The sequence below is a fragment of the Streptomyces sp. NPDC051018 genome (genome assembly GCF_044456085.1).
Taxonomy (GTDB): domain Bacteria; phylum Actinomycetota; class Actinomycetes; order Streptomycetales; family Streptomycetaceae; genus Streptomyces.
Window position 1 is genome coordinate 1 of sequence record NZ_JBITFN010000033.1, and the last position, 57,671, is coordinate 57,671.

48 protein-coding genes and 1 riboswitch (1 of these 49 running past the window's edge) are annotated in these 57,671 nt (G+C 72.4%); of the genes, 13 read left to right on the top strand and 35 right to left on the bottom strand.

Annotated elements, in window-relative coordinates; all coding sequences use genetic code 11:
• On the top strand, nucleotides 1–761 hold a 761-nt coding region (locus tag ACIBCM_RS33650), incomplete at its 5' end, for a gamma-glutamyltransferase (protein WP_399249984.1).
• A 299-nt stretch (nucleotides 762–1,060) separates the two neighbouring features.
• On the opposite strand, the gene ACIBCM_RS33655 is transcribed toward ACIBCM_RS33650, so the two are convergent.
• A complete protein-coding gene (locus ACIBCM_RS33655) occupies nucleotides 1,061–2,233 on the bottom strand; it encodes an acyl-CoA dehydrogenase family protein (RefSeq protein ID WP_399249986.1) in 1,173 nt (390 codons plus the stop codon).
• A gap of 358 nt (nucleotides 2,234–2,591) precedes the next feature.
• Between ACIBCM_RS33655 and ACIBCM_RS33660 the strand changes: the two genes are divergently transcribed.
• Nucleotides 2,592–3,863: a glycoside hydrolase family 18 protein gene (locus tag ACIBCM_RS33660; protein ID WP_399249988.1), complete on the top strand. Its 1,272-nt coding sequence runs from the start codon at nucleotides 2,592–2,594 to the stop codon at nucleotides 3,861–3,863.
• A 144-nt stretch (nucleotides 3,864–4,007) separates the two neighbouring features.
• Here ACIBCM_RS33660 and ACIBCM_RS33665 read toward each other — a convergent pair whose 3' ends face one another.
• From ACIBCM_RS33665 to ACIBCM_RS33675, 3 genes are all read right to left on the bottom strand, one after another.
• Nucleotides 4,008–4,715: a TetR/AcrR family transcriptional regulator gene (locus ACIBCM_RS33665; protein WP_399249990.1), complete on the bottom strand. Its 708-nt coding sequence runs from the start codon at nucleotides 4,713–4,715 to the stop codon at nucleotides 4,008–4,010.
• Between the two features lie 173 nt (nucleotides 4,716–4,888).
• Entirely contained in the window at nucleotides 4,889–5,059 is a 171-nt protein-coding gene (locus ACIBCM_RS33670) for an SCO1431 family membrane protein (RefSeq protein ID WP_399249992.1), read from the bottom strand.
• Nucleotides 5,060–5,275: 216 nt separating this feature from the next.
• Nucleotides 5,276–6,637: a peptidase C39 family protein gene (locus ACIBCM_RS33675; protein ID WP_399249994.1), complete on the bottom strand. Its 1,362-nt coding sequence runs from the start codon at nucleotides 6,635–6,637 to the stop codon at nucleotides 5,276–5,278.
• A 372-nt stretch (nucleotides 6,638–7,009) separates the two neighbouring features.
• On the opposite strand from ACIBCM_RS33675, the gene ACIBCM_RS33680 reads away from it, so the two are divergent.
• Entirely contained in the window at nucleotides 7,010–7,624 is a 615-nt protein-coding gene (locus ACIBCM_RS33680; RefSeq protein WP_399249996.1) for a uridine kinase, read from the top strand.
• A 405-nt stretch (nucleotides 7,625–8,029) separates the two neighbouring features.
• On the top strand, nucleotides 8,030–9,919 hold the full coding sequence (locus ACIBCM_RS33685) for an AAA family ATPase (protein WP_399250069.1): 1,890 nt from the start codon (nucleotides 8,030–8,032) through the stop codon (nucleotides 9,917–9,919).
• A gap of 626 nt (nucleotides 9,920–10,545) precedes the next feature.
• On the opposite strand, the gene ACIBCM_RS33690 is transcribed toward ACIBCM_RS33685, so the two are convergent.
• The 10 genes from ACIBCM_RS33690 to ribD form a co-directional block, all read right to left on the bottom strand.
• On the bottom strand, nucleotides 10,546–11,628 hold the full coding sequence (locus ACIBCM_RS33690; protein WP_399249998.1) for a hemolysin family protein: 1,083 nt from the start codon (nucleotides 11,626–11,628) through the stop codon (nucleotides 10,546–10,548).
• Nucleotides 11,625–13,061, bottom strand: coding sequence for a hemolysin family protein (locus ACIBCM_RS33695; protein ID WP_399249999.1), 1,437 nt, complete (start codon nucleotides 13,059–13,061; stop codon nucleotides 11,625–11,627). Before ACIBCM_RS33695 ends, ACIBCM_RS33690 begins: the two co-directional genes overlap by 4 nt.
• Before the next feature lie 250 nt (nucleotides 13,062–13,311).
• A complete protein-coding gene (locus ACIBCM_RS33700; RefSeq protein ID WP_399250071.1) occupies nucleotides 13,312–13,776 on the bottom strand; it encodes a PH domain-containing protein in 465 nt (154 codons plus the stop codon).
• 53 nt (nucleotides 13,777–13,829) lie between these two features.
• Nucleotides 13,830–14,678: an ATP phosphoribosyltransferase gene (gene hisG, locus ACIBCM_RS33705; RefSeq protein ID WP_399250001.1), complete on the bottom strand. Its 849-nt coding sequence runs from the start codon at nucleotides 14,676–14,678 to the stop codon at nucleotides 13,830–13,832.
• Between the two features lie 103 nt (nucleotides 14,679–14,781).
• A complete protein-coding gene (locus tag ACIBCM_RS33710) occupies nucleotides 14,782–15,063 on the bottom strand; it encodes a phosphoribosyl-ATP diphosphatase (protein ID WP_399250003.1) in 282 nt (93 codons plus the stop codon).
• 33 nt (nucleotides 15,064–15,096) lie between these two features.
• Nucleotides 15,097–15,582, bottom strand: coding sequence for a 6,7-dimethyl-8-ribityllumazine synthase (gene ribH, locus ACIBCM_RS33715; RefSeq protein ID WP_399250005.1), 486 nt, complete (start codon nucleotides 15,580–15,582; stop codon nucleotides 15,097–15,099).
• 109 nt (nucleotides 15,583–15,691) lie between these two features.
• On the bottom strand, nucleotides 15,692–17,020 hold the full coding sequence (locus ACIBCM_RS33720) for a bifunctional 3,4-dihydroxy-2-butanone-4-phosphate synthase/GTP cyclohydrolase II (RefSeq protein ID WP_399250007.1): 1,329 nt from the start codon (nucleotides 17,018–17,020) through the stop codon (nucleotides 15,692–15,694).
• The gene (locus ACIBCM_RS33725; RefSeq protein WP_399250009.1) at nucleotides 17,017–17,661 is read right to left on the bottom strand and encodes a nicotinamide riboside transporter PnuC; all 645 of its coding nucleotides are present in this window, start codon (nucleotides 17,659–17,661) and stop codon (nucleotides 17,017–17,019) included. Before ACIBCM_RS33725 ends, ACIBCM_RS33720 begins: the two co-directional genes overlap by 4 nt.
• Nucleotides 17,658–18,266, bottom strand: coding sequence for a riboflavin synthase (locus ACIBCM_RS33730; RefSeq protein ID WP_399250011.1), 609 nt, complete (start codon nucleotides 18,264–18,266; stop codon nucleotides 17,658–17,660). Before ACIBCM_RS33730 ends, ACIBCM_RS33725 begins: the two co-directional genes overlap by 4 nt.
• Nucleotides 18,267–19,358, bottom strand: a complete 1,092-nt coding sequence (gene ribD, locus ACIBCM_RS33735) for a bifunctional diaminohydroxyphosphoribosylaminopyrimidine deaminase/5-amino-6-(5-phosphoribosylamino)uracil reductase RibD (RefSeq protein WP_399250013.1) — start codon at nucleotides 19,356–19,358, stop codon at nucleotides 18,267–18,269.
• A gap of 166 nt (nucleotides 19,359–19,524) precedes the next feature.
• Nucleotides 19,525–19,655: riboswitch (FMN riboswitch) on the bottom strand.
• Nucleotides 19,656–19,914: 259 nt separating this feature from the next.
• On the opposite strand from ribD, the gene ACIBCM_RS33740 reads away from it, so the two are divergent.
• Nucleotides 19,915–20,667, top strand: coding sequence for an SDR family oxidoreductase (locus tag ACIBCM_RS33740; RefSeq protein WP_399250015.1), 753 nt, complete (start codon nucleotides 19,915–19,917; stop codon nucleotides 20,665–20,667).
• A 162-nt stretch (nucleotides 20,668–20,829) separates the two neighbouring features.
• On the opposite strand, the gene ACIBCM_RS33745 is transcribed toward ACIBCM_RS33740, so the two are convergent.
• A complete protein-coding gene (locus ACIBCM_RS33745; protein WP_399250017.1) occupies nucleotides 20,830–21,999 on the bottom strand; it encodes an ROK family protein in 1,170 nt (389 codons plus the stop codon).
• A gap of 109 nt (nucleotides 22,000–22,108) precedes the next feature.
• On the opposite strand from ACIBCM_RS33745, the gene ACIBCM_RS33750 reads away from it, so the two are divergent.
• From ACIBCM_RS33750 to ACIBCM_RS33760, 3 genes are all read left to right on the top strand, one after another.
• Nucleotides 22,109–23,323, top strand: coding sequence for an MFS transporter (locus ACIBCM_RS33750; RefSeq protein ID WP_399250019.1), 1,215 nt, complete (start codon nucleotides 22,109–22,111; stop codon nucleotides 23,321–23,323).
• A gap of 565 nt (nucleotides 23,324–23,888) precedes the next feature.
• Nucleotides 23,889–25,370: a uracil-xanthine permease family protein gene (locus tag ACIBCM_RS33755; protein WP_399250021.1), complete on the top strand. Its 1,482-nt coding sequence runs from the start codon at nucleotides 23,889–23,891 to the stop codon at nucleotides 25,368–25,370.
• A gap of 188 nt (nucleotides 25,371–25,558) precedes the next feature.
• On the top strand, nucleotides 25,559–26,212 hold the full coding sequence (locus ACIBCM_RS33760) for a DUF5995 family protein (protein ID WP_399250073.1): 654 nt from the start codon (nucleotides 25,559–25,561) through the stop codon (nucleotides 26,210–26,212).
• Nucleotides 26,213–26,370: 158 nt separating this feature from the next.
• Here the strand turns inward: ACIBCM_RS33760 and ACIBCM_RS33765 are convergent, their stop codons facing one another.
• The 4 genes from ACIBCM_RS33765 to ACIBCM_RS33780 form a co-directional block, all read right to left on the bottom strand.
• Nucleotides 26,371–28,077 carry a flavin monoamine oxidase family protein gene (locus ACIBCM_RS33765; protein ID WP_399250023.1) on the bottom strand — a complete coding sequence of 569 codons (1,707 nt, stop codon included), beginning with the start codon at nucleotides 28,075–28,077 and terminating at the stop codon, nucleotides 26,371–26,373.
• A gap of 432 nt (nucleotides 28,078–28,509) precedes the next feature.
• Nucleotides 28,510–28,965 (bottom strand): Lrp/AsnC family transcriptional regulator, encoded by a 456-nt coding sequence (locus ACIBCM_RS33770; protein WP_399250025.1) that lies wholly within the window; start codon nucleotides 28,963–28,965, stop codon nucleotides 28,510–28,512.
• Nucleotides 28,966–29,139: 174 nt separating this feature from the next.
• A complete protein-coding gene (locus tag ACIBCM_RS33775) occupies nucleotides 29,140–29,532 on the bottom strand; it encodes a roadblock/LC7 domain-containing protein (protein ID WP_399250075.1) in 393 nt (130 codons plus the stop codon).
• 73 nt (nucleotides 29,533–29,605) lie between these two features.
• Entirely contained in the window at nucleotides 29,606–32,209 is a 2,604-nt protein-coding gene (locus tag ACIBCM_RS33780) for a nitrate- and nitrite sensing domain-containing protein (protein ID WP_399250027.1), read from the bottom strand.
• 254 nt (nucleotides 32,210–32,463) lie between these two features.
• On the opposite strand from ACIBCM_RS33780, the gene ACIBCM_RS33785 reads away from it, so the two are divergent.
• The gene (locus ACIBCM_RS33785; protein WP_399250029.1) at nucleotides 32,464–32,697 is read left to right on the top strand and encodes a hypothetical protein; all 234 of its coding nucleotides are present in this window, start codon (nucleotides 32,464–32,466) and stop codon (nucleotides 32,695–32,697) included.
• A 503-nt stretch (nucleotides 32,698–33,200) separates the two neighbouring features.
• Nucleotides 33,201–33,686 carry a hypothetical protein gene (locus tag ACIBCM_RS33790; RefSeq protein ID WP_399250030.1) on the top strand — a complete coding sequence of 162 codons (486 nt, stop codon included), beginning with the start codon at nucleotides 33,201–33,203 and terminating at the stop codon, nucleotides 33,684–33,686.
• Nucleotides 33,687–33,851: 165 nt separating this feature from the next.
• Here ACIBCM_RS33790 and ACIBCM_RS33795 read toward each other — a convergent pair whose 3' ends face one another.
• Entirely contained in the window at nucleotides 33,852–35,492 is a 1,641-nt protein-coding gene (locus ACIBCM_RS33795) for a penicillin-binding transpeptidase domain-containing protein (RefSeq protein ID WP_399250032.1), read from the bottom strand.
• An 86-nt stretch (nucleotides 35,493–35,578) separates the two neighbouring features.
• On the opposite strand from ACIBCM_RS33795, the gene ACIBCM_RS33800 reads away from it, so the two are divergent.
• Nucleotides 35,579–36,640 (top strand): LysR family transcriptional regulator, encoded by a 1,062-nt coding sequence (locus ACIBCM_RS33800; protein WP_399250034.1) that lies wholly within the window; start codon nucleotides 35,579–35,581, stop codon nucleotides 36,638–36,640.
• Nucleotides 36,637–37,539 carry a serine hydrolase gene (locus ACIBCM_RS33805; RefSeq protein ID WP_399250036.1) on the top strand — a complete coding sequence of 301 codons (903 nt, stop codon included), beginning with the start codon at nucleotides 36,637–36,639 and terminating at the stop codon, nucleotides 37,537–37,539. The genes ACIBCM_RS33800 and ACIBCM_RS33805 overlap by 4 nt, the downstream gene beginning before the upstream one ends.
• 238 nt (nucleotides 37,540–37,777) lie before the next feature.
• Here the strand turns inward: ACIBCM_RS33805 and ACIBCM_RS33810 are convergent, their stop codons facing one another.
• The 5 genes from ACIBCM_RS33810 to fmt all read right to left on the bottom strand — a co-directional run bounded on the left by ACIBCM_RS33810 (nucleotide 37,778) and on the right by fmt (nucleotide 44,027).
• Nucleotides 37,778–39,220, bottom strand: coding sequence for a GuaB1 family IMP dehydrogenase-related protein (locus ACIBCM_RS33810; protein WP_399250038.1), 1,443 nt, complete (start codon nucleotides 39,218–39,220; stop codon nucleotides 37,778–37,780).
• Nucleotides 39,221–39,424: 204 nt separating this feature from the next.
• Nucleotides 39,425–40,405 carry a sugar-binding transcriptional regulator gene (locus ACIBCM_RS33815; RefSeq protein WP_399250077.1) on the bottom strand — a complete coding sequence of 327 codons (981 nt, stop codon included), beginning with the start codon at nucleotides 40,403–40,405 and terminating at the stop codon, nucleotides 39,425–39,427.
• Between the two features lie 196 nt (nucleotides 40,406–40,601).
• Nucleotides 40,602–41,288 carry a ribulose-phosphate 3-epimerase gene (gene rpe, locus ACIBCM_RS33820; protein WP_399250039.1) on the bottom strand — a complete coding sequence of 229 codons (687 nt, stop codon included), beginning with the start codon at nucleotides 41,286–41,288 and terminating at the stop codon, nucleotides 40,602–40,604.
• Nucleotides 41,289–41,610: 322 nt separating this feature from the next.
• Nucleotides 41,611–43,047 (bottom strand): RsmB/NOP family class I SAM-dependent RNA methyltransferase, encoded by a 1,437-nt coding sequence (locus ACIBCM_RS33825; protein ID WP_399250041.1) that lies wholly within the window; start codon nucleotides 43,045–43,047, stop codon nucleotides 41,611–41,613.
• Between the two features lie 35 nt (nucleotides 43,048–43,082).
• Nucleotides 43,083–44,027, bottom strand: coding sequence for a methionyl-tRNA formyltransferase (gene fmt / locus ACIBCM_RS33830; RefSeq protein WP_399250043.1), 945 nt, complete (start codon nucleotides 44,025–44,027; stop codon nucleotides 43,083–43,085).
• Between the two features lie 272 nt (nucleotides 44,028–44,299).
• Here fmt and ACIBCM_RS33835 point away from each other — a divergent pair, with 272 nt between their 5' ends.
• Entirely contained in the window at nucleotides 44,300–44,836 is a 537-nt protein-coding gene (locus ACIBCM_RS33835; protein WP_399250045.1) for a hypothetical protein, read from the top strand.
• Nucleotides 44,837–45,129: 293 nt separating this feature from the next.
• Here the strand turns inward: ACIBCM_RS33835 and ACIBCM_RS33840 are convergent, their stop codons facing one another.
• From ACIBCM_RS33840 to carA, 10 genes are all read right to left on the bottom strand, one after another.
• The gene (locus ACIBCM_RS33840) at nucleotides 45,130–47,274 is read right to left on the bottom strand and encodes a primosomal protein N' (protein ID WP_399250046.1); all 2,145 of its coding nucleotides are present in this window, start codon (nucleotides 47,272–47,274) and stop codon (nucleotides 45,130–45,132) included.
• A 302-nt stretch (nucleotides 47,275–47,576) separates the two neighbouring features.
• The gene (metK, locus tag ACIBCM_RS33845; RefSeq protein WP_399250048.1) at nucleotides 47,577–48,785 is read right to left on the bottom strand and encodes a methionine adenosyltransferase; all 1,209 of its coding nucleotides are present in this window, start codon (nucleotides 48,783–48,785) and stop codon (nucleotides 47,577–47,579) included.
• Nucleotides 48,786–49,038: 253 nt separating this feature from the next.
• Entirely contained in the window at nucleotides 49,039–50,250 is a 1,212-nt protein-coding gene (gene coaBC, locus ACIBCM_RS33850; protein WP_399250050.1) for a bifunctional phosphopantothenoylcysteine decarboxylase/phosphopantothenate--cysteine ligase CoaBC, read from the bottom strand.
• Between the two features lie 97 nt (nucleotides 50,251–50,347).
• Nucleotides 50,348–50,620 (bottom strand): DNA-directed RNA polymerase subunit omega, encoded by a 273-nt coding sequence (gene rpoZ, locus ACIBCM_RS33855; RefSeq protein ID WP_005319902.1) that lies wholly within the window; start codon nucleotides 50,618–50,620, stop codon nucleotides 50,348–50,350.
• Nucleotides 50,621–50,694: 74 nt separating this feature from the next.
• Complete coding sequence (gmk, locus tag ACIBCM_RS33860) at nucleotides 50,695–51,267, bottom strand: guanylate kinase (protein ID WP_399250052.1); 573 nt, start codon at nucleotides 51,265–51,267, stop codon at nucleotides 50,695–50,697.
• A 38-nt stretch (nucleotides 51,268–51,305) separates the two neighbouring features.
• Nucleotides 51,306–51,629, bottom strand: a complete 324-nt coding sequence (locus ACIBCM_RS33865; protein WP_003956414.1) for an integration host factor — start codon at nucleotides 51,627–51,629, stop codon at nucleotides 51,306–51,308.
• Between the two features lie 315 nt (nucleotides 51,630–51,944).
• A complete protein-coding gene (pyrF, locus tag ACIBCM_RS33870) occupies nucleotides 51,945–52,787 on the bottom strand; it encodes an orotidine-5'-phosphate decarboxylase (protein WP_399250054.1) in 843 nt (280 codons plus the stop codon).
• Nucleotides 52,784–53,896 carry a quinone-dependent dihydroorotate dehydrogenase gene (locus ACIBCM_RS33875; protein WP_399250056.1) on the bottom strand — a complete coding sequence of 371 codons (1,113 nt, stop codon included), beginning with the start codon at nucleotides 53,894–53,896 and terminating at the stop codon, nucleotides 52,784–52,786. The genes pyrF and ACIBCM_RS33875 overlap by 4 nt, the downstream gene beginning before the upstream one ends.
• A 54-nt stretch (nucleotides 53,897–53,950) precedes the next feature.
• On the bottom strand, nucleotides 53,951–57,259 hold the full coding sequence (gene carB / locus ACIBCM_RS33880) for a carbamoyl-phosphate synthase large subunit (RefSeq protein WP_399250057.1): 3,309 nt from the start codon (nucleotides 57,257–57,259) through the stop codon (nucleotides 53,951–53,953).
• Nucleotides 57,252–57,671, bottom strand: partial view of a glutamine-hydrolyzing carbamoyl-phosphate synthase small subunit gene (carA, locus tag ACIBCM_RS33885; RefSeq protein WP_399250059.1) — the 3' portion only. Its footprint extends 732 nt past the window's final position; the window shows 420 of its 1,152 coding nt (coding positions 733–1,152); the start codon falls outside the window, past its right edge; its stop codon occupies nucleotides 57,252–57,254. Before carA ends, carB begins: the two co-directional genes overlap by 8 nt.

Here is a 57,671-nt window from a genome sequence, read left to right on the forward strand (position 1 = left end):
TGGCGGGGTTGGGTGGGCGGGGGTTGCCGTCGGAGGATCCGGAGAGTCTGTATCTGATGCTCCGGATCGTGGAGGAGGCCTGGCACCACGGACTGACCTCGGTGCCCAACGGCCTCTACGACCCCGATGAATCCCTGGAGGCCATGCTCGCGGCTGTGTCGCCCGAGGCCGCGGAGAAGTTGTTGCCGCGGGTGTTGCACGGGCCGCCGCGTCCGTTCGACGCGATGAACATGGGCACGAACGCGATCGTCGCCGTCGACGAGCGGGGCATGATCGCCCACGGCACCCACTCGGCCACCTCCACCCCCTTCGGAGTCGGACTGATGGTCGACGGAGTCATCGTCCCCCGCCCCGTCACGCTGTTCGCCTCCCCCATGGTGAAGATGCCCGTGGGATGGGCGACGTCCCTCCTCGCCGTACGGGACGGCCGTCCGGTGTTCACCGCGGGCTCCCCGAGTATCTCCGCGTTGCAGAACGTCTTCCAGAACGCGGTCAACGTCCTGGAACGCGGAATGACCCCCGGCGAGTCCGTGCGACAGCCCTTGTTCGGTGCCTCGCTCTACCCCAGCCGCCGGCCGATGACCGAGGCCACCATGGGCGAACACACCATCAGCGCCGTCCAGGACCGCGGACTGCCCCTCCACACCGTCTCCCCCTGGGAACCCGAAATGGGCAGCTGCCACGCCCTCGCCTTCGACCCCGACGGCACCATCCACGCCGCCGCCGACCCCCGCCGCCTCGGCCGCGCCGCAAGCACATAGGGGCGGCTGAGGGAGCACGGTCCGGTGCCGGGTTCCTGGCACCGAGACCCCGGCGGGCCCGCCGGGCCACGCGAGCGACAGAGCGGGCGACTTGCGCCCCGAAGCCGCCGAAAGCCGACGAACTCACCGCGGGAACCGTCGGGTTCGAACCCTCGACCCCCCGGGACGCCGCCCGCCCCGACCCGGTGCCGCGCCCCTCACCCGGGGGCGCGGCACCGGGTGGTGTCACCGGCCCCGGAGGCAACGACGGACCCGGTGACCAGGGGCTGATCGTGCGGGCCGTCGCGCCGGCGGCGCCCTCATCGGCTCTCGGGGCCCACGAGGTGGCGGGCGATGACCATGCGCTGGATCTGGTTGGTGCCCTCGACGATCTGGAGCGCCTTGGCCTCGCGCATCAAGCGCTCGGCGGGAAAGTCGGCGGTGTACCCGTAGCCGCCGAGCACCTGGACGGCGTCGGTCGTCACACTCATCGCCGCGTCCGTGCAGAACAGCTTCGCCATGGCGGCCTGCCGGACGAAGGGGCGACCCGCGTCCCGCAGCCGGGCCGCCGCGAGATACAGGGCGCGCCCCGCCTCGACACGGGTCGCCATATCGGCGAGCAGAAAGCGCAGCCCCTGGAAGTCCGCGATGGGCCGGCCGAACTGACGGCGCATGGTGGCGTACGCCAGCGCCTCGTCGAGGGCGGCCTGGGCGACACCGATCGCACAGGCCGCGATCCCCAGCCGGCCCGAGTCCAGGGCGGAGAGGGCGATCGCGAAGCCCTGGCCCTCGTCGCCGACGCGCCGGGCGTCGGGGACGCGTACCCCGTCGAAGTGGAGCTGCGCGGTGGGCGAGCCCTTCATTCCCATCTTCCTCTCCGGCACGGCGGACGTCAGACGCTCGGCGTCGCCGGGGACCAGGAAGGCGGTGATACCGCGCGCGCCCTCCTCGCCGGTCCGGGCGAGGACCGTGTAGAAGTCGGCGATCCCGCCGTGGGTGATCCAGGCCTTGGTGCCGGTGATCAGCCAGTCGTCGCCGTCGCGCACCGCCCGGGTGCGCAGGGACGCCGCGTCGGAGCCGGATGACGGTTCGGAGAGGCAGTACGCGCCGAGGAGGCCGCCGCCGAGCATGGCGGGCAGATGGGCGGCCTGCTGCTCCTTGGTGCCGTATCCGGCGAGGGCGTGGCAGGAGAGGGAGTGGACGCTGACCCCGAGGCCCACGGTGAGCCGGGCGGCCGCGAGTTCCTCGAGGACCTGGAGGTAGACCTCGTACGGCTGGTCGCCGCCGCCGTACTCCCCGTCGTAGGGGAGACCGAGCAGTCCCGATTCGGACAGCAGGGCGAAGACCTCGCGGGGGAAGTGGCCCGCGTCCTCCTCCTCGGCCGCCCCGGGGGCGATCTCCCGCTGGACGATCTCGCGGACCAGGGCCAGCAGGTCCCCGGCCTCCTCGGTGGGCAACTGGCGTTCCACCGGCTGCGGGGCGCGGTCGGTCATGGCGGCGCTCTCCTCCCTGTCGGGCGCTGCGGTGGATGCGCACCGGGTGTGTGCGCGTTCCACCGGTTTTTCTGCCAGGCCGATGCTGCCCTTCCGGATCACGAAAAGGCTCGATGGCGGCCGTTGGCGCGTCGAGTATGCCCGATCAGCGCAGGTCGCGTCACGGGGCGATCACCACAGCGGCCTCACGCCTTTCACCCGACCGCATCCCGCCAAGCTGTCCGCGGCGGGGCGGGGAGCCATTGACCCCAATGGTCCAGACCTTCTATCGTCCCCCGGGAATGGCCGCGTCCATGACAAAGTCGTCAGACGGTCGGCATCCCTTCCCCCCACTGTTCTCCCCCCACGAGGAGATCCCATGACCGTTCCCCTCCGCCCCCGCGCCCGTGTACGGGCGCTGATCGCCGCGGCGTGTACGGCCGTACTCGGAGCGACCCTGCTCGGCGGGGCCCACACGGCCGCCGCCGAATCCTCCGCACCCGCCGCCGCACCCGCGGCCCGGGCCGCCGCTCCCGCGCCGGCCGCCGCCGGGGACAAGGTGATCGGCTACTTCGCCCAATGGGGCATCTACGCCCGCAACTACCACGTCAAGAACATCAGCACCTCCGGCTCGGCGTCCAAGCTGACGCACATCAACTACGCCTTCGGCAATGTCACCGGCGGCCAGTGCGCCATCGGCGACTCCTACGCCGACTACGACAAGGCGTACACCGCCGACCAGAGCGTCGACGGTGTGGCGGACACCTGGGACCAGCCGCTGCGCGGCAACTTCAACCAGCTGCGCAAGCTCAAGAAGCAGAACCCGAATCTGAAGATCATCTGGTCGTTCGGCGGCTGGACCTGGTCCGGCGGCTTCGGCCAGGCGGCGGCCAACCCCGCGGCCTTCGCCGAGTCCTGCTACCGGCTGGTCGAGGACCCGCGCTGGGCGGATGTCTTCGACGGCATCGACATCGACTGGGAGTACCCCAACGCCTGCGGTCTGACCTGTGACAGCAGCGGCCGCGAGTCCTTCCCCGCGGTGATGTCCGCCCTGCGCGCCCGGTTCGGCAGTACGAATCTGGTGACCGCGGCCATCACGGCGGACGCGTCGGCCGGCGGAAAAATGGACGCCGCGAACTACGCGGAGGCGGCCAGGTACGTCGACTGGTACCTCCCGATGACGTACGACTTCTTCGGCGCCTGGGCGGCCCAGGGCCCGACGGCCCCGCACTCGCCGCTCACCTCCTACCCGGGCATCCCGCAGGACGGCTTCAACTCCGACGCGGCGATCCAGAAGCTCAAGGGCCTGGGCGTGCCCTCCTCCAAGCTGCTCCTCGGAGTCGGGTTCTACGGACGCGGCTGGAACGGAGTGACCCAGAGCGCGCCCGGCGGCACGGCGTCGGGCCCCGCCCCCGGCAAGTACGAGCAGGGCATCGACGACTACAAGGAGCTGAAGAACCGGTGCCCGGCGAACGGGACGGTCGGCGGCACCGCGTACGCCTTCTGCGGCAACCAGTGGTGGAGCTACGACACCCCCGCCACCCTCGCCGGGAAGATGAACTACAAGAACCAGCAGGGGCTGGGCGGCACGTTCTTCTGGGAGCTGAGCGGCGACACCGCCGACGGTGAGCTCATCAAGTCGCTCCGCTAACAGCACACCGGCCGCCGGGCGCACAAGGGGCGCCGGGCGCACAAGGGGCGGGGAGCCGATCCGGCTCCCCGCCCTGTGTTTCCACGCCCCGCGCGATCGTGGTCTTCAGGGCCCGAGACCGGCAGGGCAGCAGGACGGCGGCGCTCAGGGAGCGGCGGGCGCGCCCGTTCCGCCCGGCACGGCGGCGGCACCCCGGCCGTCGTCCTGCGGATACGGCGGCGGCACCGGCTCGCGCGGCGGCTGCGGACAGCCCGGCTCGAACTCCTCGATGGTGCCGAGGGTCGCCCTGAGCAGCCGCATCAGCAGCGCGCAGACCAGTTCCCGGTCCGGCTCCCGCTGGGCCAGCCAGTCCAGCGTGATCTGCTCGACACCGCTGAGCCAGCCCAGCAGCGCGAGCCGGGCGAGCACCGGGATGTCCCGCCGGCCGTACGCGCCCTCCGCGATGGTGTGGATCAGCTCCTCGCGCACCCCGTCCCTGAGGGACTGCACCTGGGTGTCGAACCCGACCCCGCCGGTGACGATGGTGCGGAACGCGGCCTGGTTGTTCTGGGCGTACCGCAGATATCCGTCGACCGTGCGCCGCACCCGCTGGGCACGGGGCGCCCCTGTGTCGCCGGACGCACGCGAGACCAGATCCGCGACGGAGTCCTCGATGACCGCGAGGTAGTAGCCGCGCTTGCTCTTGAAGTAGTAGTAGATCAGGCCCTTGGCGACCCCGGCGTGGCGTGCGATGTCGTCCATCGACAGTGCGTCGTAGGAGGTGTCGGCGAACAACTTCCGGCCGGTCGCGATGAGTTCGTTACGCCGGATCCGGGACCTCTCGGTCGCTCCGCGCTGTTCACCCTTGTCCAATGCCCGCCCGCCTCGTCTCGTATGTGACGCAGGATCTGCGCAGTATGACAGAGCCGCACAGCCGTTCGGACGGGCTGCCCCGGAAGTCCGGGCGCTCCCGGCGTGTCCGCCACCGCACCGGTGCCTGCCCGCGGGACGGACGATTCCGGGCCGGCGGGCGGAGTCGGGAACGGCTACATCAGGCCGAGACGGGTGACCAGGACGGCGAGCACGACGACCAGGGTCCAGCCGAGGATGTGCTCCAGGACGTTCGACTCGTCACCGGGGCCTCCCGTCCGGGCACGGGACTCGGCCGGGGCCAAGGCAACGGCGACGGCGGGAACGGGAGTGGCGCTTGAGGTCATGGCGGTCTCATTTGCTCGAAGTGCGGGTGTGCGCGGCTCCCGGACGCGCGCTCCGGACCCGCGCCCGGAGAGCACGCTCCGGGCGTATACCCCGGGAACGACATGTCCCTTTGGTCCGGACCCACAGTGCCAGGGCAGGGCCCCGGAGGCAGTGACCTACGTCTCCCGCCCCCGGGAACCCACCGCCGGCCGACCCGACAGGCGCCCGCGTGCCCGTCAGTGGATGCCCACGGCCGCCAGCGCCCGGCGCTGGGCGGGCGAGGGGTGCTCCGGCCAGTACAGATAGCAGACGCCACCCGTGCCGGACACCACTCTCCCGCTCGCGTTGTACCGTTTCGTCCGGAGCCAGATGTTTTCCCACTCCCGTCTGCGGTAGACCCGGCGTACGGCGTCATTGCCCGGCGAGGCCGGGTCGTTGGCGATCACATCGCCGTCGGGTGTGAATCCGATCACGGTCATCAGATGGCCCGCGGTGCCGTAGCCCGCGCCGGTCAGCTCCTCCTTCAGGAACGACTGCGACGTTATGGCCGGGATTCCGGCCCGGACCAGCCGCTCCAGCTCGGTCAGCGACGACAGCCGGGTCACCACCGCGTTCATGCCCGGGTAGGTCGCCGCGTAGGCGGCGTTGAAGGGCCAGTTCCCGCAGCCGTCGTACTGGTGGTCGAAGGTCTGACGGGCCGCATGGCAGACCTGGGGGTCGTCGAAGGCCGGATCGACCCAGGCCAGATCCTCCGCGCGGGGCCGCCGGCCCCAGTACTCGATGATCATCTGCGAGGAGGTCGGGCTGCACCACGCCTCACCGCCGTTGTCGTACTCCGGATACCGCCCGATGTGGATGTTCTGCGAGTAGCGCGGTACGGCCAGCTCCCGCGCGGGCCCCGGCTCGGACGCGGGCACGGTGAAGCGGTCGGGCACGTCCGACGCCATCGCGCCGAGCCGCCAGACCACCGGGGTCAGCCGGGCGCCCGGCCTGCGGTAGAGCGTGAGCCGCAGACGGTACGAGGACAGCCGGACACCGCTCGCGGGGTCGTCGACCGAGAAGGTGTCCGTCCAGATCGTGGCCCTGCCGTCGGTCTGGTCGTCGACCGAGGTGCGCTTGATGTCCTCGTCGCCCGCCGCCCAGCGGCCCATCACGAACCACGGGGTCGCGCTCCCGTCGGAGTAGGTCCCGGCCAGCTCCACCTGGAGCCAGGTGCCGGGCGGGGTACGCGCGTTCCAGGAGGCCACGACCTCGGTCGCGGGGACCGTGGACCGGTGGACGGGCGAGGTCCAGCTGCCGTACTCCCAGGGCTCGGTACGCCCGGTGTGCGGGTCGGTGTACTCCACGGTCCCCGCCGGGCGGGCGATGACCACACCGGCGCGCCGGCCGGCCGAGGGCCGGGTGCCGTCCGGCGTACCGCGGTGCCAGTCGGTGTAGGAGGACCAGAAGCGGTTGTCCACGGAGCGGGCCGTCCGCCCGGCGGCGCCGGAAGTGGCGGAGCGGTCGGCGGCGGCGGCCGACGAGGACAGCGCTCCCGCCCCCGCGGCCACCGCGATCGCGGCGCCCAGCACGGTTCTGCGGGAAGTGGCTCTGGCCATGGAACCCCCAAGTCGGGTGTGCTCGGCATCGGATACGGGTCGTACTGCCGGTCGTCGTGCGGATCGCGGATCGCCGTCCGGATCCCGGTGCGGACCGTGGTGCGGTGGTACTCCCGCGCGGGTCGCGCCTCCGCGTGGTGGATCCCCACGCGGTACGGCACCCGTGCGGCTCGTGCGCGGTACGGCTCCGTACCACGTGACTCCATGCGGTACGGCTCCCTCCGGGCGCGCTCACGGGGCGGCAGCGCGCCGTGGCCACTATCCCGGTCCCGCCCGCGTTCGGCCAGCGTCCGGAAGCCGCGTCGTCCCACCAACATTGGTCCGGCCCACTGGCAACGGCGGTGTCGGCGCACCGCGCCGTAGGGTGGCCGGATGGACGACCTCGACCGGTGTGCCCGGGATCTGCGCGCGCTGCCGCCCTCCTGCGGGCCGGTACGGCTGGTGGCGGTCGACGGTCACGCGGGCTCGGGCAAGAGCACGTTCGCCGCGCGGCTCGCCACCGCCCTCGCCGTGGCCGGGGAGAGCGCACCCGTACTGCATCTCGACGATCTGGCGAGCCACGAGGAGTACTTCGCCTGGACGGACAGACTGCTCACCCAGGTGATCGGGCCGCTCGCGCACGGCGGGACCGCGCGGTACACGCCGTACGACTGGAAGGCGCGCCGCTTCGCCGGGCCGCGCGCGCTCGAACCGGCCCCGGTGGTGCTCGTCGAGGGCGTCGGCGCGGGCCGGGCGGTGCTGCGCCCCCATCTGGCCCGGCTGCTCTGGATGGAACGGGATCCCGGGGACTCCTGGCTGCGCGGCCGCCGGCGCGACGGAATCGGCCTCTCCGCCTTCTGGGACAGCTGGACAGCGGCGGAGACCCGCCATTTCCTGGCCGACCCGTCACGTCCGTTCGCGGATGCGCTGGTGAAGGAGCTGCCCGAGGGGTACCTGGTGCTGCCGGGACCTTCTGCGACCGCGCCAAAGAATCAGATCATCACATAGAGTGACCGGCTCCCCTTGGCATACCGGCGGTCTGCGACCGTCCCGATGAGGGCCTGAACTCCGCTTGACCGACAGGGTGTACAGGTCTTACGTTCTCAATGTGCGGCTTTCTCAAGCTCGCACAGACGCGAAGCCCCCGGTTGTTCCCCCGTGATCGGGGGCTTCGTTCTGCCCTCTCCCCCCAGGCCCCCGACCCGGCGCCTTCACCCTCGGTCACCGCCGCCGGATCACTTCGTGGTGCCCTTAAGCTGGGCGTCCCTGCGCAGGTACGATGCACTTCGGTGGGGTCAAATCCCGTCCACGGCAAGGCGGTTCAGTGCGTCACCCACGTCGCCCACCCGGCGCCGGGGGTTCCGGGGGTCGCCCCGGGAATACACGGCACAGGTGCACTTTGTGGGGGACTTGATGGACATCGGCACGCAGGGCGCGCAGGCCCCGGCCGACCTCGCCTGGGTGCGCGGCGTGGACGCGTACACCATGGGGGCCTACCCCCAGGCGGAAGAGGAGTTCCGCACCGCGGTGCGGCTCGACCCCGGGATGGCGGACGGCTGGCTCGGGCTGCACGCGCTGCGCGTCGACACCACGACCGCGCTGCTGCGGATGCACCGGGCCCGCGACCGCTTCGGCGAGCAGCGCTCCCGGCACCGCCGTACCCTCAACTCCTGGTACTGGCTCGGCTGGTGGGTCCAGCCGGTGCTGGAGAGCCCGCGCGATCTGTTGCTCGCACACGCCTCGCACTGGCTCGACGGCCGCCATGTGCCCGAGCTGGACCAGGCGCTCGCCGGCCTGCCGCCCGTCGACGCCGACCCCCAGGTCCGCTTTCTGCACGCCTGCCGGGCCTATCTCGTCAAGGACTGGGAGCAGCTGGTACGCCACACCGAACCGCTGGTGAACGATCCTCTGCTGGGGATCGAGGCCGGGCTGTTCGGCGGGATGGCACGGGTGCGGCTGGAGATGTACGGGCAGGCCGAGCCGCTGCTGTCCGCCGCGCTGATGCGCTGCCGCAGCGAGCAGCCGCAGCGCAAGGAACTGCGCTACTGGCTGGCCCGCGCCCATGAGGGCACCGGCCGCAGCGCGGCGGCCCTGCCGCTCTACCGGGCCGTCCACCGGATCGATCCGGCGTTCATGGACACCTCGGCACGGTTGACGGCGATCGCGGACTACGACGGGATCGACGGCTACGACGAGACCGGGGGCCTCGCCGTGTCGCTCGCGGGCTACGGCCCGGACGTCTCCGAGGAGCGGGCCGAGGGGGACTCGATACCGGCGGGCGACCCGCGGGCAGGCGGCGATCCGGGGACCCAGCCGCCGGGTGCGGTGCCCGCCGAGCCTCCCGAGTTCATGCGCCGGCGGGCGGTACCGCCCCCGCAGCCCGCTCCCCCGCTCTTCCCCTCGGGGCCCACCGACCCCGCGCTCCTCGCCGAGGCGCTCAGCGAGCTGGAGCGCATGGTGGGCATGGAGCCGGTGAAAAGACAGGTCAAGGCGCTCTCCGCCCAACTGGAGATGGCCCGGCTGCGGGCGACCCAGGGGCTGCCCGTACAGCCGCCGAAGCGGCATTTCGTCTTCTCCGGCCCCTCCGGCACGGGCAAGACCACCGTCGCCCGGATACTGGGACGGGTCTTCTACGCCCTCGGGCTGCTCGGCGGGGACCATCTGGTGGAGGCCCAGCGCTCCGATCTGGTCGGTGAGTTCCTGGGCCAGACGGCGGTGAAGGCCAATGAGCTGATCGACTCGGCGCTCGGTGGGGTGCTGTTCGTCGACGAGGCGTACAGCCTGTCCAACACCGCGTACTCCAAGGGTGACGCCTACGGCGACGAGGCCCTCCAGGTCCTGCTGAAGCGGGCCGAGGACAACCGCGACCACCTGGTGGTCATCCTGGCCGGCTATCCGGAGGGCATGGACCGTCTGCTCGCCGCCAACCCGGGGCTGACCTCCCGCTTCACCACCCGGGTCGATTTCCCCTCGTACCGCCCGCTGGAGCTGACCGCGATAGGCGGGGTGCTGGCCGCGGAGAACGGCGATGTATGGGACGAGGAGGCCGTCGAGGAACTGCGCTCCATCTGCGGCCATGTCGTCGACCAGAGCTGGATCGACGAGCTGGGCAACGGACGGTTCCTTCGCACGCTGTACGAGAAGAGCTGCGCGTACCGGGACCTGCGGCTGTCCGGCTATCCGGGCACGCCGACCCGTGAGGACCTGTCGACCCTCCGGCTCCCGGATCTGATGCAGGCGTACGGAGAGGTCCTCTCGGGCCGCGGCCCCCTCGACCGCCCCCAGGACCCACCCCTGGCCTGACCCCGCCGACGATTGGCGCACGGGGCCCGGGCGCCGGCCCCTCCGACGCGGCGCCCCCACGCCTCGGCCGCAGGTCCGTCCTCAAACGCCGGACGGGCTGAATGGGCCAGCACCACGTACCAGCCCTGCGGTGTTTGAGGCGCAGGGGTTCGAGGGCCGACCCCTCCAACGCAACGACCCCACACCTCGGCCGCAGGTCCGTCCTCAAACGCCGGACGGGCTGGATGGGGCAGCACCACGTACCGGCAGGGCGGACCGACCTCGGCACCGGCCCGGTGTCATCAGCCCCGCCGGCGTTTGAGGCGCGGGGGTTCGGGGGCAGCGCCCCCGACAAGCAACCCGCACACCCGGCCCACCGTCCGCCCTCAAACGCCGGACGGGCCGGATGGGTCGGCCCCGCACGCAGCACCAGAACTGCCGGGTGGACCAGCACAGACACCGCCCGCCCAGGAGCGCCGGACCGACAGGGCGGGCCGACCCCAACCACCTGCCCCGCAGCCCCGGCCAGGGCAACGGTCCGGTGTTTTCAGCCCCGCCGGCGTTTGAGGCGCGGGGGTTCGGGGGCAGCGCCCCCGACAAGCAACCCGCACACCCGCCCCGCCCCGCCCCCGGAGCACCGCACCGCCTCAGCCCGCCAGCGCGATGTCACCCGTGGTGCGGGTCGTACGGACGGCCCCGGCCCGGTGGGACGGATCACGGACCTCGCCGACGAGCGTCTCCAGGACGTCCTCCAGCGCCACCAGCCCCAGCACCTCCCCCGACGCGTCGGCGACCTGCGCGAGATGGGCCGCCGCCCGGCGCATCACGGTGAGGGCGTCGTCCAGGGGCAGCTCGGAGCGCAGGGTCGCCATGGGCCTCCAGATGTGCTGGGGCACCGCCCGGTCGGGCTCCTCCAGATCGAGGACATCCTTGACGTGGAGATAGCCCATGAACGGTCCGGTGCCCTCACCGCTGACGGGAAAGCGGGAGTAGCCGGTGCGTACCGTCAGCTCCTCGATCCGGCTGGGGGTGACCGACGGCGGGACCGTCACCAGGGCGGAACGGGCGATCAGCACATCGGTCACCGGGCGGCTGCCCAGCACCAGCGCGTCCTCCAGCCGCTCCTGCTCGGCCGGATCCAGCAGCCCCGCCTGGCCCGAGTCCTCGACGAGCCGCCCCAGCTGGGTGCTGGTGAACACCGCCTCCACCTCGTCCCTGGGCTCGACCCTGAAGGCCCGCAGCACCACCCGGGCGCACACCCCGAGCGCCGCCGTCACCGGGCGGCACAGCCGGGCGAAGGCGACCAGCCCGGGGCTGAACCAGAGCGCGGTCCGCTCCGGCGCGGCCATCGCCAGATTCTTCGGGACCATCTCGCCGATGACCAGATGCAGAAAGACGACCACCGCCAGCGCGATCACATAGCCCAGCGGATGGATCAGCTCGCCGGGGACCCTGGCGGCGTGGAACACCGGTTCCAGCAGATGCGCCACGGTCGGCTCGGCGACCGCGCCCAGTGTCAGTGAGCAGACGGTGATGCCGAACTGGGCCGCCGCCATCATCTGCGGCAGATTCTCCAGCCCGTGCAGCACCTGCCGGGCGCGTGCCGACCCGGCCGCCGCCAGGGGCTCGATCTGGCTGCGGCGTACGGAGACCAGGGCGAACTCGGCGCCCACGAAGAAGCCGTTGGTGAGCACGAGCAGTCCCGCGAGCACCAGTTGCAGTGCGCTCATCGGGCGCCCTCCGTCACGGACCCCGTCATGACCCCCGTCAGCGACCGGGGCCCGGCCACGGCCGGCTCGCCCGCGGAGGCCACCGCTCCGGCGGCGGCCGGCCAGGACCGGGCCGCCGTGCTCTCCGCCGTACGGACCAGCCGGACCCGCTCCGCGCGGTAGCGGTCCACCTGCCGTACGGAGAGCCGCCAGCCCGGCAGCTCGGCCCGGTCGCCGGGAGCGGGGATGCGCCCCAGCAGATCGGCGACCAGCCCGGCCACGGTCTCGTACGGCCCGTCGGGCACCTCGAGGCCTATCCGGCGCAGGGTGAGCACCCGGCAACTGCCGTCGGCCTCCCAGACGGGACTGCCGTCCTCGGCGGGCAGCGGCGCGAGTTCGAGCCGGGCGTCGCACTCGGTGTCGTGCTCGTCGCGCACCTCGCCGACCAGCTCCTCGACGATGTCCTCCAGGGTGACGACCCCGGCCGTACCCCCGTACTCGTCGACCACCACCGCGATCGGCTGCTCGCTGCGCAGCCGCTCCAGCAGCCGCTGTACGGGCAGGGTGCCCGGCACCAGCAGAGGTGGCACGGCGACCGCCTCGACCGGGGTGCGGATACGCTCGGGCGCCGGTACGGCGAGCGCGCCCTTGAGATGGACCATGCCGACGATCTCGTCGATGCTCTCGCGGTAGACGGGGAAGCGCGAGAGCCCGGTCGCGCGGGTGAGGTTGAGGACGTCCGCCGCGGTGGCGTCGCTCTGGAGGGCGTTCATCCGGACCCGGGGGGTCATCACATGCTGGGCCGTGAGATGGCCGAGCGTCAGGGAGCGGACGAACAGGTCCGCGGTGTCCTGCTCCAGGGCTCCCGCCCGGGCCGAGTGCCGGGCCAGGGACACCAGCTCCCCGGGGGTGCGGGCGGATGCCAGTTCCTCGGCGGGTTCGACGCCGAAGAGCCGTACGAGACGGTTGGCGACGGCGTTCAGCAGCGTGATGACCGGCCGGAACACGGTCGAGAACACCTGCTGGGGGCCGGCGACGAACCGGGCGACCTGGAGCGGCCGGGAGACCGCCCAGTTCTTGGGGACCAGCTCGCCGATCACCATCTGGACGGCGGAGGCGAGCAGCATCCCGACGACCACCGCGATCCCGGAGACGGCCCCTTCGGGCAGCCCGGTCACGGTGAGGGGACCGTCGAGCAGACCCGCGAGCGCGGGCTCGGCGAGCATGCCGACGACCAGTGAGGTGAGGGTGATGCCGAGCTGGGTGCCCGACAGCTGGAACGACAGCTCCCGCAGCGCCTTGACGACTCCGCGGGCTCTGCGGTCCCCGTCGGCCGCGGCCCGTTCGGCGTCGGGCCGCTCGACGGTGACGAGGCCGAACTCGGCGGCCACGAAGAATCCGTTGGCGAGGATGAGGAGGAATGCCGCGCACAGCAGCAACAGGGGGGTGTTCATACCGCCGCCTCCCGGGAGGGGGCGGCGCGGGTACTACCGGACGATCCGTCCATTGCCTGAGGGAGTCACTCCTCGGTTCGCAGGGGGTTCCGCGGGCCGTCGGCGGCGAGCTGCCGCCGACGGCCGGATGACGCGGAACGGCGCACACCGGGCGCCGCCACGACCAGAGTAGTCATGGACGCCGTGCCCCGGGCAGGGGTGGCGCCGGGCATCACCGCCCTGGCCGACCCCGGGTGGGCCGGGTCGGTCCTCAGGAGAGCTCGCCGGACCCGCGGGCGTCGGCGAGCGCGCGCAGCGCACGGGCGTCGGCGATGGCCTGCCGGCGGGCGATCCCGGGCTGGATGCCGAGCGCGGGCAGGCTGGTGCCGTCGCTCAGGTCGAGGAACACCCAGGGATCACCCGGACGGAGGTTGACCCGCAGGATCTCCGCCCACTCCAGGCGCCGTACGCGGGTGAAGTTGACGACGGTGACGCCCGACTCCTCCGCGACCACCTTCGGCCTGCTCAGCAGGTACAGCGCCCCGAGGAAGAGCAGCGCGGTGACGACGAAGCTGATCCGCTCCCCGAAGCTGAGCTGTTCCAGTGTCAGCCCGACGGTGGTGATCACACCGAACATCACGGTGCCGACGACGAGCAGGACGACACGGGTCCGGTTCGGCCGGAAGGTGACCGGGAGCGCGGGTGCTTCCGGGACGCGGGGGGCGGAGGCGGGCATGGTCTCGGTCATCTCTCAGATCTCTCGGATCCCTCCGAGGCACCCGTGGTGCCTCAGAGCCTGCAGGCGTGGATGGCGGTGGTGAGGATGGCCCGGGCCCCCAGGTCGTAGAGATCGTCCATGATCCGCTGGGCCTCCTGGGCGGCGACCATCGAGCGGACGGCGACCCAGCCCTCGTGGTGCAGGGGCGAGATGGTCGGGGACTCCAGGCCGGGGGTGAGTGCGACGGCCCGCTCCAGGTGCTCGACCCGGCAGTCGTAGTCCATCATCACGTAGCTGCGGGCGACCAGGACGCCCTGGAGGCGGCGCAGGAACTGCTGGACCTTCGGCTCCGAGGCGTCGGCCCCGGTGCGGCGGATCACCACCGCCTCCGAGGTCATGATCGGCTCGCCGATGACCTCCAGACCCGCGTTGCGCAGCGAGGTGCCGGTCTCGACGACGTCCGCGATGATCTGGGCGACACCCAGTTCGATCGCGGTCTCGACGGCGCCGTCGAGGTGGACGACGGAGGCGTCGATGCCGTTCTCCGCAAGGTGCTTGGCGACGATGCCCTCGTACGAGGTCGCCACGGTCATCCCGCCGAAGTCCTGGACGCCCCCGGCGGTGCCGGGCTTGGTGGCGTAGCGGAAGGTGGAGCGGGCGAAGCCGAGCTGGAGGATCTCCTCGGCGCTGGCGCCGGAGTCGAGCAGCAGATCACGGCCGGTGATACCGATGTCGAGACGGCCGGAGCTGACGTAGATCGCGATGTCGCGCGGACGCAGATAGAAGAACTCGACCTCGTTCTCCGGGTCCACGAGCACCAGTTCCTTGGACTCCTTGCGCTGCTGGTAGCCGGCCTCATGGAGCATCGCCGACGCAGGTCCGGACAGTGAACCCTTGTTGGGGACGGCGATGCGCAGCATGAGGTCGGCTTCCTTACGTGAGGTGCGGGGAGTGCGGTACGGGTGAGCGGTGGTGCGCGGCGTCGCGCAAGAGCCGGGGCGGGGACGGATCCGACGGGGACGGTCAGAGATGGGCGTAGACGTCGTCGAGCGAGATCCCGCGTGCGACCATCATCACCTGGACGTGGTACAGCAGCTGCGAGATCTCCTCGGCGGCGGCTTCCTTGCCCTCGTACTCGGCGGCCATCCACACCTCGGCGGCCTCCTCGACGACCTTCTTTCCGATGGCATGGACGCCCTTGTCCACCAGCTCGGCGGTGCGGGAGGTGGCGGGGTCGCCGGTCTTCGCCTTGAGCTGGAGCTCGGCGAAGAGCTCTTCGAAACTTTTGCGGGTCGTGTTCGCCATGATGGTCTCAGGGTACGGGGTGCGGCGGTCCGCTCAGCGCCAGGGTTCGCTAAAGGAACGCAGGGTGGCGGCGGTGGCGACGGCCGCGGTGACGGCCTCGTGCCCCTTGTCCTCGCTGGACCCCTCGATTCCGGCGCGGTCCAGCGCCTGCTCCTCGGTGTCGCAGGTCAGCACGCCGAAACCGACGGGTACGCCGGTGTCCACGGCGACCTGGGTGAGGCCCTGGGTGACGCCCTGACACACATAGTCGAAGTGCGGGGTACCGCCGCGGATGACCACGCCGAGGGCGACGACCGCGTGGTAGCCGCGGCCCGCGAGGACCTTGGCGACCACCGGGAGCTCGAAGCTGCCCGGGACTCTCAGCAGGGTCGGCTCGTCGATGCCGAGTTCCCGCAGGGCGCGCAGCGCGCCGTCGACGAGTCCGTCCATGATCTTCTCGTGCCACTGCGCCGCGATGACGGCGACACGGAGGTCCTGGCAGTTGCGTACGGACAGTTCTGGTGCGCCCTTGCCGCTCACGCTTCTCCTCTGTTGGTGGTGGTTCGCCGGCCGACCGGCGGTGGGGTGCCGGGGGTGGTCAGCGGGTGCCGGCCGGAGGCCGGCGGGTGGCCCCGTCTCCCGGCCCGGGTCACTGGTTGCCGCAGGCGGAGACGCCCGCGGTGTCGAGCCAGGGCAGGTCGTGCCCCATCCGGTCGCGCTTGGTCCGCAGATACCGCAGATTGTGCTCATCGGCCTGGACCGGCATCGGCTCCCGGCCGTGGACGGTCAGGCCGTGCCGTACCAGCGCGCTGATCTTGTCGGGGTTGTTGGTCATCAGCCGCAGACCGCGGACCCCGAGGTCGGTGAGGATCTGGGCGCCGGCCGCGTAGTCGCGGGCGTCGGCGGGCAGCCCGAGTTCGAGGTTGGCGTCCAGGGTGTCCCGGCCGCGCTCCTGGAGTTCGTACGCGCGCAGCTTGGACAGCAGTCCGATGCCCCGGCCCTCGTGGCCGCGCAGATAGACCACGACTCCGCGGCCCTTCTCGGTGATGTGCCGCATGGACGCCTCCAGCTGGGGGCCGCAGTCGCAGCGCAGCGAGTGGAAGACGTCACCGGTCAGGCACTCGGAGTGGACCCGTACGAGCACGTCCTCGCCGTCGCCGATCTCGCCGTGGACGAGGGCGACGTGTTCGACGCCGTCGATGGCGGAGCGGTAGCCGTAGGCCGTGAACCGGCCGAAGGCGGTGGGCAGATTGACCTCGGCCTCCCGCCGGACGGTCGGTTCGGACGAGCGCCGGTAGGCGATCAGGTCCTCGATGGAGATGATCGTCAGTCCGTGCTTGCGGGCGAACGGGATCAGTTCGGGCAGCCGCAGCATCACCCCGTCCTCGCCCGCGATCTCCACGACCACACCGGCCGGGCGGAGTCCCGCGAGCCGGGCCAGGTCGACGGCGGCCTCGGTGTGGCCGTTGCGCGTCAGCACTCCGCCGGGCTTGGCGCGCAGCGGGAAGACATGGCCGGGGCGTACGAAGTCGGAGGGCTCGGCCCGGCCCGTCGCCAGCAGCCGGAGGGTGGTGGCGCGGTCGGAGGCGGAGATGCCGGTGGTGACGCCGTAGGCGGGCGCGGCGTCGACCGAGACGGTGAACGCTGTCTGCATGGACTCGGTGTTGCGCTCGACCATCTGCGGCAGTTCGAGCCGGTCCAGTTCCTCGGTCTCCATGGGCGCGCAGATCAGACCGCGGCACTCGCTCATCATGAAGGCGACGATCTCGGGGGTGGCCTTCTCGGCGGCCATGACCAGGTCGCCCTCGTTCTCCCGGTCCTCGTCGTCGACGACCACCACCGGCCGGCCCGCGGCGATGTCCCGGATGGCGTACTCGACGGGGTCGAGGGCGAAGTCCTCGGCGTTGTCGGTGGAGTACCAGGTGGGTGTCCGGGGGCCGGGACGGTGTGTCTCGTGCAGTGACGGGTGGGTGGTCATGCCGGTGCTCCTTCCAGAGCGGGGGTACGGGAGCGCAGCCACCAGTCGCGCAGGCCCCACAGGACGAGCGCGAAGTAGACCACGTAGACCAGGCCGGAGAAGGCAAGGCCGCTGCTGAAAGCGAGGGGCACGCCGACGAGGTCGACGAGCAGCCAGGCGAACCAGAACTCGACCAGGCCGCGCGCCTGGGCGATCATCGCCACGAGTGTGCCGACGAAGATGTACGCGTCGGCCCAGGGGCTCCACGACAGGGACGGGTAGAGCGTGAACAGCCCGCCCACGGCGAGCGTTCCGCCGATCGCGCCCGCGGCGAGGGCTCCGCGTTCCCGCCCGGTGGCGAACCGGACGGCGACGGAGCCGTCATTGGCGTGGCGCCGCCCGCGGGTCCACTGGTGCCAGCCCCACACGGCCACCACGATCACCAGGAGCTGCTTGCCCACACCACCGCTGAGCTGGACGGACGCATACGCGGCGACAAGGATGGCACCGGCGGCGAGCTGGGCGGGCCAGGTCCACACGGATCGCCGCCGGCCGAGCACGAGGGCGATCAGTCCGAGGATGTTGCCGATCATGTCGGACCACATGATGTGCTGTCCGAAGACCGTGAACGCCTCCGAGTTCAGCCAGGACGGTCCGCTCACCGGTCCCCCGACCCGGCCCGGTCGCCGAGCAGCCGCTCGACGTACTTGGCGATGACGTCGACCTCCAGATTGACGAGGTCGCCGGGCTGCTTGATGCCGAGCGTGGTCAGCGCGAGGGTGGTGGGGATGAGGCTGACGGTGAAGTGGTCGGGGGCCGCGTCCACGACGGTGAGGCTGACGCCGTCGACGGTGATGGAGCCCTTCTCGACGACATAGCGGGAGAGGCCGGCGGGGAGGGAGATCTTCACGATCTCCCAGTGCTCCGAGGGGGTGCGGTCGAGGACCGTGCCGACGGAGTCGACATGGCCCTGGACGATATGGCCGCCGAGGCGTCCGCCGACGGCCATGGGCCGTTCCAGATTGACCCGGGAGCCCTCGGTGAGCGCCCCGAGGCTGGAGCGCTTGAGGGTCTCGGCCATCACATCGGCGGTGAACTCGCCGTCGCCGGTCTCGACGACGGTGAGACAGACGCCGTTGACGGCGATCGAGTCGCCGTGTCCGGCGCCCTCGGTGACCTGGGGTCCGCGCAGTCGGAAGCGTGAGGCGTCGCCGAGGTTCTCGACGGCCGTGACCTCACCCAGTTCTTCGACGATTCCGGTGAACACTCAGCGCTCCTTGGGTGCGGTTGCGGGGACTGCGGTGACGCGCAGATCGGGTCCGATGCGCGTGGTCTCGGTCATGTCGAGCCGCAACGCCTCCCCGATCGTGGTGATTCCGGCTCCGGCGAGGGCGGCCGGACCGGCGCCGAGGAGTACGGGGGCGAGATAGCCGATGACCTTGTCGACCGCGCCCGCGGCGACGAAGGCCCCGGCGAGGGTCGGGCCGCCTTCGAGGAGCACGGAGCGCACGCCCCGGCCGTACAGCTCCGCGAGGAGGGCGGGGACGGACACCCGGCCCTCGACGACGGGGAGCCGGACCACGTCGGCGCCGGGCAGATGGCCGGTGTCGGCGCCCTCGCCGACGGCGATCAGGGTCGGTGCGGCCGGGTCCAGCACCCGGGCGGTGGGCCGGACGGTCGCATGGGTGTCCAGGACGACCCGCAGGGGCTGGGTGGCGCCCTCGATACCGCGCACCGCGAGCTGCGGGTCGTCCGTGCGCAGGGTGCCGGAGCCGACGACGACGGCGTCCGCCTCGGCACGCAGCCGGTGGACGTCGGCACGGGCCTCGGGCGAGGTGATCCAGCGGCTGGTGCGGTCCTGGGCGGCGATCCGGCCGTCGAGGGTGGAGGCGTACTTCCACAGGACATGGGGGCGGCCGGTGCGCACGGCGGTGAGCCAGGCGCTGTTGCCCGCCTCCGCCTCGGCCGTGAGAGGTCCGCGCCCGACCTCGACACCGGCGGCGCGCAGGGTCTCGGCGCCTCCTGTGGCCCGCGGGTCCGGGTCGCCGACCGCGTACACGACCCGGCTGATCCCGGCGTCGATCAGTGCCCGGGCGCAGGGGCCGGTGCGGCCGGTGTGGTTGCAGGGTTCGAGGGTGACGTACGCGGTGCCACCGCGGGCTCGTCCGCCCGCGGCGCGCAGGGCGTGGATCTCGGCGTGCGGACCGCCCGCGCGCTGGTGGTACCCCTCGCCGGCGGTCCGCCCCGACGCGTCCGTGATGACGCATCCGACGACCGGGTTGGGGCTGGTGGAGCCGAGTCCGCGGGCGGCGAGCGCGATCGCTCGGCGCATGGCGGTGATGTCGGCTGCGGTGGCCACCGGGTCCTCCTGCCTCTTCGGGCACGGACTCCGGGGCCTGTCGATCACCGACAGAGAGCGGGTGTGACGCTGTACGGCTCAACGCTCGGGCCGCGGGGGATTCACCGGTCGCCCGTCAAGGAACGATCCGCTCCGCCTAGGCCGGCGTGCCGGAAAGGGCCGCCCGCCGCGCACTGCCTACCATCCGGACTTTAACCGTCGGTCCAGGAATCCCACCTGGTCAACCGACCGCTGGATGCGGTCGGGTCGCGGACTATAACCGCCGGTTCGGAATTTCACCGACCCCGGAGTGCGCTGCTGCTGAATACAGGGACAGTGTGCCATGTACAGCCGGAAGCCTGACGATCAGGCGACTGTGTGCTGACTCACAGGCGCACGGACGGGTGCCACGGCTGCGGTCACCGCGCCCCGGACGGGCCTTCCCTATTGACGCAATGGTCTAGTCCTTTTAGTCTCGGCGGCATCTCCGCTCGCGCGCGGGATGAACGGACGCCCGGCGGCGGAGTCCCGGCCCTTGCCGTCGCCGGGCTCCACGGCGTCTGGCACCCTGGTCGGCATGGCCGTGATCCTTGTGACAGGCGGTACGGGAACGCTGGGCAAGCCGGTATGCGACGGGCTGCGGGCCAAGGGCCACGAGGTCCGGGTGCTCAGCCGGCACTCACCACCGCCGTACGCCGTCGATCTGCGCGACGGTACGGGACTCGGCGCGGCGGTCGAGGGCGTGGACACGATCGTCCACTGCGCCTCCTCCCCGCGCGGAGGCGACGAGAAGGCCGCGGAGAATCTGCTGGCCGCCGCGCGCGGCGCCCGGGTCGGACATCTGGTGTACATCTCGATCGTCGGCGTCGACCGGGTACCGCTCGGCTACTACCGCGCCAAGCACCGGGTCGAGCGCATGATCGAGCGGGCGGGTGAGTCGGGAGGCCCCGGCTGGACGGTGCTGAGGGCCACTCAGTTCCACGATCTGGTCCTCCAGGTGCTCTCGGCCGCGGCCCGGCTGCCCCTGGTGATGCCGGTCCCGTCGGTGAGCGTCCAGTCCATCGACTCGGCCGAAGTAGCGGACCGGCTGGTGGAATTGGCGACCGGCCCGCCCGGGGGCCGGGTGCCCGACATGGGCGGTCCCGAGGTCCGCCCGCTGCGTGAGCTGGCCCGGGCGTATCTGCGCGCGTCGGGCCGCCGCCGGACGCCGGTGCCGCTCCGGCTGGCCGGGAAGACCTACGCGCAGTACCGCGCCGGGGCGCATCTGACACCGGAGAACGCGGTGGGAAAGGTGACCTTCGAGGAGTTCCTCGACCACCGGCGCCGCTGACGGTCCCCGCGCCCCTGACCGCCTCTGTGCCCCTGGTCGTGTCCGCGCCCGTGACGGTCTCCGCGCCGCCGACCGCCTCCGTACTCCTGATCACGGCGGGACCCGGCGGCGGCCCGGTCGGACGGCCCGGCGGCCACCCGGTCGGCATCCGGGCCGAAGAGGTCAGCCGGCCTGACCGAAGACATCCTCCTGGGCCGTGTCGCGGGCGCGCAGCAGCGCGCCCTGGAGGACAGCGGCACCGCCCAGTTCCCCGGCGCGGACCGTGGTCGGCAGGGGAGTGAGCCCGGACAGGAACGACTCGACCCTGGCGGCCAGTCCCGGGCCGCCCGCGTAGCCGGTCTCACCGCCGAGGACCACACAGCCGGGGTCGACGACGGCGGCGACCGCGGCCGCCCCCAGCGCGATGCGCCGGGCGAGGGCGTCCAGAAACGCGTCCCGGCCCGACGCCGTCGCATGGGCGACCAGTGCCGCCCCGGCGGGCCCCGGGGCGTCGGGCACCTCCAGACCGTGCTCCGCGGCGAGCGCGCGGATCGCCGCGGAAGCGGCGAGGGAGTGGAAGCCGCCGGCGCACTCGGACGCGGAGGGCAGTCCCCCCGTGCCCGGTACGGGAAGGAAGCCGATCTCGCCCGCACCGCCCGACGCGCCCCTGCGGAGCCGCCCGTCGAGGAAGAGCGCCGCGCCCACACCGTGGCCCAGCCACAGCAGGACGAAGGTGTCACGGTCCCGGGCCGCGCCCATGCGCTGTTCGGCGACGGCCGCGAGATTGGTCTCGTTCTCCAGGACGATCCGCGCCGGCAGCCGCTGCTGGAGCGCGGCCACCAGCCGGCGGTGCCAGGCGGGCAGTCCGCTGGAGTCGCGGAGTTCGCCGGTGACCGGGTCGACCAGGCCCGGTGCGCCGATGCCGACGCTGTGCAGCCGGGCCGCCCCCGCCTCGCCCGCGGTCCGCTCCAGCAGGGCCGCCGCCCGCTCGACCGCGGGCTCCGTCTCGGTGTCCGGGCCGATGGGCAGGGACGCCTCGGCGAGTGTGGCTCCCAGCAGATCGGCGACCACGACCGAGACACCCTGGGTGCGTACGTCGAGGGCCGCGAGATGGGCGCGGTCGGCGACGATCCCGTACACCCGCGCGTTGGGCCCCCGCCGGTCCGCGCCCGTCTCCCCGACCACCCGGATCAGCCCGGAGCCCTGGAGCCGCTCCACCAGATCGGCCACCGTCGGCCGGGAGAGCCCGGTCATGGTCTTGAGCTGCGCCGCCGTCAGCGGGCCCTCGCTCTGGAGCAGCCGGAGGGCGGACCGGTCATTGATGACCCGGGCGGTGCTGGGGGATGCGGGCATACCGGGAATCCTTCCAGATCAGCGGTCGGCCCCGTCCGGGGGATAACTATCAGGCAGGGTTCCTGATAGTTTACTCCCGGACCCGATACCGCTCAGGAGGAGCACCGGTATGGCTGACGAAGGACACGGCGGACGGCGGCAGTTGGTCAGAGCACGGTTCGCCGTGGCCGTGGTCTTCTGTGTGCACGGGGCCGTGGCCGGCAGTTTCGCCACCCGTATCCCCTGGATCCAGGACCACACCGGCATCAGCGCCGGACAGCTCGGGCTCGCGCTGGCCTTCCCCGCGCTGGGCGCCTCCGTGGCCATGCCGCTGGCCGGCGCGATCAGCCATCGCTTCGGGGCGCGCACGGCCCTGCGCGCGCTGCTCGCCCTGTGGACCCTGTCCCTGACGCTGCCCGCGCTCGCCCCGAATCTGCTGACCCTCTGTACGGCCCTGTTCGCGTACGGCGCCACGTCCGGGATGTCGGACGTGGCGATGAACGCTCTCGGCGTGGAGACCGAGAACCGGCTCGACCGCTCGATCATGTCCAGCCTGCACGGCATGTGGAGCGTCGGCGCCCTCATCGGCTCGGCGGGCGGCACCCTGGCCGCCCATCTCGGCACCGACGCCCGGCTGCACCACGCCCTCGCGGCGGCGGTCCTCACCGTCATCGGGCTGATCGCCTGCCAGGGCGTACTGGATCTGCGCGGCGAACCCGGCGAGGAGCCGCCGCCCCGGTTCGCCCTGCCGCCCAGATCCGCGGTGATCATCGGGGCGGTCGGATTCTGCGCGGTCTTCGCGGAGGGCGCGAGCCTGGACTGGTCGGCGGTCTATCTGCGGGATGTCCTCGACACATCGCCGGGCCTGGCCGCGGCCTCCACCACGGCCTTCGCGCTGACGATGGCGGTGGCGCGGCTCGCGGGCGACCGGATCGTGGACCGCTTCGGCCCGGTGCGGACGGTGCGGACGGGCGGTGTGGTGGCGACGGCGGGCGGCCTGATGGTCGTCCTCGCACCCCACCCGGCGCTGACGATGGCCGGATTCGGCTGCATCGGGCTCGGGGTCGCGGTGGTCGTCCCCCTGGCCTTCGCCGCGGCCGGGCGCAGCGGCCCTCGGCCCAGCCAGGCCATCGCGGGCGTCGCCACCATCACCTACACCTCCAGCCTGATCGCGCCCTCGGCGATCGGCGCGGTCGCCGACGCCACGAGCCTGGTGGCATCGTTCGGGCTGGTGACGGCGCTGGCCTTCGGCCTCGTCGTGGGCGCGGGGGTGCTGCGCTCGTCCGGGCGGGAGAGCGCCCGGGCCGCTTCGAAGGAGAATCCCGTCGCGGAACCGAGCCCCTGACCCCTTTCACCGCGCCGCTTCGGCGGGTGCCCCCGGGGCCGTCTCCGGCCCGCCCGGCGCACCCCCGTCAGCCGCCCCGGGCGGGCCCCATGCCACCCCGGCCCGCCCGGGGCCTCTCCCCACCGTCGTATCCCGGCCCGGCGCCGTACCCCGGCGGATCCGGCCCGGTCCGCCGTCACCCCCGGTCCCGTCCGCCACCGATCCGGCCGGCGTGACCCCCGCCTCATCCGCCGTGGATCCGGCCGCCGATGCCCGGGTACGCCCCGGTGCTCCGCCGTGGATACGGCGAGAGGGGCCCTGGCCCGGACGAGCAAGGACGTCTCCGCGTAACTCCTCTGCTCTCCCGGCGACTTCAGGCCGGACAGCCTCCTCCCGGCCGCCCGGCCGAGTCCCCTCCACGACAGCCTCCGGCGGGCGCGGGGCCGCCGTGGCCGGGCGGGCGCGCTCCGCGCGCGATAAGCGGTCACGGCTCCTCGGCGGGACCGGAGCGGAACGCCCGATTACGATTGCGCCCGGTCATCGAACAGCCGGCATCCGCCGGAACCCCGGAGAAGTGGAGCCGCCCGTGAACCTCGGCGTGCGCTGGACCCTGCACGGCGATGGGCGGACCCCCGCTCCCGGAGCCGTCGTACGCCCCGACGAACGGCTCTCCTGGCCCCGCACGGCGGGGCTCGGCGCCCAGCATGTGGTGGCGATGTTCGGGGCGTCGTTCGTCGCTCCGGTCCTGATGGGGCTCGACCCCAATCTCGCGATCATGATGTCCGGTGTCGCGACGGTGATCTTCCTGCTGGCCACCCGGGGCAGGGTTCCCAGCTATCTCGGCTGCTCGCTGTCCTTCGTGGGCGTCGCCGCCGCGATCCGGGCGAGCGGGGGCGACAGCGCCACCGTCACGGGCGCGGTCCTCGTCGTCGGCGTGGCCCTCTTCCTCGCGGGGCTCGCCGTCCAGCGTTTCGGCGCCCGGATCATCCATGCCGCGATGCCACCGATCGTGACGGGCGCGGTCGTCATGCTCATCGGCTTCAACCTCGCGCCCGTGACGGCCAGTACCTACTGGCCGCAGGACCAGTGGACGGCGCTGCTGGTGATGCTGTTCACCGGGCTCGCCGTCGTCTGTCTGCGCGGTTTCTTCTCCCGTATCGCGATCTTCCTGGGCCTGGTCTTCGGCTATGCGCTCTCCTGGGTGCTCGACCGGCTCTTCGGAAAGATCCACTCCCCCATGGGCGGCGCGGAGGCCGTGGACCACTGGCGGCTCGACCTCTCGGCGGTGGGCCGCGCGGACTGGATCGGGCTGCCGTCGTTCCACGGCCCCAGCTTCGAGTGGTCCGCGATCCTGGTCGCCCTCCCCGTCGTCATCGCGCTGATCGCGGAGAACGCCGGACATGTGAAGGCCGTGGGCGAGATGACCGGAGACCCCCTCGACGACAGGCTCGGCACCGCGATCGCCGCCGACGGCGCCGCGTCGGTGCTGTCCACCGCCGTGGGCGGGCCGCCGAACACCACGTACTCCGAGAACATCGGTGTCATGGCCGCCACCCGGGTCTACTCCACGGCCGCCTACTGGGCCGCGGCGGGCTTCGCGCTCCTCTTCGGCCTCTGCCCCAAGTTCGGCGCGGTCGTGGCGGCGATCCCCGGCGGGGTGCTCGGCGGCATCACCGTGATCCTGTACGGGATGATCGGTCTGCTCGGCGCCCAGATCTGGATCAACGCCAAGGTGGATCTGCGCAATCCGCTCAACCTCGTCCCGGCCGCCGCGGGCATCATCATCGGTGTCGGCGGAGTCAGCCTGAAGATCACGGACAACTTCGAGCTGAGCGGGATCGCGCTCGGCACCCTCGTGGTGATCACCGGGTACCACGTGCTGCGGGCGTTCGCCCCGGCCCATATGAAGACGGCCGAACCGCTGCTGGACGCGGGCACATCGACGTACGACTCGGCGATCGACGGCTCGGACGCCGGAACCGGCACGGGCACCGTTGCCGACACCGGGACCACGACCGAAACCGGACCGGGCACAGGCAGCGGAACGGGCTCCGCCGCCCCGCGGTAGCCCGGTATCCGCACCGCTGGGCACGCGCCCTCGCCTTCTCGGTACCGGGGTTCGCCGCCCGTCCCCCGTTCCGGGGAAGTCCCGCCCGCTCCCCGCCCGGGCGGGCGATCCGCTGGGACGCTGCCTGAATGCCCGATACGGATGAGACGGAACAGACGGAGCAGGCCGATCAGTTCACGACGGCCGGCATGGCGGATCTGATCGAGCGGATGCGAGGGCTCCGCTCCCGCTGGCCCGGCACCGACGGCGTCGCCGTCTTCAACCGCGTCTATCTTGCGGTGACCGAGGAGATCCGCCTGCGGATCGACGCGGGCGAGTTCCCGGACCGCAGGACGGCCGTCACCCTCGATGTGCTCTTCGCGCGCCGCTATCTGACGGCCGTGGACCGGGCCGAGTCGGGCGGACGGCCACCGGCCTGCTGGCGTCCGCTCTTCCAGTACCGGCGCCATCCCGGCGTACGCTCGATCCAGTTCGCACTGGCCGGGATCAACGCCCACATCGGACACGACCTGGCGCTCGCGGTGGTGGACTCCTGTGCGGCCCTCGCTTGCGAACCGGCCGATCTGGAGGGTGAGTTCGACCGCGTCGGCGAGATCCTCACGCTCATGGAGGAGCGCGTTCGCGAGGATCTGATGCCGGGCCCCGATGCGCTGGAGATCGCCGATCCGCTCACCCATCTGCTGGGCTCGTGGAGCCTGGACCGGGCCCGCGACGGCGCGTGGTCGGCGGCCAGGCTGCTCTGGAACGTACGCGGACTCCCGGATCTGGCCGAGGAGTTCACCGGAGGGCTGGACAGGGCGGTCGGTCTGGTGGGGCGCTGTCTGCTCACCCCCAGGGCCTGAGCCCGGACCGGCCCCGGCCCGCCACCGGCCGTCCGCGCACGGGCGTCCCGGTGCTCCGACCGGCGGCCCCACCGCGGCCGCCACCCGGCGGGGGCCACCCGCACGGCCCCGGAGCCCGCCGCCCGCCGGCCGCCCACAGCCCCGCCCGTCCGCTCCCCTCAGTCGTCCGGCAGCTCGACCGGCGCGATCTCGTCGTACACATCGCCCGGCCCCGGATTGCCCGGATCCGTCGTCCCGCCGAGATGGGTCATCACGCCCCACACCGCGTTCAGCGCGGTCTGCACGGCCCCCTCGGCCCACCCCGCCGTCCAGGAGATGTCGTCGCCCGCCAGGAAGATGCCACGCTTGTCCTCGGGCAGCGTCCGCTGCATGAAGTGGGTGAAGAGCCTGCGCTGATAGCGGTAGTGGCCGGGCAGGTTCGCCTTGAACGCACCCATGAAGTACGGCTCGTTCTCCCAGGACACCGTCACCGGACTGCCGATGATGTGACTCCGGATGTCGACATGCGGATAGATCTCCGCGAGTGACTTCAGCATGACCTCCATCCGCTCGTTCGCCGACAGCGGCAGCCACTTCAGGCTGTCGTCGCACCAGGTGTACGAGAGACAGATGACGGCCGGCTTGCCGGGGCCGTCGTCCAGGAGGTACGTACCCCGGGTCATCCGGTCCGTCAGCGTCATCGACATGACGTCACGCCCGGTCGGATTCCCCCGCTCGTCGACGGCCTCGTCCAGCCAGAACGGCCGGTCGACGGGGACGAACAGCTTGGAGGACTCCATGTAGTGGGTGCGCTCGATCGCGGTCCAGTGGTCGATCGGGAAGAGCGCGTCGTCGCAGGCGATCTGGGACAGCAGCATCCAGGACTGCGCGGTGAAGACGGCGGCCTTGTACGTACGGATGGCCCCGGACGCGTCCGTGACGGTGATCCGGTTGCCCGCCGTGCGGCTCATCCGGGTGACGGCGGGCCGGGGCTCACCGCCGTGGAGCGAGGCCAGCGAGGTGCCGGATGCCCAGTGCACGATCTTCGCGGGCTCCCGCTCCCAGAGCCGCAGCGGCAATTGCCGGCTGCCCTCGACGATGCTCCGGTGGTGGTCGTCCGCCTCCGAGTAGACGACCCGGAGGATCTCCAGGATCGAGTTGGGGAAGTCCGTGTCCCAGCCGCCCGTGCCGAAGCCGACCTGCCCGAAGATCTCCCGGTGGCGGAACGACCGGAACGACTCGGACGCGCACAGGAACCCGTAGAAAGTCTGGTTGTCGAGCTGCTCCACCAGCCGCGACCAGATCTCCCGGATGCGCGGCACATCCCGCTCGCGCATGGCTCGGTTCATGTCGGAGAAGGCGGCCCCCTCCTCCAGACAGGCGTTCCAGGCGTCCATCACATCGCGGTAGACCTGCGGCAGATCGCCGACGGTCACGGCGTAGTGCGACCGGCCCTTGAGATCGACCACGGTGGACGGGGTGCCCGGGGCGAGCGGATTGGGAAAGGGCCGGGTCGTCAGGCCCACCAGATCGATGTAGTGCTGAAGCGCCGTGGACGAGGGCGGAAAGCGCATGGCGCCCATCTCCGCGCTCAGTGAGGGGTCGCAGCCGTCGAAACCGACCGTCCGCAGCCGTCCGCCGATCCGGTCCGCCTCGTACAGCACGGGCCGGAGCCCCATCTTCATCAGCTCGTACGCGGCGACCAGCCCGGAGAGCCCGCCGCCGATCACCGCCACCTCGGTGCCGTGCTCCGTCGCCGGAATCTGCCCGAGACCGGCGGGGTGCGCAAGGAAGTCGTCGTACGCGTACGGGAAGTCCGGGCCGAACATCGTGATCGGCGGCTGCGCGTCGGTGTGCTGGACGGCGGTGGGCACCGTGGACGTCATGGGGTACGGACTCCTCGCGGGGACGGCGGTACGGCGGGTACGGAAGAAGGGCCGCCGCGCGTACCGGCGGGCGCCCCGGGGTGCCCGGGGAAAGATCTCTTAGACGGTACGGTCCCGGTACATACGGGGACAAGACGCGACTGTTGCACGGAGACCGCCGAATTGTTGCGTGCTCAACGTCCATGGCGGCGATTCATTGCGCCGGGCGGGAGAGGTGCGGCACGGAGCAGGGCGGGCCGACCGGTGTCGGGTCGTCGTATGGACAGGGCAGACACATGACGGCCGGTTGTACGGGCGAGGCGGGGATGGCGGGGCCGACGGGGCCGGGCGACGGCACCCCGCCCGGCACACCCGTGGGCCCGGTCCGTGGGCCGGGTCCGGGGTCCGGGGTCCGGGGTCCGGGGTCCGTCCGACGGTCAGGCGGTCAGGCAGTCAGGCGGGCGGCCCCGAGGAGAAGCGGCGCAGCAGCGGGGAGAGCACCAGGACCGACTTGGTGCGCTCCACGAAGGGCTCGCCCGCGATCCGCTCCAGCACCCGCTCGAAGTGGCGCATGTCGGAGGCGAAGACCTGGACGACGGCGTCGGCCTCCCCGGTGACGGTGGACGCGGAGGCGACCTCGGGGTAGCGCTTGAGGCCGCGCTCGATCGCCTCGGGCGAGGTGTTGCTGCGGCAGTACAGCTCGATGAACCCCTCGGTCTCCCAGCCGAGCGCGGCCGGATCGACGCGTACGGTGAAGCCGGTGATGGCGCCGACGGCACGCAGCCGGTCCACCCGCCGTTTCACGGCGGGGGCGGAGAGGCCCACCAGCGAGCCGATGTCGGCGTAGGAGCGCCGGGCGTCCTCCGCGAGGGCGTGGACGATGCGTTCGTCGAGGTCGTTCAGTCGCACTGCGGGCGGATCACTTCTCTGCGGTGGCCGGTCGGGGGCGGCGGGTGCCGTCACCGCAGTAGAACACGGCCGGGGCCGGGCGCCGGTACCGGGCGGTCCGGGCCGGACCGCCGTCGTACCCGTGACGGCGCCACCCCGGACCCCGGGGGCGCGGTCCGTCCCGGCGGCCGGGAGTCAGTCGTCCTCGTCCTCCGAGCGGTTCGGTACGGCCATGTGCCGGCCCACCTTTCTGACCAGCAGCGCCATCTCGTGGGCCAGCTGCCCGACGTCGGTCTCGATGTCGGACAGCACCGCGAGCCGGCTGCCGTCGCCCGCAGGGGTGATGAACAGGAACGCGTTGTCGAGCATCACCATCGTCTGGCGCACCCGGCCCGCGTGGAAGCGGTCTCCCGCCTCCTTGGCGAGGCCGTGGAAGCCCGCGCAGACGGCGGAGAGATGGTCGATGTCCCGTTTGACCATGCCCCGGGACGCACTGGTCGGCAGACCGTCCGCGGTGAGCAGCACCGCCTGGCGCACATGGCCGGTCCGGGCGACCAGGTCGTCCAGGAGCCAGCCGAGTCCCGCCACGTCCGCGCCGTCCGGTTCGTCCCCCGGGCCGTTGCCCGGGTCTCCTCCGGGGGCGCTGCCGGGATTGCTGTCGTCAGCCACTGTCGTCGGTCCCTTCCTCCGTCGTACGGGTTCGCGGCACGGTCTGCGCGGACTCCGGCCGCTCCCCCAGTCCGACGCCGCGCCGGCCCCGGTCCAGGCCCTGCTGGAACGCTCCGAAGATGGAGCGCATCTCCTCGGCGGACACCTCCCGCTCGGGGCCGTCCGACTCGCCCTGGGACGTGCCCCTGAGCGTGGGAGCGAGGGATGCCTGACGCACCCGTGTGGGCAGGCGGCCCGGCGGGCGTCCGGCGGCGGGAGGCCGGGCTCCGGCCGCCCCCGCGGGCGGGGCCGGAACGGAACGCGGGCCCTGGGCCGCCGCGGGTCCGGGCCGTCCCGGTGGAGCCGCCGGCGGTGGGGACGCGGGCATCGGCGGGACCGGCCCCGGAGCGGGTTCCTCGCCTGCGCGTTCGTGTGTCATCTCCCCGGGCGCGAACGCGCGCGGGAAGGGTACGGGCCGCACGGTCCGCGGCCGGTCCCCGGGATCCGCGGCTCCGGGGGCGCCCGTCCCGCCCGTACCGTGCCCGGACCGCTCCCGCCCGGCCGCGGCGGCGCCCGGCCCCGGCCCCGTACCGGCTTGCGCACCCGTCCCGGACGAGCCCGGCCCCGTACCGGCTCCCGGGCCCGGTCCCGTACCCGCTTCCGTGGCCGGCGCCGCGCCCGTACCGGACCGCTCGGCGGCCTTCTCCCGTGACTTCGCCCCGCCGCCGGTACGGCGCCCGGGGGTCCCGGCGGTCGCGATCACGGCGTTGGGCAGCAGCACGACGGCCGTGGTTCCGCCGTACGGGGAACGGGTGAGGGTCACCCCGATGCCGTGCCGTTCCGCGAGCTGCCCCACCACATACAGTCCGAGCCGTTCGTCCCGGGCCGGGTTGAAGTCGTGCGGCCGGGCCAGAATCCGCTGCACGCGGTCGAGCTCCTCCGCGTCCAGCCCCAGCCCCCGGTCGTCGATCTCCAGCACGAAGCCGTTGCCGACCCGGCCGGTCCGCATGGTGACCTGGGTGTGCGGGGGCGAGTACGTGGCCGCGTTCTCGGCGAGTTCGGCGACCAGATGGATCACATCGGCAACCACCGGGGCGGCGACGCCCACCGGGGGCATCGGCGGTACGACGACCCGGGCGTAGTCCTCGATCTCGGCCACGGCGGCCGCGACGATCTCGGCGAGCGGCACCGGCTTGTGCCAGCGGCGCCCGGGGGTCGCGCCGGAGAGAATGATCAGCCCCTCCGCGTGACGGCGCATCCGGGTGGTCAGATGGTCGATGCGGAACAGGTCGTCGAGGGCCGCTGGATCGGTGGTACGGCCTTCGAGGGTGTCGACGATCTTCGACTGCCGGTGCACCAGCGCCTGGCTGCGCCGGGCGATGTTGAGCAGCACGGTGAAGACCCCCCGGCGCAGATCGGCCTGCTGTCCGGCCGCCTCGACGGCCACGAGCCGGGCCGCGTTGAGGGACTGCCCCACCTGGACGATCTCCTCGGGGGTACCGGCGTCGTCGAAGGCGAGGGGCGGAGCGGCCTCGTCCGCGTCGACGTCCTCGCCCGACCGGAGCCGCTGCATCGCGTAGGGCAGCTGACGGCTGGCCAGCAGATCGGCGGCGTCACGCAGTTCCGCCAGCCGCCGGGAGATGCGCAGACCGCTGACGACGGAGAACCAGGCCGTCAGCCCGACCGCGATCAGCCCCGCCGCGCCCACGGCGACGGACTTGGCCATCTCGCTGTCGGCGAGGTCCCCGCCCCGGTCGGCCGCGTTCAGGGACGCCTCCGTGCACTCCAGCAGATAGCGCTGGACCGCCCGGTCGGTGGTGTCCTGCCAGGAGTCGGCGCCCATGGCCCTGACGGCGCCCGTGACGCCCGCCCGCAGCAGGGTCTCCTCCTGGGCGACCAGCGCGCGGTACTCGGCACCGCCCTCGAACTCCGTGAACAGCTTCCGGGAGTCGTCGGGCAGGCCGGGGACATAGGTCCGGTGGAAGACCCGTCGGTCCTCGATGGTCGCCGTGAGAGTGTCGTACTGCCGGTCGGTGAGCCGCCCGGCGGCGCGCGCCCCGGCGATGAGGGCGTCCTCGCGGGAGACGAACTCCCGTACCCGCACCAGCTCGACCACGACCTGGGCCTCACGGGCGAGCCGGCCGACCCGGACGACGGTGAGGGTGGACTGTACGTCGAAGGCCGGCTCGATCACGGCCGTGTACTCCTCGACCGCCCGGTCCCAGCCGATCTCCCGGGCCTTCACCCTCGCCCGGAGCGCCGGCAGACCGTCGACGGCGCGGTCCATGGCCGCGAGCGCCCGCCGTTCGCGGGAGGAGAGATCCTCGCCGTCGTCGTCGACGGCCTCGCGCAGCGCGCGTACGGCACGGTCGGTCGACCGCTGCTGCCTCGTCAGATCGGCGACCGCGGACGTTCCCGCGTAGGGGCCCGCACCCAGATAGCGGGCGGAGACACGGCGTTCGGTCTGGATCTGCGCCACGGCGGTGTCGACCGGGGTGGCGAAGTCCCCGTACACGTCCTCCAGACGGTTCAGCGCCCGCAGATCGCCGGTGAACGACACCATCGCGAAGGCCCACAGGGCCAGCAGGGCCATGACGGGTATGACCGTCAGGGTCACGATCCGCCCTCGGATCGTAGGGCGGCGTGTTCGCCGGCGCATGGTCTCCCCAGAGTGGGACAACTACTGAAAGGCGGTGATTACCCTCAGGTAGGGGCAGTCAAGTTACGCGACGGGGCACCGGTCCGCAATCTTGCTGCAGGCAACCCGGAACTGTGAAGACTCGTTACAGTCTTGACACTTCGTCAGTCGTCCTCGCGCGGTGCCGGGCTCCCTCCGCCGGTGCACGCGCTCCCGGCGTTCGGAGCTCTCGTGTGACCTGGCTGGATCCCCTCCCCTCTCTGCGCGGGGTGGCCCGGCTCGACGGCGCGGGGCCGGTGCGTGCGGACCCGTCCGACCTCGGCGGACTTCCGCGGGACGTCGTCGAGCGGGCCGCGCTGCCCGTGGGCGTACGGCTGGAGTTCACGGCCGAGGGCGCGCGGGCGGCCGAAATCCGCTACCGGGCCCCGGCGCGTGCCGGCGCGCTGCCGGACTGTTTCGCGCCCTGACAGGGCGCTGTCCTCGTGGGTGAGACGTTCATCGAGCCGCCGGCGGAAGCGGTGGCGAGCCTTCCGATCCCGGCCGCCTTCACATCCCTCACCGAAAGGCCACGGGTGTTCACCGTGTATCCACCGGAGTCCCGGGCGTCCGGATCCCTCGGGGTGCGCGGGATCGGCGGTGCCATCACCCGGCGCCGGCCCGCCCGCGCCGGCTCGTGCACGGCGATTCGATCACCGAGGGCTGGTGGTCCACCCGCCCGGCGCACTCCATGGCCCGCCCGGGTGGGCCGCCCACTCGCCCCGGACACCGTCGATCCGGGGTACGCGTCGGGCTGCGCCCACGGCGAGCCCGCGATCGCGGAACAGCTCGCCGCACTGCCCGGCGGCCTGCTCACCATCGCCTTCGGGACCAACTGGGAACGGTGTCCCCGGCACTCCCCCGCTGCCGTACGCGTCGGTGCGGGCGTTCCTCGCCCTGGTTGCGCCAGGGGCATCCCCGTACCCCGCTCCCGATGGTCTCCCCCGTCCTCCGCCCGGCCGCCGAGCACACCCCCAACCGGCCGGGTGCCACGCTCGCCGAGCTGCGGACGGCGATGGAACGGGCCGTACGCGCCACCATGGCCGACGACCGGTGGCTCGCCCTCCTGCCGGGGCTCGGGATCGTCGGCCCCGGGCAGCTCGCCGACGGACCGCACCCCGACAACGCGGGCCACGCGGCCCCGGCGACGGGGGTGCCCTCGGCAATGGCTCCCTGGGTGCCGGGGCTCCTCCCGCCTCCCCCGCACGGCACCCGGGGTCCCCCATGGGCGCCCCGGCGCGCTTCAGGTCCGACACCACCCGGCGTCCCGCGTGAGCGCCCCGGCGCACCCGCCGCGCCCCACGCACCCATCGCGCGCCTCGCGCCGCACGGCCCGCTCACCGTCGCGGGGTGCTTCCCGCGCGGACCGGACCGGGCCCGTCCGGGCCGAGCGGCCCGGAAGCGCCCCGTCCACAAGTGATCGTCCGGGCGGAGGTGCCCCGGGCCTCCGCCGGCCGGCCGGTGGCTGTACGCCCTGAATCACCGTGTCCCGTACGGCAGGCACGAGAGAGGCGAGCGCCCCGGCCCGTTCGGCACCCTCCCCGCGAAGGTGCGACCGGGCCCGGAGGCCGCGTACGGGTGCGGTTCAGCCGTCCCCCGTCACTCCGCGGAGGAACGCGGCGGCCACCGGACCCGCGTCCGCGCCACCCGATCCGCCGTCCTCGATCAGGACCGAGAACGCGAGGTCGCCCCGGAAGCCGATGAACCAGGCGTGGGTGCGCGGCGGGGACTCCTTGCCGTACTCGGCGGTGCCCGTCTTCGCGCCCGGCTCGCCGGACATTCCGCGCAGGGCCCTGCCGGAACCCTCGGTGACCACCGCCCGCATCAGGGACCGCAGTTCGGAGGCCGTGGCGGGGTCGAGCGGGGCCGTGGCCTTCGCACGGTTCTTCACCGCCGCCGGTACGAGGACCGGCTGGCGGAAGGTGCCGTCCTTCACGGTCGCGGCGACCGACGCCATCACCAGCGGACTCGCCTCCACCCGGCCCTGCCCGATCATGGCGGCGGCCTTGTCGTTGTCGCTGGTGGTGGGTGGTACCGAGCCGTCGTACGTGGTCGCGCCCGCATTCCACTCCGGACCGATGCCGAACCACCCGGCGGCCTCGGTCAGGCTGTTGTCGTCCAGCCGGTCGCGCAGGCCGATGATGCCGGTGTTGCAGGACCGGGCGAAGCCGTCCCGGAACGTCGACCCGTCGGGCAGGAAGAACAGGTCCTGGTTCTCGAAGCTCTGGCCGTTCACCCGCTCGTAGCGGGGACAGGGCACCGGTGTCTCCTCCCTTATCCCGTCCTTGATCAGCGCGGCGGCGGTGACCACCTTGAAGTCCGAGCCTGCCGCGTACTTCCCCCGCAGCGAACGGTTCTCGCCGTTGGGCGGATTGTCGGCCGCCGCGAGTATCTCCCCGGTGCTCGGCCGGACGGCCACGATCGCGGCGTGCTTGCTGAGCCCGCGCAGCGCCGCCTCGGCGGCCTGCTGGGTCGCGCGGTCCAGTGTCGTACGGACGGGTTTGCCCGGTCGGCCCTCGGCGGTGTGCAGGGTGGCGAGGGTACGGCCGCTGGTGGTGCCGACGATGGCGACCGAGTCCGCGGGTTTCCCGGCGAGCTGCTTGTCGTAGCGGTACTGGAGGCCGCTCTTACCCGGGCTGCCCACCAGGGCCGGGGAGAGCCCCGCCAGCGATCTGCCGTCGGCGGCCTGCACCTCGGCGCGGTTGTCGGTGTCCGGGCGCAGGGCGAGAGCGCTGCCGTCGGTGAGGCGGGGGTGCATGACGGCCGGGCTCCAGCGCACGACCCAGCGCCCGTCCTCGCGGACCACGGGAGCCTTCGAGTCGTACGTCCAGGTGCTGCCGCCCCTGAGGCGGAAGGTGGCACGGAAGGCGTAGGTGTCCTTGCCGCTGGACTCACCCCGGTCGAAGGTCGTCTTCTCCGCGGGCAGATCCTTGGCGAGCGCGGTCAGCCGGGCCGTCGCGGCGGCCGGGGTGTCGGTGTGGCGCCCCGCCTCTCGGGCGTCGCCGCGGGCCCACGCGCCGAGGAAGTCGTCGACCGCCGCGGCCCTTTCATCGGTCGCCCTGCCGTCCTCGTCCCTGCCGAGCATGCTCCACGCGGTGACGCCGCCCCCGGACAGCAGGAGCAGCACGACGACCGTGGGAAGCAGGCGGCGCCGTCGCCGGGGGGCCGGAGAGCCGGGGCTGTAGCCGCGACCCGCGCGGCCCGTGTGTTCGCTGTAGTCGGACATGTGGTCACCTCAGCAGGCCATCGCCCGGTCGGGCCAAGAGTCCTATGCCGTGGGGGCCGATATGAGAATGGCTATGATCCCTGGTTGTGGACCTGGTCAAGCATGTCCGGTACTTCGTCGCCGTTACAGAAGAAAGACACTTCGGACGGGCGGCGGCACGGCTCGGTCTGGCCCAGCCGTCGCTCTCGCAGCGCATCCAGCGGCTGGAGCGGGAGCTCGGCGTGCGCCTCTTCGACCGGACCAGCCGGGGCGTCGAACTGACCGAGGGCGGCCGGCTGCTGCTCGCCGAGGCGCGGCCTCTGATCGCCCAGGCGGACGCGCTGCTGGGGGTGGCCGCGCGGGTCCGCAGCGGCGCGGCGGGGGTACTGCGCGCGGCCGTGCCGCCGGAGCTGGGCGGCGCCGTCGTGGCGGCCCTGGTCGGCGGGTTCCGGGAGCGGTCGCCCGGCGTACGGCTCGCCCTGCGCGAACTGGGCGCGGTGGTGCAGCTCGCCGAGCTGCGCGCCGGGACCCTCGACGCGGGCGTGCTGCGGCATCCCGTGGATGTGGCGGGGCTCGGTCTGGGCGAGGTGCTGTGCAGGCCATACGGGGTGGTGCTGCCCCGCGCGCCGCAGGAGGGCGCCACGGGCACCGACGGCACGGACCCGGGCACGGCCCCAGGCGGGGGTACGGGCGGGGATTCCGGTGGGGGCGGCGAAACCGGTACGGGCGGGGGCACGGGTGCTCCGCTGCGGCTGGAAACGCTCGACGGCCTCGATCTGGTGCTGTTCCCTCAGCCGTCGGCGCCCGCCCAGCACGCGGAGACCCTGGCGGTCTGCCGCAGGCACGGCTTCGAGCCCGGCTCCGTGATCGCGGGACAGGACCCCGAGTTCGTGGACGGCATGGTCATGTCCGGGACGGCGGTGACCTTCGCCTCTCGCGACCGCAAGCTCGCGCCGGGCATGGCCTGGCACCCCCTGGAGGGCGAACCGCTGCTGGAACAGGTCTCCGTGGCCTGGCTGCGTGGACGGCAGGACGACCCGGTGGTACAGCTGTTCGCCGAGGTGGCGGAGAGTGTCCTCACCGAACGAGGAGGAATGGTCCCGGTGATGGAGACGGCTGCGGCGCGGCGGACCGCCCTGCCCGGCCCTGCGTACGGATACACGGTATGAGCGCCTCGGACGAGACCCGTCAGGGCACGGGCGGTGTCCGGGCCCGTATCCGGTCGGCGTTCACCGATGCCGGGGTCACCGGCTGGATGCACGCGCTCGACCTCGGCACCGGCGCCCAGATCGCCGTCGGCGCGGACACCCCCGTGAGCACCGCCAGCGTCCACAAACTGTGCCTCGCGGTCACCGTGCAGCGGCTCGCCGACGAGGGGCGCGTCGACCTCGACGAACTCGTGGAATCGGACCACGGCACCCGTACCCCCGGCCCCACCGGGCTCTCGATGCTGCGCGGCCCGGTACGGATGTCGGTACGGGACCTGCTCGCGATGGCTTTGACGGTGAGCGACAACGCCGCGGCGGACCTGCTCCTGGACCGCGTCGGGCTCACCGAGGTCAACAAGGCCATGCGCGCGCTCGGCCTGCGCCGGACCATCGCGGTGCACACCATGCGCGACCTCATCGCGGCCGTCGACGAGGACTCCGGGGGCGACGGTGCCCGGCTTTCCTCGGATCCGGCTCTCCTGGCCCGGCTGCGGGTCCTCGACCCGGCCCGGGCCAACCGGAGCACCCCCCGGGAGATGACCCGGCTGCTCGCCGCACTCTGGCGCGACGAGGCGTGCTCGCCGGAGCGTGCGAGGGAGCTGCGCGCGGTCCTCGGGCTCCAGGTGTGGCCGCACCGGCTCACCTCCGGATTCCCGTACGACGATGTCCGGGTCTACGGCAAGACCGGCACCCTGCCGACGCTGCGCCACGAGGCCGGGATGGTCGAGTACCCCGACGGCGGCCGCTACGCGGTGGCCGTCTTCACCCGCTCCGCCCGCCCGGCCGCCCGCCAGCCCACCGCCGACGCGGCGATCGGCACGGCGGCCCGCCTGGCGGTCCACGCCCTGCGCGCGCCCTGACACCGGGCCGCGGGAGGGTGCCGGGCGGCCGGGCCGGGGCCGCCGGAATCGGTGCGCCCCGGGGCCTTTCGTCCGGGGCCGCCCGGGGCGCGGGTCCGCCCTCGAACGCCGGACGGGCTGGAAAGACGTGGGCTGCTCCGGGGCGGCCGGGTGCACACCGGCGTACGGCAGGGTCCGAACGGCACCCGCCGACGGCCCCGGCGTCGGGTCCGGGCCCGCGAGGGACCCGGAACCGGGATCAGTTCCAGCTCGCGTGCAGCGGCTGGCCCTCCGCGTACCCGGCCGCGCTCTGGACGCCGACGATCGCCCGCTCGGCGAACTCCTCCAGCGAGCCCGCGCCCGCATAGGTGCAGGAGGAGCGCACGCCCGCGATGATCGAGTCGACCAGGTCCTCGACGCCCGGACGGGCCGGGTCGAGGAACATCCGCGAGGTGGAGATGCCCTCCTCGAAGAGCCCCTTGCGGGCCCGGTCGTACGCCGACTCCTCGCTGGTGCGGTTGCGGACGGCGCGCGCGGACGCCATGCCGAAGGACTCCTTGTAGAGGCGCCCGTCGGCGGTCTGCTGAAGGTCGCCCGGCGACTCGTACGTACCGGCGAACCAGGAGCCGATCATGACGTTCGACGCACCCGCGGCCAGCGCCATGGCGACATCGCGGGGATGACGCACGCCGCCGTCGGCCCAGACGTGCTTGCCGTACTTCTTCGCCTCGGCGGCGCACTCCAGCACGGCGGAGAACTGCGGCCGTCCGACGCCGGTCATCATCCGGGTCGTGCACATCGCGCCGGGGCCCACGCCGACCTTGACGATGTCGGCGCCCGCCTCGATGAGATCGCGTACGCCCTCCGCGGCCACGATGTTGCCCGCGACGACCGGGACCTTCGGGTCGAGCCCGCGGACCGCCTTGATCGCGGAGATCATCGACTCCTGGTGACCGTGCGCGGTGTCCACGACGAGGACGTCGACGCCCGCGTCCAGCAGCTGCTTGGCCTTGCCCGCCACATTGCCGTTGATACCGACGGCGGCGCCGATGCGGAGTCGGCCCCGGGCGTCCACGGCAGGCGTGTAGAGGGTCGCGCGCAGGGCTCCCTTGCGGGTGAGGATGCCGACGAGCCGGCCCTCCTCGTCGACGGCCGGGCTGTAGCGCCGGTTGGCGTTGTCGAGCCGGTGGAACGCCTCGCGCGGGTCGATGTCGGCGGGCAGCAGCACCAGATCGCGCGACATGATCTCGGAGAGCTGGGTGAAGCGGTCGACACCCGTGAGGTCGGCGTCGGTGACGACCCCGACCGGCCGGTGGTCGGCGTCGACGACGACACCCGCGTCATGGGCCCGCTTGGGCAGCAGGGCCAGCGCGTCGGCGACGGTCTGGGTGGGCGAGAGCACGATCGGGGTGTCGAAGACGAGATGCCGGGTCTTGACCCAGGCGACGACATCGGTGACGACCTCGATCGGGATGTCCTGGGGGACGACGACCAGCCCGCCGCGGCGGGCGAGGGTCTCCGCCATCCGCCGGCCCGCGATCGCGGTCATGTTCGCGGCGACCAGCGGGATGGTGGTGCCGGTGCCGTCGGGCGAGGTGAGGTCCACGCCCTGCCGGGAACCCACCGCGGAGCGGCTCGGCACCATGAAGACGTCGTCGTAGGTCAGGTCGTACGACGGCTGCAGATCATTGAGGAAACGCACGTGCTGAACATCCCAGTCGATCGGAGGTGACCCCCGGTCGTGTCGGCCGGGGAAAGCGCACGTACTTCATTGTCCCATGCAAGGGACCGTGTCATACCCGGACGATTCCTCCAGCTCATGGGCGGTCTCCTGGTGCGATCGCCCAAACACCGGGAGAACGGACCCGCCCGGCCGGTGACCGTACCGCCCGTGGGGCGGGCACGTTCAGGCGTCGGGATCCGCGCGCTCCAGCGCGGGACGGGAGCCCGCGGGCAGCAGCAGCAGATGGTCGGCCGCAGCCGTGTCCGTGACCAGGCTGGTGACCAGCCCGGACCGCAGTACGGCCCCGATGGCCTCCGCCTTGCGCTGGCCGCCCGCGATCGCCACGACCTCGGGGATACGGCGCAGCCGGTCGGCCTCCACGGTGATGCACCGCTCGCCCAGATCACGGCCGACCCGGCGGCCGTCGCGGTCGAAGAGATGGGCGGACATCTCGGCGGCGACGCCGTACGAGGCGTATCTGGCCCGCTCCTCGTCGGTGAGCATGTCGTGCACGGTGGAGATGCCCGGCTCCCAGGAACCGATGGAGACAGCCGCGACGGTGACCTTGTCGAAGTACTCGAAGGCGCGGGCGATCCCCGTCTGGTTGCGCAGTGCGGCGGCGGTCGCCGCGTCGGGCAGCAGCATGGGCGCGTAGATGGGGTGGGCGTCGCCGCCGGAGACCTGGGCCGCGCGCCGGACGGCCTCCACCGAACCGCGCTCGGCGGTCCCGGCGTCGTACACACCGGTGAGCTGGACGACGGTGCACGGCGGCAGCCGGTCGAGCGCGGCGGCCATATGGATGGTGGAGCGGCCCCAGGCCAGGCCCAGCACATCCCCCTCGTTCACCAGCTCGCCCAGCAGATCGGCGGCGACCTCGCCGAGGTTCTCCGGGTCGGGCGACTCGTCGGCGTCCGCGGGGGACTCGACGACCACCGCGTGCCTCAGCCCGAAACGGGCGCGGAGCGCGTCGGAGCGCTCCGCGTCCAGCTCGGCGGGGACGCGGATCTCGATGCGTACGAGATCCCGCTCCAGCGCCGTCTCCAGGACCCGCGCCACCTTGAAGCGGCTGACGCCGAACTCCTCGGCGATCTGGATCTTGGACTTGCCCTCCAGGTAGAAGCGGCGTGCCATGGCAGCCGCCTGCACCAGCTCCGCGGGTCCCATCCGCAGGGCAGACCGTCCCGCCGACCTAGCAGACACCGCGATCTCCTCACTGCTGTTCCACACTCCGGATCCGCAATCCTGTCAGATCCGACGGATGTTGATCAGCCCGGACGGGCTTCGTTCACTTGCTGGTGGCCCGGTGGTCGCACGGGGTGATCACACGGGCCGACCCGGGTGGGCCGGGAGGTGCCCGGGGTCAGTGGGCACACGCCCAGCCGGCCGTGGCGACGGTCTTCTGCGCCTTCGCGCGGAGCGCGCGGACCGCCTCGGCCGGGTCGCTCGCGCCGTAGACCGCCGAACCGGCGACGAACACGTCCGCGCCCGCCTCGGCGCACCGCTCGATCGTCGATTCGGCGACCCCTCCGTCGACCTGGAGCCACAGTTCGAGGCCGTGCTTGGAGATCAGTTCCCGGGTACGGCGGATCTTGGGGAGCATGGTGTCGAGGAACGCCTGCCCGCCGAAGCCGGGCTCCACAGTCATGATCAGCAGCATGTCCAGCTCGGGCAGCAGATCCTCGTACGGCTCGATCGGCGTGGCCGGCTTGAGCGCCATGGAGGCACGGGCGCCCTTGGCCCGGATCTCCCGCGCGAGCCGTACGGGGGCCGCGGCGGCCTCCACATGGAAGGTGACCGATCCGGCCCCCGCCTCGACGTACTGCGGTGCCCAGCGATCGGGGTCGTCGATCATCAGATGACAGTCCAGCGGGGTGTCCGTCGCACGGCCGAGGGACTCCACGACCGGGACGCCCAGCGTCAGATTGGGCACGAAGTGGTTGTCCATCACATCGACATGGAGCCAGTCGGCGCCTTCGACGGCCTTGGCCTCTTCCGCCAGGCGGGAGAAGTCGGCGGAGAGAATGCTCGGGTTGATCTGTACGGCCATGGCCCAAGCCTGCCATGTTCCGGGGCACTTCCCCGCCCCGGTCCGGTTTCCGGCCGGCGCCGGGGACGCCCGGCACCCTGCCAGTACCCGCATTCCCGACGTTTCCGACAGGTGGTAAGTACACCCGGAACGCCGCACCCGGGCGCGGGGCCATCCGGAGCGAGGCGGTCCGCCACGGCGGGGCGCCGGGGCCGCGCGGAGGGAACGCGGGCCGGCACGGGTCCGGGCGGGGCGGCCTCTCCCGGGGCGCGCCCACGGCTTCCGAGGTGCCCGGCCCCGGCGGAGGACGACGGCCGGGTGGCCCGCGCCCGGGCGGCGGTCCTCAGGCCGTGCGCCTCAGCAGCGCCAGATACATCGCGTCCGTACCGTGCAGATGCGGCCACAGCTGGACGTCCGGCCCGTCCCCCAGCGCGGGGACGCCCGGCATCAGCGGGCGCGCGTCCACCCACTCCGCCTCGGCAGCCGGGCCGCCGCGCCCGCGCAGGACGTCGTCCACGACCACCCGGGTCTCGGCGAGATGCGGCGAACAGGTCGCGTATCCGACGACTCCCCCGACGCGTACGGCCCTGAGCGCCTCCCGCAGCAGGGACCGCTGGAGCGGTGCGAAGCCCTCCAGGTCCTCGGGGCGGCGGCGCCAGCGGGCCTCGGGACGGCGGCGGAGGGCACCGAGACCGGTGCAGGGAACATCCACGAGCACCCGGTCGAAGGTGCCCGGCAGCCACGGCGGACGGGTGCCGTCCGCGGCGACGACCTGGTACGGCCCGGGGTTCCCCGCCAGCGCCCGCGCCACCAGTCCGGCGCGGTGCGGCTGCTTCTCGGCGGCCAGCAGCGAGGCACCCCGCCGCGCCGCGAGCGCCCCCAGCAGGGCCGCCTTGCCGCCGGGCCCGGCGCAGCCGTCGAGCCAGCGGGCGTCGGAGCCGTCCAGCGGGGCGTTGGCCAGGGCGATCGCGACCAGCTGGCTGCCCTCGTCCTGGACTCCGGCGCGCCCCTCCCGTACGGCCTCCACGGCACCGGGCTCGCCGCCCTCCGCCAGCCGTACGGCATACGGCGACCAGCGTCCCGGCAGCGCCGACTCCTCACCGAGCAGCTCATCGGCGGTGGAGCGCCCGGGCCTGGCGACGAGCGTCACCTCCGGCCGCTCGTTGTCGGCCTCCAGCAGGTCCTCGATCCCGGCCCGGCCGCCGCCCAGCGAGTCCCAGAGCGCGGACACGACCCACCGCGGATGCGAGTGGACCACGGCGAGATGGTCCTCGGCGTCCTCGTCGTACGGGGGCGCGACCCGTTCCAGCCAGGTGTCGAGGTCGTCCCGCGAGATCTTGCGCAGGACGGCGTTCACGAACTTCGCCCGCCCGTCACCGAGGACCACCCGCGCCAGCTCCACACTCGCCGAGACGGCCGCGTGGGTCGGGATACGGGTCCCCAGCAGCTGGTGCGCGCCCAGCGTCAGCACATCGAGAACCGGGGGGTCGACCTCGCGCAGCGGCCGGTCCACACAGGCCGCGATGATCGCGTCGTACGTTCCCTGGCGGCGCAGGGTGCCGTACACCAGCTCGGTGGCGAGTGCGGCGTCCCGGGCGTCGAAATCGCCCTTCTCACGGGCCTTCCTCAGCAGGGGCGGCAGGACGAGGTTCGCGTACGCGTCCCTCTCGTCCACGGCCCGCAGCGCCTCGAAGGCGAGGATCCGGACGGGGTCCTTCTGGGGACGGCGGTAGGGCTTGTGGGGACGGCGAGCCCCCTTGGGGCGTGCCTGGTCGTTCAAAGGTGCTCCGCTGCTCTATCGGTCTCGGAATCCTCTCAGCGTACGTCCGTGTCGCCGACCCGCTCGCCGGGGGCGATCCGCACTCCGCGCGCCCAGTCGGCCGCGCGCATCGGCTTCTTGCCCTGCGGCTGCACCCAGAGCAGCTCGACGGCGTGCGATCCGGTGCCGGCGTGGACGCTGTTCTTGCCGACGGCCAGCTCCCCCGCGCCGAGTTCCATACGGTCCGGGACCGACTGTACGGAGACCAGTTTCAGCCGTTCTCCGCGGAACACGGTCCACGCTCCGGGCGCGGGAGTGCAGCCGCGTACCAGCCGGTCGACGCGCAGGGCGGGCGCCTTCCAGTCGACGCGGGCGTCCTCGACCGTGATCTTCGGCGCGAGCGACACGCCGTCGGCGGGCTGCGGTACCGCCTCCAGGGTCCCGTCCTCGATGCCGTCCATGGTGGCGGAGAGCAGTCCCGCGCCCGCGAAGGCGAGCCGGGTGAGCAGATCGCCGCTGGTGTCGGTGGGCCGGACGCGCTCGGTGATCACCCCGTAGACGGGGCCGGAGTCGAGCCCCTCCTCGATCTGGAAGGTCGCCGCGCCGGTCATCTCGTCCCCGGCGATGACGGCGTGCTGGACGGGGGCGGCACCGCGCCAGGCGGGCAGCAGCGAGAAGTGCAGATTGACCCAGCCCCGGGCCGGGATGTCGAGGGCCACCCGGGGCAGCAGCGCGCCGTACGCGACCACCGGGCAGCAGTCCGGCGCGATCTCGCGCAGCCGCTCCAGGAAATCCCCGTCACGCGGCTTCACCGGCTTGAGCACCTCGATCCCGGCCTCCTCCGCACGCTGGGCGACCGGGCTGGCCACCAGCCGCCGACCGCGTCCGGCGGGCGCGTCGGGACGGGTGACGACCGCGGCCACCTCGTGCCGCTCCGAGGCGATCAAGGCGTCCAGGGCGGGTACGGCGACCTCGGGGGTGCCTGCGAAGACGAGCTTCATGGGTGGCTGACTGCCTCTCACGGCTGGCGTGCTGGTGCGGTGTGACGGGGGAGCGCACCAGTGTATGGCGGATGGGCGCCGGGGGCGTACGGATGCCTTCGCGCACTGCGGATATGCCCCTACGCCCCCGCAGCGTGACCACATCGGCGGGTGGAGCGTTGGTCAAGAGAGATTGACCGATCTCCACAGAGAACGATCTCCACAGAGATCGACCGAGCGGGCCGCGCCGACGCGGCCCGGCCCCTTTCAACGCCGGTTCGAGAGGCTTCCCGATGGCCGACCACGCAACCCACGACGCCCAAGCTCGGGCAAGCCTGCACCTGCTGGTGCGGGACATCGAGCGGGTCCGCCGGCAGGTGGACGCACTGCGCACGCTCACCGCTCAGCTGGGCAATGTCTACCGCCCGCGCCGCTCCGGTCCCTCCACCGGCTTCGTCGTCTACGGCAGAGCTCCGGCTCCGACGGTCCGTCTGGCGCAGGAACTGCGGGACAGCGTCGAGACCCTGGTGACGGCCGCGGTGGACTTCGACCGCTCACTGGGCTTCTCGTGGGACGCGGTCGGTTCGGCCCTCGGGGTCACCAAACAGGCCGTCCACCGGCGCTACGGCGCCCGGCGGGCCACCCAGCAGCCGGTCCCCGCGGACGCGGACCACGCCCAGGAGCCGTCGACGACCCGCACCCTGGCACCGCCCGTCCTGCCCGCGACGGTCCCCGCGGCGCGCTCGATGCCCCCGCAGCCGACCGCCGCCACCGCCTCCCTCCGCGAGGACCACCGCCCACCCGCCTTCCCCACCCCCCGCAACGGCTGACCCCACCCACCCGGCTGCCCCCGCCCCACCGGGGGCAGCCACGGGACCTCCCCAAAAACCAGCCCCGCCGGCGATCGAGACACACGGACCCCGTGGGCCGCGCCCACATCGACCGACCCCACTCCCACCCGCCACCAAACAAGGCACGGCCACCAAAAATCAGCCTCGCCGGCGATTGAGGCGCGGGGGCCCGGGGGCAGCGCCCCCGGCAAGGACCCGCACCCGGCCAGAGGGCGCACACCAGGCACCCACACCCGCGCCGCAGGCACCCCGCATCCACCCCCGGAAACCCCTCAGCCGATGTCCGGCGGATCCACCCTGATCCGCACCCGCCCCGCCCCGCCCCGCGCCGTCCTCGTCGCCTGTGCCGCCTTCAGCGCCGCCGCCAGCGCCGCTCCCCGCCCCGGGGGCACCCGCAGCAGCGTCCGCGCCCATGACTCCCCGGGCGGGGGATCACCCGGCCTGCGGGGACTCCCGGCCGCGGCCACGGGCAGCGGGACCGGGCCGAGGACCTCCACATCGCCCGGCAGCTCCGCCGTCGCCACAAACGCGCCCACCGCGTCCGCCGGCCCCGTCACCGCCGCCATCCGCGACACCGGCGGGAAGCCCAGTTCGGCCCGCTCCGCCAGCTCCCGCTGCGCATGGCCGACCGGGTCCCAGCGGACGAGGGCCTGGACCGGCCGCAGGGTCGGCTCGGCGACGATGACCACCGTGCCCCCGTCGGCCTGGCCCCGGACCAGCGACGCCGCGTCGATCCAGCGCCGCAGCGCGTCCTCGCCCGCACGCAGATCGGGCCGCCCGAGCATCGCCCAGCCGTCCAGCAGGAGCGCCGCCGCGTAACCGCCGTCGGCCACGGGCTCCGCCCCCGGGGTGCTCACGACCAGCGCGGGCCGCCCGGGGACGCTGTCGAGCACATGGTCCCGCCCGGAGGTGCGCACAGGAACAGCCGGAAACGCACGCCCCAGTTCCTCCGCCGTGCGCCGCGCCCCGACGACGCTGGCCCTCAGCCGTGTACCGCCGCAGGTGACGCAGGACCAGTCGGGCGCGCCGCGACCGCACCACCGGCAGTTCAGCGCGCGCTCGTCGGGTGCCTCCAGCGGTCCCGAGCAGTGGCGGCACCGCGCGGGCGCCCGGCAGCGCTCGCACGCGAGCCTCGGCGCGTAACCCCGGCGGGGCACCTGCACCAGCACCGGGCCGGACTTCAGCCCCTCCCGGACGGTCGCCCAGGCGAGGCTGGGGAGCCGGGCGGCCCGCGCGGCCTCGTCCCGGGCCAGTTCCTCGTCGCCGACGGTACGGATCAGGGGCGCCGCCGCGCGTACCCGCTCACGGTCCGCCCCCAGCGGCAGAGCCCAGCCGCTCGCGACGAGCTGGGCCGCCTCCACCGTGCAGCCGAGGCCGCCGAGGAGGAAGGCACAGCGGTCATGGGCGGCACGCAGTTCGAGGACCTCGCGGACATGGGGGAACGGCGCGTTCTCGTCGCTGTGGCTGGAGTCGCCGTCGTCCCACACGGCGACCAGCCCGAGATCCCGTACGGGCGCGAACATGGCGGCCCGGGTCCCCACGACGGCACGCACGGACCCCCGCCGTACGGCGAGCCACTGCCGGTACCGCTTCTCGGGTCCGGACTCCGCGGTCAGCAAGGAGTGCCGCCCCTCCCCCAGCAGCGCGGTGAGCGCGGCGTCCACGCGTGCGGCCCGCCGCCCGTCGGGCACGACCACCAGCGCGCCCCGCCCGGAGGCCAGAGTCGCGCCGACGGCCCGCGCCAGCTCGTCGGGCCAGTGGGGTCCGGGCAGCGCGGTCCATACGGCCCTCGGGTTCCCCCCGGCGGCGAGCGCCTCCACAAACGCCGGCCCTCTGCCGTACCGCTCCCAGCTCCCGGGCGCGGGCGCGGCCGGCGGCGGCAGCGGCTCCGGTGACGGCTTCGACTCGGCGCGGCCGTTCCTCGGGGGGACGGCGAGCTGGAGCACATCGGCCAGCGACCCCGCGTAACGGTCGGCGACCGCCCGCGCCAGGCCCAGCATCCCGGGGCTGAGGACCGGCTCGGGCGAGACGACATAGGCGAGCGCGGCCAGCGCTCCCCCGTAGTCGGTGTCGGCACGGCGCTCGACGACAAAGCCGTCGATCAGCCCGCCGCCCTCGCGCCGGCCGTCACGGACCCGGTGTCCGCCGGCCCCGAACCGCACCCGCACCCGCACGCCCGGCTGTGCGTCGGCGTCCAGTTCCTCGGGCACGGCGTAGTCGAAGTACTGGTCGAGATGGAGCACGCCCTTGTTGACCAGCACCCGTGCGACGGGCAGCTCCCGGGCCAGCGCGGCCCCCCGCCAGGTACGCGGCTTGGCCTTCGGGACCTTGGCCTTCCGCACGGTCTCCCGGATGAGCGCAAGCTGCTCGGGCCCGTTGGCGGCGGGCTCCTCGGGCTGCTCGTCGTCGCTGCTCACAGCCACATTCCTACCAGAGACCACTGACAGTTCAACCGGCCGTGGCGCCGCCGGTACGGGCCCGGACGAGCGGGCGCGCGACGGCGACGCCGCACCCGCGGCAGCGGGCCTCGACCCGGGCTGCCGCGATATGCCGGACACGCTCCCCGAGCGTCCGAAAGAGGCCCGCGAGGGGGCCGCCCGCCGTCACCACCCGCGACGCTCTCCCCGGGCGTACGGAGGAGGCCCCGGCGTCCCTGGGAAAGGGGTGCCGGGGCCTTGGCCGTACCGGGGCGTCTTCCGGACCGTGGCGGCGCGCAGGACTACAGACCGGTGGCGGCGCGCAGGGCGTCCACGCGGTCCGTGCGCTCCCAGGTGAAGTCGGGCAGCTCCCGGCCGAAGTGGCCGTACGCCGCGGTCTGGGCGTAGACAGGGCGGAGCAGCTGCAGATCGCGGATGATCGCCGCCGGGCGGAGGTCGAAGACCTCGGCGATGGCCTGCTCGATCTTCTCGGTGTCGACCGTGGCCGTGCCGAAGGTCTCGATGAAGAGGCCGACGGGCTCGGCCTTGCCGATGGCGTAGGCGACCTGGACCTCGCAGCGCGCGGCGAGGCCGGCGGCGACGACGTTCTTGGCAACCCAGCGCATGGCGTAGGCGGCGCTGCGGTCGACCTTGGACGGGTCCTTGCCGGAGAACGCGCCGCCGCCGTGGCGGGCCATGCCCCCGTAGGTGTCGATGATGATCTTGCGCCCGGTGAGCCCGGCATCGCCCATGGGGCCGCCGATCTCGAAGCGGCCGGTCGGGTTCACCAGTAGCCGGTAGCCGTCGGTGTCGAGCTTGATCCCGTCCTCGACGAGCTGCTTGAGGACGTGCTCGACGACGAACTCGCGGATGTCCGGCGCGAGCAGCGAGTCCAGGTCGATGTCGGAGGCGTGCTGGGAAGAGACGACGACGGTGTCGAGGCGGATGGCCTTGTCACCGTCGTACTCGATGGTGACCTGGGTCTTGCCGTCGGGCCGCAGATACGGGATGGTCCCGTTCTTGCGGACCTCGGACAGCCGGCGGGAGAGCCGGTGCGCGAGGTAGATCGGCAGCGGCATCAGCTCGGGGGTCTCGTCGCAGGCGTACCCGAACATCAGACCCTGGTCGCCGGCGCCCTGCCGGTCCAGCTCGTCGTCATCGCCCTCGACGCGATTCTCGTACGCCGTGTCCACGCCCTGCGCGATGTCCGGGGACTGTGCGCCGATGGAGACCGAGACACCGCAGGAGGCGCCGTCGAAGCCCTTCTTCGACGAGTCGTAGCCGATCTCGAGGATCTTGTTGCGCACGAGCGTGGGAATGTCGGCATACGCCTTGGTGGTGACCTCACCGGCGACATGCACCAGGCCGGTGGTGATCAGGGTCTCGACGGCCACCCGGGAGGCCGGGTCCTCCTGGAGGAGCGCGTCGAGAATGGTGTCACTGATCTGGTCAGCGATCTTGTCGGGGTGACCCTCGGTCACGGACTCCGAGGTGAAGAGACGGCGGGACACATCGCTCCCTGGGGTTGCAGCGGCTGCTGGCTGATCATTGGCGGACCGGCAGGGGGCTGCGCCCCGCGACGTTCCATGACCAGTTTATCCGTCGCCCTGTGTGAACGGACCACCTGTCTCGACCCGTGGAGTCGAGCGGCGGCGCCGCCAGCTGCGACGGAACGTCTACGAGCAGGACGATAGACCGGATCCGGCGGCCGGAACGCCGCCTTTCGAGCGGAATGTCCGACCACTCGGGAGAACGGCCGGAACCTCACCGCAGACGGGGGACCACCAGGTCCCACACCGTGTCCGCCAGCACCTCCTTGGGCCCGTACGGCACCGGGGTCTCACCGCCGTCGGCGGCCAGGACCACCGCCTCGCTCTCCTCGGCGCCGAAGGTCTTGCGCTCCCCCACCTCGTTGACGACGAGCAGATCGCAGCCCTTGCGGCGCAGCTTCTCGCGCCCGTTGGCGAGGACGTCGTCGGTCTCGGCGGCGAAGCCCACGATCACCTGGTCGGTCCGGGGCCGTCCGGCCGAGATCTCGGCGAGGATGTCGGGGTTGCGGACCAGGGCGACGGGGGCGGGGTCCTCTCCGTCCTTCTTCTTGATCTTGCCGTCGGCGTACACGGCGGGCCGGAAGTCGGCGACGGCCGCCGCCATCACCACCGCGTCGGCGTCCCCGGCCGCCTTGAGCACGGCCTCGCGCAGCTGCACCGCCGTACCGACACGGACGATGTCGACGCCCGCGGGGTCGGCCAGGGCGGTGTTGGCCTCGATGAGCGTCACCCGCGCGCCACGGGCCGCGGCGGTACGGGCGAGGGCGTACCCCTGCTTGCCGGAGGAGCGGTTGCCGAGATACCGCACGGGGTCGAGGGGCTCACGGGTGCCGCCCGCGCTGATGACGACATGGCGGCCCGCGAGGTCGGGAGCGGCGGTGCCCCGGGCCAGGACCCGGCGGCACACCTCGAAGATCTCGCCCGGATCGGGCAGCCGGCCCTTGCCGGTGTCGACGCCGGTGAGCCTGCCGACCGCCGGTTCGATCACCACCGCGCCTCGGCGGCGCAGGGTGGCCACGTTCTCGCGGGTCGCGGGGTGCTCCCACATCTCCGTGTGCATCGCGGGGGCGAGGACGACGGGACAGCGGGCGGTGAGCAGGGTGTTGGTCAGCAGGTCGTTCGCGAGTCCGTGGGCGGCCCTGGCGAGCAGGTCGGCCGTGGCGGGCGCGATCACGACCAGATCCGCGTGCTGGCCGATCCGTACATGCGCGACCTCGTGGACATCGGACCAGACCTCGGTGGAGACCGGGTTCCCGGAGAGCGCGGACCAGGTCGCGGCGCCGACGAAGTGGAGTGCCGACCCGGTCGGCACGACCCGTACGTCATGGCCGGACTCGGTGAGTCTGCGCAGCAGCTCACACGCCTTGTACGCGGCGATGCCCCCGCTGACCCCCAGCACGACCCTCGGCTTGACCTGCTTGTCCACTGCGTCTCCCCACACTCGGTGTCTGCCTGCCCCTATGACACACCACAGGCCCGGCGGACGGGCCGCCGGGCCTGTGGACAACTCGCGATTTGTACGACTACTGAGCCGGGCCTTCGATGGCCTCGGAGGTCAGCAGGCCCGCGTTGATCTCGCGCAGGGCGATCGAGAGCGGCTTCTCGTGGACGTGGGTGTCGACGAGCGGACCGACGTACTCGAGCAGGCCCTCGCCGAGCTGGGAGTAGTACGCGTTGATCTGACGCGCGCGCTTGGCCGCGTAGATCACGAGGCTGTACTTCGAGTCCGTGGCCTCGAGCAGCTCGTCGATCGGCGGGTTGATGATGCCCTCGGGCGCGGTGATGGAAGAGGACACGCTCTACCTTCCGAAGATGGGAAAAGATCGAACGGTGTGAAGATCCGGGGATCGCTCTCCGGAGTACCGGCGAGTCAGTCGTCGGCAGACACCGCCATCAAGGCTAGCAGCTCACGGGCCACGTCCTCGACGGACGTGTTGACCAGGGTGGTGTCGAACTCCGACTCGGCGGCCAGTTCCCCCTTGGCGGCGTCCAGCCGCTCGCCGATCACCTCGGCCGACTCGGTGCCCCGGCCGGTGAGCCGCCGGACCAGCTCGTCCCAGCTGGGCGGTGCCAGAAAGACCAGCAGGGAGTCCGGCAGGGAGTCCTTGACCTGCCGGGCGCCCTGGAGGTCGATCTCCAGCAGTACGGGCTCACCCGACTCCAGGTGCTCCAGGACGGCGCGCCGGGGCGTGCCGTACCGATGGCCCGCGAACTCCGCCCACTCCAGCAGCTCACCGTTGGCGATCAGCTTGTCGAACTCGTCGTCGGTGACGAAAAAATACTGAACGCCGTGGCGCTCGCCGGGGCGCGGCTTCCTGGTGGTGGCCGATACCGAGAGCCAGACCTCGGGATGGACCTTGCGCATATGGGCGACGACCGTGCTCTTGCCCACCCCGGAGGGGCCGGAGAGCACGGTCAGCCGCGGACGTACCTCTGCTGCCATGCAGCGATTATCCAGCTTCCCGGGGGTGCCCGGGACCGTCAGGCGGGGCCGCCGCCGAACTCACGCTCCAGGGAGGCGATCTGGTTCGAGCCGAGACCGCGCACACGGCGGCTCTCGGAGATCCCGAGCCGTTCCATGATCTGCTTGGCGCGGACCTTGCCCACGCCCGGCAGGGACTCCAGAAGAGCGGAGACCTTCATCTTGCCGATGACGTCGTTCTCCTGACCCTGCTTGATGACCTCGTGGAGCGAGGCGCCGGAGTGCTTGAGTCGATTCTTGACCTCGGCCCGCTCCCGGCGAGCCGCGGCGGCCTTTTCGAGCGCGGCTGCGCGCTGTTCAGGGGTAAGGGGCGGAAGAGCCACGCCTACGTCACCTCGGATGTCGATCTGTCGGATACGGACCGGTGAGGAACCTAGTCGCCCCACACCAGGCGAGCAACGAGCAACGCAGTGCTCGTGCGCTCTCGACGGAGACTAGCGGGCCACACCGCTCCAGTCAGCGAGAACAGACGAAAAGTCCTGGTCAGCATCGACCGACCAGGACTTTTCCGGCATAACGACCGGGATTTGCGTCAAGATTTGGCAACAGCGTGCATGAAGAGGTTTCTCATGAGAGCGCACACGACTCCGCTGGTCAGTACATCTATGGCAGGTCCGCCGGCCGCCCCGGCGGCTCGCTCAGCCGCCCGAGACCACCGACGCCGCTTCGTCGGCGAGACGCGCCGCCGCATCTCGCAGAGCCGCCGCGTCCGGCCCGCGGCTCAGCACTCCGCGGCTGACGCTCGGCAGGACGTTGCCGACCGAGGAGCCGAAGATCCGGGGCAGATCGGCGGGGGTCGCGCCCTGGGCGCCGATGCCGGGAGCGAGCAGCGGGCCGTTGATCGCCAGATTCACCCCCGCGTCGGCGAGCGTCGCGCCGACGACCGCCCCGACCGAGCCGAGCGGCCACGCGTCCACGTTCTCCGCCGCCATGTGATCGAGCATCACCTGCGCCAGCGAGCGGCCGTCGGCCGCGGTGGAGCGCTGGACCTCCGCGCCCTCCGGGTTGGAGGTGAGCGCGAGGACGAAGACGCCCGAGCCGGAGGCCCCGGCCGCGCTCAGCGCCGGGCGCAGCGAGCCGAAGCCCAGATACGGGGAGAGGGTGACCGCGTCCGAGAACAGCGGGGAGGACGGGTCCAGGAACGCGGAGGCGTACGCGGCCATCGTGGAGCCGATGTCCCCGCGCTTGGCGTCCATGAGCACCAGGGCGCCGGCGTCCCGGGCCTCGGCGACGGACTTCTCCAGCACCGCGATCCCGCGCGAGCCGAAGCGCTCGAAGAACGCCGACTGGGGCTTGAGGACGGCGACCCGGTCGGCCAGGGCCTCCACGGTCGTACGGGTGAAGCGTTCGAGCCCGGCGACATCGTCGTCGAGCCCCCAGTCCTTGAGCAGCGAGGCATGGGGGTCGATGCCGACGCAGAGCGGGCCGCGGGCGCGCACCGCCTCGTGCAGCCGGGCGCCGAAGGGGGCCTGAGTGCTCATGCGGCGGCTTCCTTCCGTGATCGGGTGCCGGCGCCGACGGCCTCGGCGAGGGTGGTGTACTCACTGGCCGCGAGGCGGGCCGCCAGGCCCTGGTGGACCGCCCGGCTCCAGAAGGGGCCCTCGTAGATGAAGGCGCTGTAGCCCTGGACGAGGGTGGCGCCCGCGAGGATGCGCTGCCAGGCGTCCTCGGCGTTCTCGATACCGCCGACGCCGACCAGGGTGATGCGGTCCCCGACCCGGGCGTACAGCCGGCGCAGGACCTCCAGCGAGCGCTCCTTCACCGGCGCGCCGGACAGCCCGCCCGTCTCCTTCGTGAGGGCGTGCGGGGAGAGCAGTCCCTCGCGGGAGACGGTCGTGTTGGTGGCGATGATGCCGTCCAGCCCCAGTTCCACGGCGAGGTCGGCGACCGCGTCGATGTCCTCGTCGGCGAGATCGGGCGCGATCTTCACCAGAAGGGGGACCCGGCGGCGGGTCTCCGTGCGGTCGGCCGCCTCGCGCACGGCGGTGAGCAGGGGGCGCAGGGACTCCGTGGCCTGGAGGTTGCGCAGGCCCGGGGTGTTGGGCGAGGAGACGTTCACCACGAGATAGTCGGCGTGGCGGGCGAGCCGCTCGGTGGAGGTGACGTAGTCGGCGGCGGCCTCGGCCTCCGGCACCACCTTGGTCTTGCCGATGTTGACGCCGACGACGGTACGGAAGACGCCCCGCCGCTCCCCCAGGCGCCGGGCGACCGCGGCCGAGCCCTCGTTGTTGAAGCCCATGCGGTTGATCAGCGCCCGGTCGGGCAGCAGCCGGAACAGGCGCTTCTTCGGGTTGCCGGGCTGGGCGAGTCCGGTGACCGTACCGATCTCCACGTGATCGAAGCCGAGCATCGCCATGCCGTCGATGGCGACGGCGTTCTTGTCGAAGCCCGCCGCGAGCCCGAAGGGGCCGTGCATACGCAGCCCGAACGCCTCGGTGCGCAGTTCCCGGTGGCGCGGCGCGAGCACGGCGGCGACAAAGGTCCGCAGTACGGGGATCCGCGCGGTCAGCCTGATCCAGCGGACGGCCAGACGGTGGGCCCGCTCGGGGTCCATCCGCCGGAAGACGAGGTGGAAGAACAGCTTGTACATGGTGGGGTCCTCATACGGAGGGAGACACCGTTTCCGGTGTCCCCCCGCGCATCACTAGTCGCGTCCGGCGGTCAGGTGCCGGGCGTGTTCCTGGAGGGAGCGGACGCCGATGTCTCCGCGGCTGAGGGCCTCGATGCCCTGGACGGCGGCGGCAAGGGCCTGGACCGTGGTCAGGCAGGGGACGGAGCGCGCGACGGCGGCCGTGCGGATGTCGTAGCCGTCGAGCCGGCCGCCCGTGCCGTACGGGGTGTTGACGATGAGGTCGACATCACCGTCGTGGATCAGCTGGACGATGGTCTTCTCGCCGTTCGGCCCCTCGCCCTCGCTGTGCTTGCGTACGACGGTGGCGCTGATGCCGTTGCGCTTGAGGACCTCTGCGGTGCCGGAGGTGGCGAGCAGTTCGAAGCCGTGGGCGACCAGCTCACGCGCCGGGAAGATCATCGAGCGCTTGTCCCGGTTGGCCACGGAGATGAAGGCGCGGCCCTTGGTGGGCAGCGGGCCGTACGCCCCCGACTGGGACTTGGCGTACGCCGTGCCGAAGACGGAGTCGATGCCCATGACCTCGCCGGTGGAGCGCATCTCCGGGCCGAGGACGGTGTCGACGCCCCGGCCGTGGATGTCGCGGAAGCGCGACCACGGCATCACGGCCTCCTTGACCGAGATCGGCGCGTCCATGGGCAGGGTGCCGCCGTCGCCGCTCGCCGGGAGGAGGCCCTCGGCGCGCAGCTCGGCGACGGTCGCGCCCAGCGAGATCCTGGCGGCGGCCTTCGCCAGGGGTACGGCGGTGGCCTTGGAGGTGAAGGGGACGGTCCGGGAGGCGCGCGGGTTGGCCTCCAGGACGTACAGGATGTCCCCGGCGAGCGCGAACTGGATGTTGATCAGCCCGCGCACGCCCACCCCGCGCGCGATCGCCTCGGTGGAGGCCCGCAGCCGTTTGATGTCGAAGCCGCCGAGGGTGATCGGGGGCAGGGCGCACGCCGAGTCGCCGGAGTGGATCCCGGCCTCCTCGATGTGCTCCATCACTCCGCCGAGGTACAGCTCCTCACCGTCGTACAGGGCGTCGACGTCGATCTCGATGGCGTCGTCGAGGAACCGGTCGACGAGGACCGGCCGGTTGGGGCCGATCTCGGTGGACTCGGCGATGTAGGACTGGAGGCGGGTCTCCTCGTACACGATCTCCATACCGCGCCCGCCGAGAACATACGAGGGCCGTACGAGGACGGGGTAGCCGATCTCGTCGGCGATGGCCCTGGCCTCGGCGAAGGTGGTGGCGGTGCCGTGCTTGGGGGCGGGGAGTCCGGCCTCCTTGAGGACGCGGCCGAAGGCTCCGCGGTCCTCGGCGGCGTGGATGGCCTCCGGCGGGGTGCCGACGACGGGGACGCCGTTGTCCTTGAGGGCCTGGGCGAGGCCGAGCGGGGTCTGGCCGCCGAGCTGGACGATCACGCCCGCGACGGGTCCGGCCTGTGCCTCCGCGTGCACGATCTCCAGGACGTCCTCCAGGGTGAGCGGCTCGAAGTAGAGCCGGTCGGAGGTGTCGTAGTCGGTGGAGACGGTCTCGGGGTTGCAGTTGACCATCACGGTCTCGTAGCCCGCGTCGCTGAGTGCGAAGGAGGCGTGGACGCAGGAGTAGTCGAACTCGATGCCCTGGCCGATGCGGTTGGGACCCGAGCCGAGGATGATCACGGCGGGCTTCTCGCGCGGGGCGACCTCGCTCTCCTCGTCGTACGAGGAGTAGAAGTACGGCGTCCTGGCGGCGAACTCGGCGGCGCAGGTGTCGACCGTCTTGTAGACCGGGCGGATACCGAGCGCGTGCCGCACCTCGCGGACCACGTCCTCGCGCAGCCCCCTGACGGCGGCGATCTGCGCGTCGGAGAAGCCGTGGCGCTTGGCCGCGGCCAGCAGTTCGGGGGAGAGCTTGTCGGCGGCGGCGAGTTCGTCCGCGTGCTCCTTGATCAGGAACAGCTGGTCGGTGAACCAGGGGTCGATCCTCGTCGCGTCGAAGACCTCCTCCGGGGTGGCGCCCGCGCGGATGGCCTGCATGACGGCGTTGATCCGGCCGTCGGTGGGGCGTACGGCCTCGCGCAGCCGTTCGTCCTTGTCACCGGCCGGGCCGGTGAAGTCGAACTGGCTGCCCTTCTTCTCCAGGGAGCGCAGGGCCTTCTGGAGCGCCTCGGTGAAGTTGCGGCCGATCGCCATGGCCTCGCCGACCGACTTCATGGTGGTGGTGAGGGTCGCGTCGGCGGAGGGGAACTTCTCGAAGGCGAAGCGCGGTGCCTTGACCACGACGTAGTCGAGCGTGGGCTCGAAGGACGCCGGGGTCTTCTCGGTGATGTCGTTCGGGATCTCGTCCAGGGTGTAGCCGACGGCCAGTTTCGCGGCGATCTTGGCGATGGGGAAGCCGGTGGCCTTGGAGGCGAGCGCGGAGGAGCGGGAGACCCGGGGGTTCATCTCGATGACGATGATCCGCCCGTCGTCGGGATCGACGGCGAACTGGATGTTGCAGCCGCCGGTGTCGACGCCGACCTCGCGGATGATCGCGATGCCGATGTCGCGCAGCCGCTGGTACTCCCGGTCGGTGAGCGTCATCGCCGGGGCGACGGTGATGGAGTCGCCGGTGTGCACGCCCATGGGGTCGAAGTTCTCGATGGAGCAGACCACGACGACGTTGTCGTGCTTGTCGCGCATCAGCTCCAGCTCGTACTCCTTCCAGCCGAGGATGGACTCCTCCAGGAGGACCTCGGTGGTCGGGGAGAGCGTGAGGCCCTGTCCGGCGATCCGGCGCAGCTCGCCCTCGTCGTGGGCGAAGCCGGACCCGGCACCGCCCATGGTGAAGGAGGGGCGGACGACGACGGGGTAGCCGCCGAGGGTCTCCACGCCCGCGAGGACGTCCTCCATGGAGTGGCAGATCACCGAACGGGCGGACTCGCCGTGGCCGATCTTCTCGCGCACCGCGTCGACGACGCCCTTGAAGAGGTCGCGGTCCTCGCCCTTGTTGATGGCCTCGACGTTGGCGCCGATCAGCTCGACGCCGTACTTCTCCAGTACGCCCTGCTCGTGCATGGCGATGGCGGTGTTGAGCGCGGTCTGGCCGCCGAGGGTGGGCAGCAGTGCGTCGGGGCGCTCCTTGGCGATGATCTTCTCGACGAATTCCGGCGTGATCGGCTCGACGTAGGTGGCGTCGGCGATCTCCGGGTCGGTCATGATCGTCGCCGGGTTGGAGTTCACCAGGACGACGCGCAGGCCCTCGGCCTTGAGGACGCGGCACGCCTGGGTGCCAGAGTAGTCGAACTCGGCGGCCTGACCGATGACGATCGGGCCGGATCCGATGACCAGAACGGACTGGATGTCGGTGCGCTTAGGCACGCTGGCCCTCCATCAGGACGGTGTTCATCAAAGACGTGAAGCGGTCGAACAGGTACGCGGCGTCGTGCGGGCCCGCGGCCGCCTCGGGGTGGTACTGGACGCTGAAGGCCGGCCGGTCGAGGAGCCTCAGGCCCTCGACCACGTCGTCGTTGAGGCAGACGTGGGAGACCTCGGCGCGGCCGTAGGGGGTGTCGGAGACCCGGTCGAGCGGAGCGTCGACGGCGAATCCGTGGTTGTGGGCGGTGACCTCGACCTTGCCGGTGGCTCGGTCCTGTACGGGCTGGTTGATGCCCCGGTGGCCGTACTTCAGCTTGTAGGTGCCGAAGCCGAGGGCACGGCCGAGGAGCTGGTTGCCGAAGCAGATCCCGAAGAGCGGGGTGCCGCGCTCCAGGACCTCCTTGATCACGGTGAG

Bases quoted from the DNA above. Each gene is read 5' to 3' on its own strand.
- hisG (WP_399250001.1), bottom strand. From the start codon at position 14,678: ATGCTGCGCATCGCCGTCCCCAACAAGGGTTCACTGTCCGGACCTGCG.
- ACIBCM_RS33680 (WP_399249996.1), top strand. From the start codon at position 7,010: ATGGACGACCTCGACCGGTGTGCCCGGGATCTGCGCGCGCTGCCGCCC.
- ACIBCM_RS33675 (WP_399249994.1), bottom strand. From the start codon at position 6,637: ATGGCCAGAGCCACTTCCCGCAGAACCGTGCTGGGCGCCGCGATCGCG.
- ACIBCM_RS33760 (WP_399250073.1), top strand. From the start codon at position 25,559: ATGGCGGATCTGATCGAGCGGATGCGAGGGCTCCGCTCCCGCTGGCCC.
- ACIBCM_RS33815 (WP_399250077.1), bottom strand. From the start codon at position 40,405: ATGGGACCCGCGGAGCTGGTGCAGGCGGCTGCCATGGCACGCCGCTTC.
- ACIBCM_RS33765 (WP_399250023.1), bottom strand. From the start codon at position 28,077: ATGACGTCCACGGTGCCCACCGCCGTCCAGCACACCGACGCGCAGCCG.
- ACIBCM_RS33750 (WP_399250019.1), top strand. From the start codon at position 22,109: ATGGCTGACGAAGGACACGGCGGACGGCGGCAGTTGGTCAGAGCACGG.
- ACIBCM_RS33795 (WP_399250032.1), bottom strand. From the start codon at position 35,492: ATGTCCGACTACAGCGAACACACGGGCCGCGCGGGTCGCGGCTACAGC.
- rpe (WP_399250039.1), bottom strand. From the start codon at position 41,288: ATGGCCGTACAGATCAACCCGAGCATTCTCTCCGCCGACTTCTCCCGC.
- ACIBCM_RS33670 (WP_399249992.1), bottom strand. From the start codon at position 5,059: ATGACCTCAAGCGCCACTCCCGTTCCCGCCGTCGCCGTTGCCTTGGCC.
- fmt (WP_399250043.1), bottom strand. From the start codon at position 44,027: ATGAAGCTCGTCTTCGCAGGCACCCCCGAGGTCGCCGTACCCGCCCTG.
- gmk (WP_399250052.1), bottom strand. From the start codon at position 51,267: ATGGCAGCAGAGGTACGTCCGCGGCTGACCGTGCTCTCCGGCCCCTCC.
- ACIBCM_RS33710 (WP_399250003.1), bottom strand. From the start codon at position 15,063: ATGGCGAACACGACCCGCAAAAGTTTCGAAGAGCTCTTCGCCGAGCTC.
- ACIBCM_RS33700 (WP_399250071.1), bottom strand. From the start codon at position 13,776: ATGCCCGCCTCCGCCCCCCGCGTCCCGGAAGCACCCGCGCTCCCGGTC.
- ACIBCM_RS33745 (WP_399250017.1), bottom strand. From the start codon at position 21,999: ATGCCCGCATCCCCCAGCACCGCCCGGGTCATCAATGACCGGTCCGCC.
- ACIBCM_RS33695 (WP_399249999.1), bottom strand. From the start codon at position 13,061: ATGAACACCCCCCTGTTGCTGCTGTGCGCGGCATTCCTCCTCATCCTC.
- ACIBCM_RS33875 (WP_399250056.1), bottom strand. From the start codon at position 53,896: ATGTACAAGCTGTTCTTCCACCTCGTCTTCCGGCGGATGGACCCCGAG.
- pyrF (WP_399250054.1), bottom strand. From the start codon at position 52,787: ATGAGCACTCAGGCCCCCTTCGGCGCCCGGCTGCACGAGGCGGTGCGC.
- ACIBCM_RS33740 (WP_399250015.1), top strand. From the start codon at position 19,915: ATGGCCGTGATCCTTGTGACAGGCGGTACGGGAACGCTGGGCAAGCCG.
- ACIBCM_RS33660 (WP_399249988.1), top strand. From the start codon at position 2,592: ATGACCGTTCCCCTCCGCCCCCGCGCCCGTGTACGGGCGCTGATCGCC.
- ACIBCM_RS33685 (WP_399250069.1), top strand. From the start codon at position 8,030: ATGGACATCGGCACGCAGGGCGCGCAGGCCCCGGCCGACCTCGCCTGG.
- ACIBCM_RS33790 (WP_399250030.1), top strand. From the start codon at position 33,201: ATGGTCTCCCCCGTCCTCCGCCCGGCCGCCGAGCACACCCCCAACCGG.
- ACIBCM_RS33655 (WP_399249986.1), bottom strand. From the start codon at position 2,233: ATGACCGACCGCGCCCCGCAGCCGGTGGAACGCCAGTTGCCCACCGAG.
- ACIBCM_RS33805 (WP_399250036.1), top strand. From the start codon at position 36,637: ATGAGCGCCTCGGACGAGACCCGTCAGGGCACGGGCGGTGTCCGGGCC.
- ACIBCM_RS33835 (WP_399250045.1), top strand. From the start codon at position 44,300: ATGGCCGACCACGCAACCCACGACGCCCAAGCTCGGGCAAGCCTGCAC.
- ACIBCM_RS33720 (WP_399250007.1), bottom strand. From the start codon at position 17,020: ATGACCACCCACCCGTCACTGCACGAGACACACCGTCCCGGCCCCCGG.
- ACIBCM_RS33690 (WP_399249998.1), bottom strand. From the start codon at position 11,628: ATGAGCGCACTGCAACTGGTGCTCGCGGGACTGCTCGTGCTCACCAAC.